Source organism: Streptomyces brasiliensis (assembly GCF_014647875.1).
GTDB lineage: Bacteria > Actinomycetota > Actinomycetes > Streptomycetales > Streptomycetaceae > Streptomyces > Streptomyces brasiliensis.
The window spans coordinates 172,295-227,374 of sequence record NZ_BMQA01000008.1 but is presented as its reverse complement, the minus strand read 5'-3'; the positions used below and the strand labels follow the sequence as shown (position 1 = coordinate 227,374).

57 protein-coding genes, 1 tRNA gene, 1 pseudogene and 1 riboswitch (2 of these 60 only partly in view) are annotated in these 55,080 nt (G+C 69.6%); of the genes and pseudogenes, 38 read left to right on the top strand and 21 right to left on the bottom strand.

Translation table 11 applies throughout. The features are described 5' to 3' along the window. On the top strand, nt 1–414 hold the 3' end of the coding sequence (locus IEZ19_RS15515) for an RDD family protein (RefSeq protein ID WP_189311773.1). Its footprint begins 1,326 nt before the window's first position; 414 of the gene's 1,740 nt are visible here — the last part of the coding sequence; the start codon falls outside the window, past its left edge; the stop codon is at nt 412–414. Between the two features lie 111 nt (nt 415–525). Next, entirely contained in the window at nt 526–1,218 is a 693-nt protein-coding gene (locus IEZ19_RS15510) for an RDD family protein (protein ID WP_189311772.1), read from the top strand. Nucleotides 1,219–1,323: 105 nt separating this feature from the next. Here IEZ19_RS15510 and IEZ19_RS15505 read toward each other — a convergent pair whose 3' ends face one another. Beyond that, nucleotides 1,324–1,608, bottom strand: a complete 285-nt coding sequence (locus tag IEZ19_RS15505) for a hypothetical protein (protein ID WP_189311771.1) — start codon at nt 1,606–1,608, stop codon at nt 1,324–1,326. 422 nt (nt 1,609–2,030) lie between these two features. Here IEZ19_RS15505 and IEZ19_RS15500 point away from each other — a divergent pair, with 422 nt between their 5' ends. Together IEZ19_RS15500 and IEZ19_RS15495 are read left to right on the top strand one after the other, a co-directional pair. Further along, a complete protein-coding gene (locus IEZ19_RS15500; RefSeq protein WP_189311770.1) occupies nt 2,031–4,370 on the top strand; it encodes an immune inhibitor A domain-containing protein in 2,340 nt (779 codons plus the stop codon). Nucleotides 4,371–4,491: 121 nt separating this feature from the next. Beyond that, the gene (locus IEZ19_RS15495) at nt 4,492–4,833 is read left to right on the top strand and encodes a hypothetical protein (protein WP_189311769.1); all 342 of its coding nucleotides are present in this window, start codon (nt 4,492–4,494) and stop codon (nt 4,831–4,833) included. A gap of 112 nt (nt 4,834–4,945) precedes the next feature. Here IEZ19_RS15495 and IEZ19_RS15490 read toward each other — a convergent pair whose 3' ends face one another. After that, the gene (locus tag IEZ19_RS15490) at nt 4,946–5,533 is read right to left on the bottom strand and encodes an isochorismatase family protein (RefSeq protein ID WP_189311768.1); all 588 of its coding nucleotides are present in this window, start codon (nt 5,531–5,533) and stop codon (nt 4,946–4,948) included. A gap of 83 nt (nt 5,534–5,616) precedes the next feature. Continuing rightward, a complete protein-coding gene (locus tag IEZ19_RS15485; protein ID WP_189311767.1) occupies nt 5,617–6,963 on the bottom strand; it encodes a nicotinate phosphoribosyltransferase in 1,347 nt (448 codons plus the stop codon). Nucleotides 6,964–7,102: 139 nt separating this feature from the next. Between IEZ19_RS15485 and clpS the strand changes: the two genes are divergently transcribed. The 9 genes from clpS (at nt 7,103) to IEZ19_RS15445 (ending at nt 15,040) form a co-directional block, all read left to right on the top strand. Then, entirely contained in the window at nt 7,103–7,420 is a 318-nt protein-coding gene (clpS, locus tag IEZ19_RS15480; RefSeq protein ID WP_189311766.1) for an ATP-dependent Clp protease adapter ClpS, read from the top strand. Nucleotides 7,421–7,431: 11 nt separating this feature from the next. Beyond that, nucleotides 7,432–8,037 (top strand): DUF2017 domain-containing protein, encoded by a 606-nt coding sequence (locus IEZ19_RS15475; RefSeq protein ID WP_189311765.1) that lies wholly within the window; start codon nt 7,432–7,434, stop codon nt 8,035–8,037. A 350-nt stretch (nt 8,038–8,387) separates the two neighbouring features. Further along, the gene (locus tag IEZ19_RS15470; protein WP_189311764.1) at nt 8,388–9,806 is read left to right on the top strand and encodes an amino acid permease; all 1,419 of its coding nucleotides are present in this window, start codon (nt 8,388–8,390) and stop codon (nt 9,804–9,806) included. 162 nt (nt 9,807–9,968) lie between these two features. Beyond that, nucleotides 9,969–10,391, top strand: coding sequence for a M67 family metallopeptidase (locus tag IEZ19_RS15465; protein ID WP_189311763.1), 423 nt, complete (start codon nt 9,969–9,971; stop codon nt 10,389–10,391). A gap of 91 nt (nt 10,392–10,482) precedes the next feature. Beyond that, nucleotides 10,483–10,578: a putative leader peptide gene (locus tag IEZ19_RS53470; protein ID WP_373296982.1), complete on the top strand. Its 96-nt coding sequence runs from the start codon at nt 10,483–10,485 to the stop codon at nt 10,576–10,578. An 85-nt stretch (nt 10,579–10,663) separates the two neighbouring features. Then, the gene (locus IEZ19_RS15460; RefSeq protein ID WP_189311762.1) at nt 10,664–10,996 is read left to right on the top strand and encodes a MoaD/ThiS family protein; all 333 of its coding nucleotides are present in this window, start codon (nt 10,664–10,666) and stop codon (nt 10,994–10,996) included. 17 nt (nt 10,997–11,013) lie between these two features. Further along, nucleotides 11,014–11,964, top strand: coding sequence for a PLP-dependent cysteine synthase family protein (locus tag IEZ19_RS15455; protein ID WP_189311761.1), 951 nt, complete (start codon nt 11,014–11,016; stop codon nt 11,962–11,964). A gap of 378 nt (nt 11,965–12,342) precedes the next feature. Then, nucleotides 12,343–14,424: a putative Ig domain-containing protein gene (locus IEZ19_RS15450; protein WP_189311760.1), complete on the top strand. Its 2,082-nt coding sequence runs from the start codon at nt 12,343–12,345 to the stop codon at nt 14,422–14,424. Between the two features lie 121 nt (nt 14,425–14,545). Next, nucleotides 14,546–15,040: a hypothetical protein gene (locus tag IEZ19_RS15445; protein WP_189311759.1), complete on the top strand. Its 495-nt coding sequence runs from the start codon at nt 14,546–14,548 to the stop codon at nt 15,038–15,040. 14 nt (nt 15,041–15,054) lie between these two features. Here IEZ19_RS15445 and IEZ19_RS15440 read toward each other — a convergent pair whose 3' ends face one another. Continuing rightward, nucleotides 15,055–15,498 carry a type II toxin-antitoxin system PemK/MazF family toxin gene (locus IEZ19_RS15440; RefSeq protein WP_189311758.1) on the bottom strand — a complete coding sequence of 148 codons (444 nt, stop codon included), beginning with the start codon at nt 15,496–15,498 and terminating at the stop codon, nt 15,055–15,057. Between the two features lie 246 nt (nt 15,499–15,744). Here IEZ19_RS15440 and IEZ19_RS15435 point away from each other — a divergent pair, with 246 nt between their 5' ends. Next, nucleotides 15,745–16,497 carry an MBL fold metallo-hydrolase gene (locus IEZ19_RS15435; RefSeq protein ID WP_189311757.1) on the top strand — a complete coding sequence of 251 codons (753 nt, stop codon included), beginning with the start codon at nt 15,745–15,747 and terminating at the stop codon, nt 16,495–16,497. 89 nt (nt 16,498–16,586) lie between these two features. Here IEZ19_RS15435 and IEZ19_RS15430 read toward each other — a convergent pair whose 3' ends face one another. Then, nucleotides 16,587–17,843, bottom strand: a complete 1,257-nt coding sequence (locus IEZ19_RS15430; protein WP_189311756.1) for a PTS transporter subunit EIIC — start codon at nt 17,841–17,843, stop codon at nt 16,587–16,589. A gap of 140 nt (nt 17,844–17,983) precedes the next feature. After that, nucleotides 17,984–19,276: a PTS transporter subunit EIIC gene (locus tag IEZ19_RS15425; RefSeq protein ID WP_189311755.1), complete on the bottom strand. Its 1,293-nt coding sequence runs from the start codon at nt 19,274–19,276 to the stop codon at nt 17,984–17,986. Between the two features lie 186 nt (nt 19,277–19,462). Here IEZ19_RS15425 and IEZ19_RS15420 point away from each other — a divergent pair, with 186 nt between their 5' ends. From IEZ19_RS15420 to rdgB, 4 genes are all read left to right on the top strand, one after another. Continuing rightward, the gene (locus IEZ19_RS15420) at nt 19,463–19,696 is read left to right on the top strand and encodes a PTS sugar transporter subunit IIB (RefSeq protein ID WP_189311754.1); all 234 of its coding nucleotides are present in this window, start codon (nt 19,463–19,465) and stop codon (nt 19,694–19,696) included. 77 nt (nt 19,697–19,773) lie between these two features. Further along, a complete protein-coding gene (gene rph / locus IEZ19_RS15415) occupies nt 19,774–20,511 on the top strand; it encodes a ribonuclease PH (protein ID WP_189311753.1) in 738 nt (245 codons plus the stop codon). Between the two features lie 156 nt (nt 20,512–20,667). After that, on the top strand, nt 20,668–21,072 hold the full coding sequence (locus IEZ19_RS15410; RefSeq protein WP_189311752.1) for a hypothetical protein: 405 nt from the start codon (nt 20,668–20,670) through the stop codon (nt 21,070–21,072). 32 nt (nt 21,073–21,104) lie between these two features. After that, entirely contained in the window at nt 21,105–21,707 is a 603-nt protein-coding gene (gene rdgB, locus IEZ19_RS15405) for an RdgB/HAM1 family non-canonical purine NTP pyrophosphatase (protein WP_189311751.1), read from the top strand. 40 nt (nt 21,708–21,747) lie between these two features. Here the strand turns inward: rdgB and IEZ19_RS15400 are convergent. Together IEZ19_RS15400 and bcp are read right to left on the bottom strand one after the other, a co-directional pair. After that, nucleotides 21,748–21,830: transfer RNA gene (locus tag IEZ19_RS15400), tRNA-Leu, on the bottom strand. A 177-nt stretch (nt 21,831–22,007) separates the two neighbouring features. After that, nucleotides 22,008–22,475 (bottom strand): thioredoxin-dependent thiol peroxidase, encoded by a 468-nt coding sequence (gene bcp / locus IEZ19_RS15395; RefSeq protein WP_189311750.1) that lies wholly within the window; start codon nt 22,473–22,475, stop codon nt 22,008–22,010. A gap of 93 nt (nt 22,476–22,568) precedes the next feature. Here bcp and IEZ19_RS15390 point away from each other — a divergent pair, with 93 nt between their 5' ends. From IEZ19_RS15390 to IEZ19_RS15380, 3 genes are all read left to right on the top strand, one after another. Beyond that, on the top strand, nt 22,569–22,898 hold the full coding sequence (locus IEZ19_RS15390; protein ID WP_189311749.1) for a DUF3618 domain-containing protein: 330 nt from the start codon (nt 22,569–22,571) through the stop codon (nt 22,896–22,898). A gap of 106 nt (nt 22,899–23,004) precedes the next feature. Beyond that, entirely contained in the window at nt 23,005–23,307 is a 303-nt protein-coding gene (locus tag IEZ19_RS15385) for a GroES family chaperonin (RefSeq protein WP_373296984.1), read from the top strand. A gap of 82 nt (nt 23,308–23,389) precedes the next feature. Further along, nucleotides 23,390–23,451: riboswitch (guanidine-III (ykkC-III) riboswitch) on the top strand. A 35-nt stretch (nt 23,452–23,486) separates the two neighbouring features. Then, nucleotides 23,487–23,807, top strand: a complete 321-nt coding sequence (locus IEZ19_RS15380) for a DMT family transporter (RefSeq protein WP_189311747.1) — start codon at nt 23,487–23,489, stop codon at nt 23,805–23,807. Between the two features lie 4 nt (nt 23,808–23,811). Here the strand turns inward: IEZ19_RS15380 and IEZ19_RS15375 are convergent, their stop codons facing one another. Beyond that, nucleotides 23,812–26,196: a transglycosylase domain-containing protein gene (locus IEZ19_RS15375; protein ID WP_189311746.1), complete on the bottom strand. Its 2,385-nt coding sequence runs from the start codon at nt 26,194–26,196 to the stop codon at nt 23,812–23,814. 196 nt (nt 26,197–26,392) lie between these two features. On the opposite strand from IEZ19_RS15375, the gene IEZ19_RS15370 reads away from it, so the two are divergent. From IEZ19_RS15370 to IEZ19_RS15355, 4 genes are read left to right on the top strand one after another with little or no spacing between them, the layout of a single operon-like run. Then, nucleotides 26,393–27,199: an ABC transporter permease gene (locus IEZ19_RS15370; protein WP_189311745.1), complete on the top strand. Its 807-nt coding sequence runs from the start codon at nt 26,393–26,395 to the stop codon at nt 27,197–27,199. A 49-nt stretch (nt 27,200–27,248) separates the two neighbouring features. Continuing rightward, nucleotides 27,249–28,013, top strand: a complete 765-nt coding sequence (locus IEZ19_RS15365) for an ABC transporter permease (RefSeq protein WP_189311869.1) — start codon at nt 27,249–27,251, stop codon at nt 28,011–28,013. Nucleotides 28,014–28,020: 7 nt separating this feature from the next. Next, nucleotides 28,021–29,025, top strand: a complete 1,005-nt coding sequence (locus IEZ19_RS15360) for an ABC transporter ATP-binding protein (RefSeq protein WP_189311744.1) — start codon at nt 28,021–28,023, stop codon at nt 29,023–29,025. Between the two features lie 33 nt (nt 29,026–29,058). Then, the gene (locus IEZ19_RS15355; protein ID WP_189311743.1) at nt 29,059–29,811 is read left to right on the top strand and encodes a DUF1707 SHOCT-like domain-containing protein; all 753 of its coding nucleotides are present in this window, start codon (nt 29,059–29,061) and stop codon (nt 29,809–29,811) included. A 293-nt stretch (nt 29,812–30,104) separates the two neighbouring features. Here the strand turns inward: IEZ19_RS15355 and IEZ19_RS15350 are convergent, their stop codons facing one another. After that, on the bottom strand, nt 30,105–31,469 hold the full coding sequence (locus IEZ19_RS15350; RefSeq protein WP_189311742.1) for an SGNH/GDSL hydrolase family protein: 1,365 nt from the start codon (nt 31,467–31,469) through the stop codon (nt 30,105–30,107). Nucleotides 31,470–31,653: 184 nt separating this feature from the next. On the opposite strand from IEZ19_RS15350, the gene IEZ19_RS15345 reads away from it, so the two are divergent. Then, nucleotides 31,654–33,027 (top strand): DUF445 domain-containing protein, encoded by a 1,374-nt coding sequence (locus IEZ19_RS15345; protein WP_189311741.1) that lies wholly within the window; start codon nt 31,654–31,656, stop codon nt 33,025–33,027. A 10-nt stretch (nt 33,028–33,037) separates the two neighbouring features. Here IEZ19_RS15345 and IEZ19_RS15340 read toward each other — a convergent pair whose 3' ends face one another. Next, complete coding sequence (locus tag IEZ19_RS15340) at nt 33,038–33,487, bottom strand: hypothetical protein (RefSeq protein ID WP_189311740.1); 450 nt, start codon at nt 33,485–33,487, stop codon at nt 33,038–33,040. 101 nt (nt 33,488–33,588) lie between these two features. Here IEZ19_RS15340 and IEZ19_RS15335 point away from each other — a divergent pair. Then, a pseudogene (locus IEZ19_RS15335) lies at nt 33,589–34,554 on the top strand (GlxA family transcriptional regulator); the annotation flags it as partial. Here IEZ19_RS15335 and IEZ19_RS50675 read toward each other — a convergent pair. Next, entirely contained in the window at nt 34,552–34,854 is a 303-nt protein-coding gene (locus tag IEZ19_RS50675; protein ID WP_229840357.1) for a hypothetical protein, read from the bottom strand. The pseudogene IEZ19_RS15335 and the gene IEZ19_RS50675 sit on opposite strands and share 3 nt — an antisense overlap. 303 nt (nt 34,855–35,157) lie before the next feature. On the opposite strand from IEZ19_RS50675, the gene IEZ19_RS15330 reads away from it, so the two are divergent. Beyond that, a complete protein-coding gene (locus IEZ19_RS15330; protein ID WP_189311739.1) occupies nt 35,158–35,982 on the top strand; it encodes an inositol monophosphatase family protein in 825 nt (274 codons plus the stop codon). 147 nt (nt 35,983–36,129) lie between these two features. On the opposite strand, the gene IEZ19_RS15325 is transcribed toward IEZ19_RS15330, so the two are convergent. Both IEZ19_RS15325 and IEZ19_RS15320 read right to left on the bottom strand, forming a co-directional pair. Then, complete coding sequence (locus IEZ19_RS15325) at nt 36,130–36,672, bottom strand: MOSC domain-containing protein (protein ID WP_189311738.1); 543 nt, start codon at nt 36,670–36,672, stop codon at nt 36,130–36,132. A gap of 248 nt (nt 36,673–36,920) precedes the next feature. Next, nucleotides 36,921–37,412 carry a hypothetical protein gene (locus tag IEZ19_RS15320; RefSeq protein WP_189311737.1) on the bottom strand — a complete coding sequence of 164 codons (492 nt, stop codon included), beginning with the start codon at nt 37,410–37,412 and terminating at the stop codon, nt 36,921–36,923. Nucleotides 37,413–37,604: 192 nt separating this feature from the next. Between IEZ19_RS15320 and IEZ19_RS15315 the strand changes: the two genes are divergently transcribed. Next, a complete protein-coding gene (locus IEZ19_RS15315) occupies nt 37,605–38,879 on the top strand; it encodes an NsdA family TPR-like regulatory protein (protein ID WP_189311736.1) in 1,275 nt (424 codons plus the stop codon). Here the strand turns inward: IEZ19_RS15315 and IEZ19_RS15310 are convergent. Then, nucleotides 38,860–39,522, bottom strand: coding sequence for an HAD family hydrolase (locus IEZ19_RS15310; RefSeq protein ID WP_189311735.1), 663 nt, complete (start codon nt 39,520–39,522; stop codon nt 38,860–38,862). The two genes, IEZ19_RS15315 and IEZ19_RS15310, sit on opposite strands and share 20 nt — an antisense overlap. An 88-nt stretch (nt 39,523–39,610) precedes the next feature. On the opposite strand from IEZ19_RS15310, the gene IEZ19_RS15305 reads away from it, so the two are divergent. Next, complete coding sequence (locus tag IEZ19_RS15305) at nt 39,611–40,141, top strand: hypothetical protein (RefSeq protein ID WP_373296981.1); 531 nt, start codon at nt 39,611–39,613, stop codon at nt 40,139–40,141. A gap of 33 nt (nt 40,142–40,174) precedes the next feature. On the opposite strand, the gene IEZ19_RS15300 is transcribed toward IEZ19_RS15305, so the two are convergent. The 3 genes from IEZ19_RS15300 to IEZ19_RS15290 form a co-directional block, all read right to left on the bottom strand. Then, entirely contained in the window at nt 40,175–43,342 is a 3,168-nt protein-coding gene (locus IEZ19_RS15300; protein WP_189311733.1) for a DEAD/DEAH box helicase, read from the bottom strand. Between the two features lie 161 nt (nt 43,343–43,503). Continuing rightward, on the bottom strand, nt 43,504–44,514 hold the full coding sequence (locus tag IEZ19_RS15295; RefSeq protein ID WP_189311732.1) for an SEC-C domain-containing protein: 1,011 nt from the start codon (nt 44,512–44,514) through the stop codon (nt 43,504–43,506). A 381-nt stretch (nt 44,515–44,895) separates the two neighbouring features. After that, nucleotides 44,896–46,317: an MFS transporter gene (locus tag IEZ19_RS15290; RefSeq protein WP_189311731.1), complete on the bottom strand. Its 1,422-nt coding sequence runs from the start codon at nt 46,315–46,317 to the stop codon at nt 44,896–44,898. Nucleotides 46,318–46,376: 59 nt separating this feature from the next. Between IEZ19_RS15290 and IEZ19_RS15285 the strand changes: the two genes are divergently transcribed. The 4 genes from IEZ19_RS15285 to IEZ19_RS15270 all read left to right on the top strand — a co-directional run bounded on the left by IEZ19_RS15285 (nt 46,377) and on the right by IEZ19_RS15270 (nt 49,111). Further along, on the top strand, nt 46,377–46,913 hold the full coding sequence (locus IEZ19_RS15285; RefSeq protein ID WP_189311730.1) for a winged helix-turn-helix transcriptional regulator: 537 nt from the start codon (nt 46,377–46,379) through the stop codon (nt 46,911–46,913). Nucleotides 46,914–46,976: 63 nt separating this feature from the next. Continuing rightward, on the top strand, nt 46,977–47,291 hold the full coding sequence (locus IEZ19_RS15280; RefSeq protein WP_189311729.1) for a DUF6412 domain-containing protein: 315 nt from the start codon (nt 46,977–46,979) through the stop codon (nt 47,289–47,291). A 95-nt stretch (nt 47,292–47,386) separates the two neighbouring features. Further along, nucleotides 47,387–48,097 carry a membrane protein insertase YidC gene (gene yidC, locus IEZ19_RS15275; protein WP_189311728.1) on the top strand — a complete coding sequence of 237 codons (711 nt, stop codon included), beginning with the start codon at nt 47,387–47,389 and terminating at the stop codon, nt 48,095–48,097. Between the two features lie 156 nt (nt 48,098–48,253). Further along, nucleotides 48,254–49,111, top strand: a complete 858-nt coding sequence (locus IEZ19_RS15270; RefSeq protein WP_189311727.1) for a fumarylacetoacetate hydrolase family protein — start codon at nt 48,254–48,256, stop codon at nt 49,109–49,111. 12 nt (nt 49,112–49,123) lie between these two features. On the opposite strand, the gene IEZ19_RS15265 is transcribed toward IEZ19_RS15270, so the two are convergent. From IEZ19_RS15265 to IEZ19_RS15255, 3 genes are all read right to left on the bottom strand, one after another. After that, a complete protein-coding gene (locus tag IEZ19_RS15265; RefSeq protein ID WP_189311726.1) occupies nt 49,124–49,999 on the bottom strand; it encodes an LLM class F420-dependent oxidoreductase in 876 nt (291 codons plus the stop codon). A gap of 77 nt (nt 50,000–50,076) precedes the next feature. After that, nucleotides 50,077–50,598 carry a heme-degrading domain-containing protein gene (locus tag IEZ19_RS15260; RefSeq protein ID WP_189311725.1) on the bottom strand — a complete coding sequence of 174 codons (522 nt, stop codon included), beginning with the start codon at nt 50,596–50,598 and terminating at the stop codon, nt 50,077–50,079. Next, complete coding sequence (locus tag IEZ19_RS15255) at nt 50,598–51,677, bottom strand: Gfo/Idh/MocA family protein (protein WP_189311724.1); 1,080 nt, start codon at nt 51,675–51,677, stop codon at nt 50,598–50,600. Before IEZ19_RS15255 ends, IEZ19_RS15260 begins: the two co-directional genes overlap by 1 nt. Here IEZ19_RS15255 and IEZ19_RS15250 point away from each other — a divergent pair. The 4 genes from IEZ19_RS15250 to IEZ19_RS15235 all read left to right on the top strand — a co-directional run. Then, nucleotides 51,676–52,878 carry an ROK family transcriptional regulator gene (locus IEZ19_RS15250; protein WP_189311723.1) on the top strand — a complete coding sequence of 401 codons (1,203 nt, stop codon included), beginning with the start codon at nt 51,676–51,678 and terminating at the stop codon, nt 52,876–52,878. The two genes, IEZ19_RS15255 and IEZ19_RS15250, sit on opposite strands and share 2 nt — an antisense overlap. 122 nt (nt 52,879–53,000) lie before the next feature. Beyond that, on the top strand, nt 53,001–53,927 hold the full coding sequence (locus tag IEZ19_RS15245) for a hypothetical protein (RefSeq protein ID WP_373296980.1): 927 nt from the start codon (nt 53,001–53,003) through the stop codon (nt 53,925–53,927). A 114-nt stretch (nt 53,928–54,041) separates the two neighbouring features. After that, a complete protein-coding gene (locus IEZ19_RS15240) occupies nt 54,042–54,797 on the top strand; it encodes a GntR family transcriptional regulator (RefSeq protein WP_189311721.1) in 756 nt (251 codons plus the stop codon). A 174-nt stretch (nt 54,798–54,971) separates the two neighbouring features. Continuing rightward, nucleotides 54,972–55,080, top strand: partial view of a TIGR03364 family FAD-dependent oxidoreductase gene (locus tag IEZ19_RS15235; protein WP_229840356.1) — the start only. It continues 977 nt past the right edge of the window; only the first 109 of its 1,086 coding nucleotides appear in the window; its start codon is at nt 54,972–54,974; its stop codon lies beyond the right edge, outside the window.

Genomic DNA, 55,080 nt, shown 5'->3' with positions numbered 1-55,080 from the left:
ACCGGCGCGGCCGCCGTACCGCTCCTCACGAAGGCCGCCGACCACGTTCAGGAGAAGATCGACGCGGCCAAGCTGTCCGGCCGTACCGTCACCGTCTGGCTGCTCGACGGCACCACCGGCGCATACCTCGGCGTCGTCCTCGCCGTCCTCCTCGTCGTCGGCCTCCTCTACGAGGTGCTGCCCACCGCCAAGTGGGGCCGCACGCTGGGCAAGAAGGTGTGCGGCCTGGAGGTGCGGGACATCGAGGCCCACCAGCCCCCGACGTTCGGTTCGTCCCTGCGCCGCTGGCTCGTGTACACGGTCCCCGGTCTGCTCGGCATCGGCGTCGTCGGCGTCGCCTGGTGCCTGTTCGACCGCCCCTGGCACCAGTGCTGGCACGACAAGGCGGCGCACACCTTCGTCGCGGACCGGTAGCCGTACGCCGTGGACCGGACTCCCCGGTACGGCGTACGGCGCAGTCGATTGCGTACTCCGTACGGCCGCCCGTCGGATGCGGATCCGAGGCGTTCGCGGTGCACTCGGGCCATGAGCAGCGAACCGCCCCCCGGCTCCGGACAGCCGCCACCGGAAGACGACCCGTTCAGGAAGCAGCCCCCGTCCGGCCAGGGGTCGGGCTCGCCGTACGACACCCCGCACGGCGGCCAGGGCGGCCAGCCCCCGCCCCCCGGTGGCGGCCAGCCCCCGCCACCGTACGGAGGCGGGCAGCCCCCGCCCCCCGGGGGCGGCGGCCCGTACGGCGGCGGCGGTTACCCCGCCGATCCGCTCGCCGGCATGCCCCCGCTCGCGGACAGCGGCAAGCGCACGCTCGCGCGCATCATCGACCTGATCATCGTCGGCATCGTCGTCTGGCTGGTCACCTGGGGCTTCGGGGTGCGCGAGTACGACGTGAACAGCGACCGGATGGAGGTCGGCAAGTCCCTGGCCCAGTCGTTCATCGCGGCCGTGCTCTACATCGCCTACGACACCTTCCTGATCGCCAGGACGGGCCAGACCCTCGGCATGAAGTGGCTCGGCATGCGCGTGGCCAACCTCGACAACGGCGCCACGCCCTCCGTGCAGACCTCGCTGATCCGCGCCCTCGTGCTGTGGATCCCGTTCGCCTTCTGCTGCGCCTGCATCTGGACGGCGATCGCGGGCGGTTGGAGCTTCTTCGACAAGCCGTACAAACAGGGACTGCACGACAAGGCGGCCAAGACGGTGGTGGTCAGCACCGGTTGAGCCGCGAGCGGGGACGGCACAAGAGCAGTCGGCGGGTCCGTACGTCTCACGGATCCGCCGACTTCGTGTGTCTTCGTACTGGAGGTCTGGGTCTGTACGGGGGTGTCAGTGGGCCGTGGGTTCCCGCACCGGCTCGACCGCGGCGGCCACCGGCTCCCGCCGGGCCGGCACGTGCGGTCCGGCGGCCGGCGCCGGAGCCTCGGCCCCGGCCGTGCGCGGCTTGGGCAGGGGAACCGTCATCGCGACCAGCAGCCCCAGGGCGAGCGCCGCGAGGGCGATGACCGCGATTCCCAGACCCGAACTCGTCTGTGACAGCAGCAGCATGGCGAGAGTAGAGAAGATCACGGTGCACGAACCGTAGGCGAGCTGTGCGGCAGTCGGACGAGGCATGGCAATCGTGTCCTCGGGGGATACGGGGGATACGGGGGATACGGGGGGTGAGGCGGGCAACTGACCTGGCTTTCCGCCGACTTCCGGGCGTTCCGCCATTCGACTCTCTTGGCGTGCATGCCCGAGCGGAAACGCTGGTAAGCGTGACCTAACCCACGGTACCGGTGCACGGGGGGGCGCACGGAGTCATAGGGTCCGCCAGGACGGCCGGCTCACGCGCCCGTTGAGTGACACGCGAGGCGTTCGTAAATCGGACCCCTGCTCCGCATAGTGCACTTGACCTGCTCAAGTCAAGGTCTGTCTTTTCTTCTGAACCTCTAGTCAAATGACGTCACTTGACTACACGCGTTCATCAGGCGCCCACGGACCTTCTATGACCAGGACCCTTCCTTCCGTGCGCGCGACGCGGGGGAGGAACTCAAGTGACCAGCAGACCCTGGACGTTCAGAGCGGCCGCGATCGGTGTGACGCTCGCGGCCGCCTCGGCCACGTTCGCCACCTTTGCGGTGGCCGAGGCGAACACGGCGGCGAACCCCGCCGCCGTGGACCGGCACGACCCGCAGTCGGGGCAGAAGGAGCACGACTTCGACGGCCCGCTGAGCAAGACCCAGGAAGCTCAGCGCCAGGAAGCGCTCAACCAGGTCATATCCGGCAAGGCCACGGTCAAGAACCGTGGCGGTTCGAACGTCGTCCAGCTCAAGAGCAAGAAGGGCGACAGCAAGTACGTCGAACTCGGCCGCGAGAAGACCGACAAGATCTTCACGATCCTGGTCGAGTTCGGTGACCAGGTCGACAGCCGCTACGGCGGCACCCCGGGCCCGCAGCACAACCAGATCGCCGCGCCCGACCGTAAGAAGGACAACAGCACGGACTGGCAGGCGGACTACAACCAGACGCACTACCAGGACCTGTACTTCGGCACCGGCAAGGACACCGAGTCGCTGAAGAAGTACTACGAGAAGCAGTCCTCGGGCCGTTACTCGGTCGACGGTGAGGTGACCGACTGGGTCAAGGTCCCCTACAACGAGGCCCGTTACGGTTCCAACGAGGCCGGTGACGCCGCCGCCTGGTACGCGGTCCGGGACGGCGTCAACGCCTGGGTCGCCGAGCGCGAGGCCGCCGGTGACACCGCCGCCGAGATCCGCGCCGAGCTCGCCCAGTTCGACCAGTGGGACCGCTACGACCACGACGGCGACGGCGACTTCAACGAGCCCGACGGCTACATCGACCACTTCCAGATCGTGCACGCCGGCGAGGACGAGTCCGCGGGCGGCGGCGCCCAGGGCGAGGACGCCATCTGGGCCCACCGCTGGTACGCCTTCGGCACCGACGCCGGCGCCACCGGCCCGGACGACAACAAGCTCGGCGGCACCCAGGTCGGCGACACCGGCATCTGGGTCGGCGACTACACCATCCAGCCGGAGAACGGCGGACTCGGCGTCTTCGCGCACGAGTACGGCCACGACCTCGGCCTGCCGGACGAGTACGACACCAACGGCGGCGAGAACTCGACCGGGTTCTGGACGCTGATGTCGTCCGGCTCCTGGCTGGGCACGGGCAAGGACGCCATCGGCAACCTGCCCGGCGACATGAACGCCTGGGACAAGCTCCAGCTGGGCTGGCTCGACTACGACACGGCCAAGGCCGGCGTGAACTCGTGGCACAAGCTGGGCGTGGCCGAGTACAACACCAAGCACAAGCAGGCGCTGGTCGTCTCGCTGCCCGACAAGGCCGTCACCACCGAGGTGGTCACCCCGGCCGAGGGTGCGACGCAGTGGTGGAGCGGCAGCGGCAACGATCTGCGCAACACCCTGACCCGCACGGTCGACCTCACCGGCAAGTCCTCGGCCACGCTGTCCCTGGACGGCTGGTACGACATCGAGGCCGACTACGACTACCTGTACGCCGAGGTGTCGACGGACGGCGGCGCCAACTGGACCGCCCTCGACGGCACGGTGGACGGTCAGCCGATCACGCGCGACGCCAGCGACAAGCCGGCGCTGACCGGTTCCATCGACGCGTACGCGAAGCTGTCGTACCCGCTCGACGCCTACGCGGGCCAGAAGATCGGCCTGCGCTTCCGCTACCAGACGGACGGCGGTGTGGCGCTCAAGGGCTTCGCGGCCGACCGGATCACGGTGACGGCGGACGGCTCGGCGGTCTTCTCCGACAACGCGGAGAGCGTGGACCCGGCGTGGACGGCGACCGGCTTCTCGCGGATCGGCGCGTCCTTCACCAAGGACTACAAGCAGTACTACGTCGCCGAGAACCGGCAGTACGTGTCGTACGACAAGACCCTGAAGGTCGGCCCGTACAACTTCGGCTTCTCGACGACCCGTCCGGACTGGGTGGAGCACATCCCCTACCAGAACGGCCTGTTGGTCTGGAAGTGGGACACCTCGCAGCCGGACAACAACACGGCCGACCACCCCGGCACCGGTCTGATCCTGCCGGTCGACTCGCACCCGACGCCGCTGAAGTGGACCGACGGCACGCTGCTGCGCAACCGGTTCCAGGCGTACGACTCCCCGTTCACCCTGGAGCGCACCGACGCGATCACGCTGCACAAGGCGGACGTGCCGGTGCGGATCAAGTCGCAGAAGGGGGTGTCGGTCTTCAACGACCACACCAGCACCTACTACGACGCGTCGAACCCGGCCGCCGGTGTCAAGATCACTGACACCAACACCAAGATCAAGATCGAAAAGGTGGCCAAGGACGGCTCCACGATCGAGCTCGAGGTCGGGCCCGCGGTGAAGTAGTTCGCATCCTCGCAGGTCAGAAGCGTATCGGCGGTGACCCCCTGGCGGGTCGCCGCCGATCGTGTTTAGGTGCGTCCTGTGGCGCTCTTATTGACACCGACCGGAACGGGGATGTGACTGCATGGCCGCAGGAGGTTTCTGCAAGCTGCCGAACGGCACGGTGGTGGTGGCACTGAACCTGCCCAGCCCCGCCGCCGACGGCTCCCGAGGTGTGCGCGTTCTGGTGCACGCCCGGAACCGGGCGCGCGCCCTGACCCGGCTGCGCAACCTGGGCCTCCGGGCGGTCTACCTGCGCGGAAACGCGGCTCCACCGACCCCGGACGAGATCACGGCGGTCCTGCATCACCCCGACGGCCTGATATGGCGAACGGAACCTGACAACGGTGTCACGCCCGGGGAACTGATCCCGGAACTCTGGCACCCGATCAAGGCGCTGTTGCGCCGCCCGACGGCACAGGCGTAAGGGATCCGACCACGGCCGGGCTCCTGTTCTTCGCCGCCACGGCGATCAGCCACGACGGCGGAGACCGGCGGTGCCGAACCGGCCGGGACCCCTCATCGCGCCCCTCGAGGTGTCACGCGACGACGGGCTTGCCCGTGAGCTCCACGCCCGCCTCGCGCAGCTCCTCCAGTGCGCGGTCCGTGGAGTCGCGGGCGACCCCCGCCGTCAGGTCCAGCAGGACCCGCGTGCGGAAGCCCTCCTTCACGGCGTCCAACGCGGTCGCCCGCACGCAGTGGTCCGTCGCGATGCCGGCCACGTCGACCTCGTCGATCTCCCGGGCCCGCAGCCAGTCGCCGAGCTTCGCCCCGTTCTCGTCGGCGCCCTCGAACCCGCTGTACGCCGCGGCGTACGCCCCTTTGTCGAAGACGGCGTCGATCGCGCCGGAGGCGACCGCCGGGGCGAAGTTCGGATGGAAGCCCACCCCCTCCGTGCCCGCGACGCAGTGCGCGGGCCAGGAGCGGACGTAGTCGGGGTTGTCGGCGAAGTGGCCGCCGGGCGCGATGTGGTGGTCGCGGGTGGCCACCACGTGCCGGTAGCCGGCCGGGGCCTGGCCGATCAGCTCGGTGATGGCGGCAGCCACATCGGCACCCCCGGCCACCGCGAGGCTGCCCCCTTCGCAGAAGTCGTTCTGCACGTCTACGACGATCAAGGCGCGGCGCATGGTCGGTGTCCTTCTATGAGTGAAGTCAAGAGCCTAGAGACTTCGGCGGCCGTTCGGGAGAGGGCGTGGCCCGGCCATGCGCTCTAGTTACCCGAGCGCCCGTGCACGTACTCCGTCGGAATGACGGGTTCCCCGCGCGAGAGCTGTGTCGCAGACAGGGGCAGGGCGGCGCGGGCGGCCGCGTGCCGGTCCCGTACGACGTCCAGCGGCTCGCGGGCCACGACCTCGCCGCCCTTGACCAGCTCGACGAGCAGCTGCCGGTCCACCAGCTCCGCGGGCACCGGCCCGGTGCCGACGACCTCGGCCTCGGCCACCCCGTCCTCGTCCAGCCTCCGGGCCGCCCACTTGCGTCCGCCGACGGAGGTCTTGCCGCCCGTGGCCTTCTTCGCCACCGGGACCAGCGGATCCCTCGGGTCCGCGGACTCGGAGCGCGCGACCAGCTTGTAGACCATGGAGCAGGTCGGGTGCCCGGAGCCCGTCACCAGCTGGGTGCCGACGCCGTACGCGTCCACGGGCGCCGCCGCCAGCGAGGCGATGGCGTACTCGTCGAGGTCGGAGGTCACCACGATCTTGGTGTGGGCCGCGCCCAGCTCGTCCAGCTGCTGCCGCACCCGGTGCGCGACCAGCAGCAGGTCACCGGAGTCGATGCGCACCGCGCCCAGCTCGGGCCCGGCCACCTCGACGGCCGTACGGACGGCCTCGGCGACGTCGTACGTGTCCACGAGCAGTGTGGTGCCCCGGCCCAGGGTGTCGACCTGGGCCTGGAAGGCGTCCCGCTCGTGGTCGTGCAGGAGGGTGAAGGCGTGCGCGGAGGTTCCGACGGTCGGGATGCCGTAACGGAAGCCGGCGGCGAGGTCGGAGGTGGTCGCGAAGCCGCCGACGTACGCGGCGCGCGCGGCGGCGACGGCGGACAGTTCGTGGGTGCGGCGGGCGCCCATCTCGATGAGCGGCCGGTCGCCCGCGGCGGAGGACATACGGGAGGCGGCGGCCGCGATGGCCGAGTCGTGGTTGAGGATCGAGAGGATCACGGTCTCCAGGAGCACGCACTCGGCGAAGGAGCCCTCGACCCGCATGATCGGCGAGCCCGGGAAATACACCTCGCCCTCGGGATAACCCCAGATGTCACCGCTGAAGCGGTAGCGGGCCAGCCACTGGAGGGTCTCCTCGTCGACGATCTGCCGCTCGCGCAGGAAACCGAGGACGCCCGCGTCGAAGCGGAAGTTCTCCACCGCGTCCAGGACACGCCCGGTGCCCGCCACGACGCCGTAGCGCCGCCCGTGGGGCAGCCGCCGGGTGAAGACCTCGAACACGCTCCGCCGTTCGGCCGTACCCGCTTTCAGGGCGGCCTGCAGCATCGTCAGCTCGTACTGGTCCGTGAAGAGCGCCGTCGAGGGAACATCCACCGGCAGCCCAAGGTCTGCTACGTCCACCACATCTCACCTAGCTCATGACTCTCCGGGTACCCCGGGCCCGGCCGGGGGTCCGGGGGTTGTCCCCCGGTGTTTGCAGCACGAGCGAGGATGGTACCCCCATTTCGTCAGTGTGACGATTTTTGCTCGGCGTGGCAGCATGGGGCCTGTGACGTCACCCGCTCCCCTAGAGATCGAACGCACCGAGTCGGCGGAGGAGGTCTTCGCCGTACCCGAGCCCGACGTCCCCTGGGTCACGATCGTCCACAACGACCCGGTCAACCTCATGAGTTATGTGACGTACGTCTTCCAGACGTACTTCGGCTACACCAAGGACAAGGCCACCAAGCTCATGCTCGACGTCCACCACAAGGGCCGGGCAGTCGTCTCCAGCGGCAGCCGCGAGGAGATGGAACGCGACGTGCAGGCGATGCACGGCTACGGTCTGTGGGCCACCCTCCAGCAGGACCGGAAGTAACGACCCCACTGATGCCAGGACACTTCGAACCGCTCCCCGGCGGCGGCGCGGCCGTCGCACTCGACGACGTCGAGATCTCCATCATCCGGTCGCTCGCCGTCCAGCTCATGGAGCTGATCGGCCCCGGCCCCGCCGAGGACGCCAAGGGCGACCCGCTCGCCGAGCTGTTCGCCGAGGGCCCGAGCGAGCCGCCCGCCGATCCGGTGCTGCGCCGCCTGTTCCCGGACGCCTACAGCGACCCGGAGAAGGCCCCGGACTCGCCCCAGGACGCCGAGGAGCAGCTGGCCCACTCCGCCGAGTTCCGCCGCTACACGGAGAACGACCTGCGGGCCGGTAAGCGCGACAACGCCCTCGCGGTGATCCGCAGCCTGGACGCGCTGTCGCCGGTCGGCGAGGGCGGCGCGGTCCTCAAGCTGTCGCCCGACGGGTCCCGGCAGTGGCTGGCCGCGCTCAACGACCTGCGCCTGGCGATCGGTTCACGGCTCGAGATCACCGACGAGGACGACACCGACCTCCTCTACCGGCTGCCGGACGAGGACCCGCGCAAGCCGATGGTGATGGCGTACCTGTGGCTCGGCGGCCTCCAGGAGACGCTCGTCTCGACCCTCATGCCCTGACCGGTCGCGACTCTCATGCCCTGATGTGCTGATTTGATCCGGTTTCGTGTTCGCTCAGAGGACACTCAGATCCGGATAACGATCCCGTCACCGTTGCGGCCTAATTTGCCGGTGTTGAGCAGTATTTGTCCGGTTCTTCCTGTGTGATGCACCACAGGCGGTACCGGCGATCAGTGTTGCGGCCGTGATAAATCTTCACGACCGCCCGGCCAGCACCACCCATGTTCGGCCGGGTGCGCCACCGAGCCGGCAACCGCCGGCCAGGCACCGCTCCATCAATCCGGGGGGATCGAAATCCGATCCGAGGCCGACGAAAGGCCCGGATCGGCATGGAGAAAGGCGCACCACACATGACCTCTGCGAAGGTCACCGAAACCCCCGAAGAGGGGTACGAGCGCGGGCTCGGCAGCCGTCAGGTCCAGATGATCGCGATCGGCGGCGCCGTCGGCGTCGGCCTGTTCCTCGGAGCCGGGGCGAACATCGCCAAGGCCGGACCCAGCCTCATCCTCATGTACGCCCTCGCGGGCCTGATCATCTTCTTCATCATGAGAGCGCTCGGCGAACTTCTGCTCTACCGCCCCGTCTCGGGTTCCTTCGCGGAGTACTCCCGGGAGTTCCTCGGCCCGTTCTTCGGCTACTTCACCGGCTGGACGTACTGGCTGATGTGGGTGGTGACCGGTATGGCCGAACTGACGGCAACCGCCATCTACGTCAACTACTGGTTCCCGTCCGTCCCGCAGTGGGTGACGGCGCTGGTCTTCCTGGTGGTCCTCTTCGTGGCCAACCTGATCTCGGTGAAGCTGTTCGGCGAGATCGAGTTCTGGTTCTCCATGGTCAAGGTCACCGCGCTCGTCGGCATGATCGTGATCGGTCTCGGCGTCCTCACCTTCGGCTTCAGCGCCGCCGGTGACACCGCCACCGTCTCCAACCTCTGGCAGTTCGACGGCTTCTTCCCCAAGGGCATCGGCTCCTCCCTGATGACCCTTCAAGGCGTCATGTTCGCCTACCTGGCCGTCGAGCTGGTCGGTGTGACGGCGGGCGAGTCCGAGAACCCGGAGAAGACCCTCCCCAAGGCGATCAACACCCTGCCCTGGCGCATCGTCCTGTTCTACGTCGGTGCCCTCACCGTCATCCTGTGCGTGGTGAAGTGGACCGAGTTCGCGGAGGGCGTCAGCCCGTTCGTGAAGGCGTTCGCGATGATCGGCATCCCGGCCGGCGCCGGCATCGTCAACTTCGTGGTGCTCACGGCGGCCCTGTCGTCCTGCAACTCCGGCATGTACTCCACCGGCCGCATGCTGCGCACCCTCGCGGACAACGGCGAGGCCCCGCGCGCCTTCAACCGCCTGTCGGCCTCCAAGACCCCGGCCCTCGGCATCACGGTCTCGGTCGCCTTCATGGCCATCGGTGTGATCCTCAACTACATCGTCCCGGAGAAGGCGTTCGGCTACGTCACCTCCGTCGCCACCGCGGCCGGCATCTGGACCTGGCTGATGATCCTGATCAGCCACGTCCGCTACCGCCGCGCGGTGACCGCGGGCCGGCTGCCCGCCTCGTCCTTCCCGGCGCCGGGCGGCGCGGTGTGCTCGTACATCGCCATCGCGTTCCTGCTCTTCGTCACCGGCCTGATCGCGTACGATGCCGACTCCCGCGTCTGCCTGTACGTCATGGCGGGCTGGGCGGTCGCGCTCGGTGTCGGCTGGCTGGTCCTCAAGAGCCGCACACCGGAGATCGCCGCCCGCCGCGAGCCGGATCTGGAGCGCGTCGGCTGACCACCGCGCTCCGGCCACCGTGCATCTGACCATCACGGAGGACGTCCGGCCGTAGCGAGTACTCGTGGCACTCGCTGCGGTTGCCGCTCAGGGCGTCCGGCATACGGGCCGCCCCGTACCACCCCTCGGTACGGGGCGGCCCCTCTGCTTATCCTGACGACCATGCTGACCATCACCCAGGACCTGTTCGACAAGATCGTCGCCCATGCGCGCCAGGACCACCCCGACGAGGCGTGCGGCGTGGTCGCCGGCGCGGTGGGCGCCGGCCGCCCCGAGCGCTTCATCCCGATGCTGAACGCGGCCCGCTCGCCCACGTTCTACGAGTTCGACTCGCAGGACCTCCTCAAGCTCTACCGGGAGATGGACGACCGCGACGAGGAGCCGGTGATCATCTACCACTCCCACACGGCGACCGAGGCCTACCCGTCCCGGACCGACATCGGCTACGCCAACGAGCCCGGTGCCCACTACGTCCTCGTGTCCACGGCGGACACGGACGGTCTCGGCGACTTCCAGTTCCGCTCCTTCCGGATCCTCGACGGCGAGGTCACCGAGGAGGAGGTCAAGGTCGTAGAGACCTACTGAACCCACCGCCGATCCCGTGGTTCGGACAGAATTCATCCACGATGCGAGATCACATTCCGTGGAGCGGAGGGGGAATCGATACGATGACCCCATGGTTCTTCCCGACGTGAGCGACAAGGCGCCGAGCGTGCTGCTCGTGGCGCGGCTGCACGTCGATCTGTGCAGGCTGGACAGCGCCATCTGTTGACGTTCCCTGCCGCCGTACGGCCGTGAGCCGCGGCGGGCCGCCGTGTGCCTACAGACCCGACCCTTTCCGACAGGAGCCCGCAACCATGGCCATCGAGGTCCGCATCCCGACCATCCTCCGCCAGTACACCGACGGTCAGAAGGCGGTGGAGGGCAGCGGTGACACCCTCGCCGAGCTGTTCACCGACCTCGAGACCCGTCACACGGGCATCCAGGCCCGCATCGTGGACGAGGGCAAGCTGCGCCGCTTCGTCAACGTCTACCTGAACGACGAGGACGTCCGCTTCCTCGACAACATCAACACCAAGCTGTCCGACGGCGACACCGTGACGATCCTGCCCGCCGTCGCGGGAGGTTCTGCCGCGGCGGAGCCGCGTCCGACCGGGGTGGCGGTCGGGCGACGGGCGGGCATGGTCTGATCGGCCGCTGGTTCCCCATGCGCTACGACTCTCCGCTCGCCGCGGTCGGCAACACCCCCCTGGTGCGCCTGCCGCGGCTCTCGCCGTCCGCCGACGTCCGGATCTGGGCGAAGCTCGAGGACCGCAACCCGACCGGCTCGGTCAAGGACCGTCCCGCGCTGCACATGATCGAGCAGGCGGAGAAGGACGGCCGGCTGACCCCGGGCTGCACGATCCTCGAGCCCACCTCCGGCAACACCGGCATCTCGCTGGCCATGGCGGCCAAGCTCAAGGGCTACCGCATGGTGTGCGTGATGCCCGAGAACACCTCGCAGGAGCGGCGCGACCTGCTCGGCATGTGGGGCGCCGAGATCATCTCCAGCCCGGCCGCGGGCGGCTCCAACACGGCCGTACGCGTCGCCAAGGAGCTGTCGGCCGAGCATCCCGACTGGGTGATGCTCTACCAGTACGGCAACCCGGACAACGCGGGCGCCCACTACGCCACGACCGGGCCGGAGATCCTCGCCGACCTCCCCTCGATCACCCACTTCGTCGCCGGCCTCGGCACCACCGGCACGCTCATGGGCGTCGGCCGTTACCTGCGCGAGCACAAGCCGGACGTGAAGATCGTCGCCGCCGAGCCGCGCTACGACGACCTGGTGTACGGCCTGCGCAACCTCGACGAGGGCTTCGTACCGGAGCTGTACGACGCCTCCGTCCTCACCACCCGCTTCTCGGTCGGCTCGGCCGACGCGGTCACCCGCACCCGTGAACTCCTCCAGCAGGAGGGCATCTTCGCGGGCATCTCCACCGGCGCCGCGCTGCACGCCGCGATCGGTGTCGGCCGCAAGGCGGTGAACGCCGGCGACAGCGCCGACATCGTCTTCGTCGTGGCCGACGGCGGCTGGAAGTACCTCTCCACGGGCGTCTACACGGCGGCCACCACGGAGGAGGCCATCGAGACGCTCCAGGGCCAGCTCTGGGCGTAAGCGCTCCGCCGGGAGAGCGGTGACCGACCTGCGGGCCGGTGGGGGCCGGCCGCGCCCCGCGGCGGGGCCGCATGTCGACACCGCCCCGCGCCCCTGTCGGGGCGCGGGTCTCCTCACGCGCTTCCCAACTACTGCTCATCTACGCGCCAACCCCCTTCTACGAGGGGGCTAAGCGCTGCCTATGGAGCGGCAAAGATCTCATCCGCGAGGATTCGCGGGGGGTGCGCCGTGGCTAGGTTCTCGCCGTCCTGTCATGTCACGCTCATCGATAGGGCGCTTCAAGTGTCATGCTCATGATCGCGCTCTCCGCCGCCGCTACGCGCGTCACGGGCCTGCCACCCGACTCGAGAACCCCACTCCCGATGGAGGCAGCACCCCATGCGTGAGTCACACCCGAGCAGGCGGAGACGAAGCCTGCGCAGGCTCCTCGCCGTCGCCGTGCCCGCCCTCGCCCTCACCGTCTCCGGTTTCCTCGCCGCACCGACGGCCGGCGCCCAGCCCGCTCCCGTCACCTCGCACACCACCGCGCACACCACCCGGGCCGCCCAGAACTCCAAGGCCCTGACCGACCCGCAGCGGCAGGCCTTCCACTCCACCGGCAAGGCCGGCCAGAAGGTGCCCACCGAGCACCTGTGCACCACCGCCGAACCGGGCAGCGCGTCCTGCTTCGCCCAGCGCCGCACCGACATCCGCCAGCGACTGTCCGCGGAGGTGGCCGCCGCCCCCTCCGGCCTCAGCCCGGCCAACCTGCACAGCGCCTACAACCTGCCCTCGACGGGCGGCTCCGGCCTGACCGTTGCCGTCGTCGACGCCTACAACGACCCCAACGCCGAGGCAGACCTGGCCACTTACCGCGCGCAGTACGGCCTGTCCGCGTGCACCAAGGCCAACGGCTGCTTCAAGCAGGTCAGTCAGACCGGCTCCACCACCTCGCTGCCTCCCAACGACACCGGCTGGGCGGGCGAGGAAGCGCTCGACATCGACATGGTCAGCGCCGTCTGCCCGAACTGCAACATCATCCTCGTCGAGGCCACCTCGCCCACCGACGCCAACCTCGGCACCGCCGAGAACGAGGCCGTCGCGCTCGGCGCCAAGTTCGTCTCCAACAGCTGGGGCGGCTCCGAGGCGTCCAACCAGACCACCCTCGACACCCAGTACTTCAAGCACCCCGGCGTCGCCATCACCGTCTCCTCCGGTGACGAGGCTTACGGTGCCGAGTACCCGGCGACCTCCCAGTACGTGACCGCCGTCGGCGGCACCGCCCTCACCACCGCCTCCAACTCCCGCGGCTGGAGCGAGTCGGTGTGGAAGACCAACAGCACCGAGGGCACCGGCTCCGGCTGCTCGGCGTACGACCCGAAGCCGGCCTGGCAGACCGACACCGGCTGCACCAAGCGCATGGAGGCCGACGTCTCCGCGGTCGCCGACCCGGCCACGGGCGTCGCGGTCTACGACACCTACGGCGGCTCCGGCTGGGCGGTCTACGGCGGCACCAGCGCCTCCGCCCCGATCGTCGCCGGCGTCTACGCCCTCGCGGGCACCCCGGGCGCGAGCGACTACCCGGCGCAGTACCCCTACTCCCACACCGGCAACCTGTACGACGTGACCAGCGGCAACAACGGCAGCTGCGCCACCTCGTACTTCTGCACCGCCCGCACCGGCTACGACGGCCCGACCGGCTGGGGCACCCCCAACGGCACCGCCGCCTTCAGCGCCGGCGCGAGCAGCGGCAACACGGTGACCGTCACCAACCCGGGCAGCCAGTCCACCGCGACCGGCGGCTCGGTGAGCCTGCAGATCCACGCGAGCGACAGCGCGGGCGCGAGCCTCACCTACAGCGCCTCCGGGCTGCCGACGGGACTGTCCATCAACAGCTCGACCGGCCTGATATCCGGTACGGCGTCCACCGCGGGCACCTACAACGTGACCGTCTCCGCGACCGACTCCACCGGCGCCTCGGGAGCCGCGTCCTTCACCTGGACCGTCAGCACCTCCGGCGGCGGCAGCTGCACCTCGGCGCAGCTGCTCGGCAACCCGGGCTTCGAATCGGGCAGCGCGAGCTGGACCGCGACCAGCGGCGTCATCACCACCGACTCCGGTGAGGCCTCGCACGGCGGCTCGTACAAGGCCTGGCTGGACGGTTACGGCACCTCGCACACCGACACGCTCTCCCAGTCGGTGACCGTCCCGGCCGGCTGCAAGGCGACCTTCACCTTCTGGCTGCACATCGACACCGCGGAGACCACCACCAGCACCCAGTACGACAAGCTGACGGTGACCGCCGGTTCGACGACCCTGGCGACGTACTCGAACCTCAACAAGGCCTCGGGCTACACCCAGAAGACCTTCGACCTGTCCTCGTTCGCGGGCTCGACGGTCACCCTGAAGTTCTCCGGTGTGGAGGACTCCTCCCTCCAGACCAGCTTCGTCGTCGACGACACTGCCGTCACGACCGGCTGACCCACCGCCGAACGGAGGACCCCGGCCGGATGATCCGGCCGGGGTCCGCGCCGGGATCCGATCGCCCACGGGGTACGTCACATATGCACCAGGTCCCTCCCGGCGAAAAGGCGGTCCCCCCATGCGCCGTACCACCCTCCACGGCACCACGATCCTGGCCGCGGCGGTGCTCCTCCTCATGGGCTGCGGCACCGACAACGACGCCGGCCAGGGAAACGCGGGCGGCCGCAGCAGCACGGTCTCGCCCTCGCCCACGCCGTCGACGCCCGCCGGGCCGTCGACCTCGCCCGGCGCCTGCACGTCCCAGGTCCAGCTCAACGCCGACGACAGCGGCCGCATCATCTGCCTCACCCGCGGCGGGCAGGTCCGTATCACCCTGGACGGCACGAAAGAACGTCCCTGGAAGCCGGTCGCCATCAGCGGATCCGGGGTGCTCAGGCCCATCAATGCGGGCATCGTGGTCATGCCGGGGGACGCGAATGTCGCCTACGAGGCGATCGCCTCCGGCACGGCGACCCTCACCTCGTCCCGCCCGCTGTGCGCGAGCCCCACCGCTCCCGGCCAGGTGTCCTGCATGGGCATCCAGGAGTGGACGGTGACGGTCCGGGTCCGCTGAGCACCCGGGTCCGGCTAACCGGCGAGGTGCCGTACCTGGTCCCACAGGACCGGGTCGACCACGCCCACCCGGCGCCGGAAGTCCCACACCGGGACCTGGCGCAGCTCGTCGGTTTCCAGGAAACTCGGCCGGCCGTGCGCGTCGCCCACCGAACCCGGCGGCAGCGGGATCACCCCGGCCCGCTCGTCGTGGTACTTGCTGGTGATCTTCGCGACCGTGGCCCGCTTGCCGTGCACCGCCAGCACCAGACAGGGCCGGTCCTTGGTACCCGGCCCTTGTTCGTACGGCACGTTCGCCCACCAGATGTCACCGGGCGCCGGTCGCGCCGCCGCACGTTCACGCCGTCCCGGCGGCCGCGTGCGCTGCGGCCGCCGGCTGCGTCCCCAGCCGTCGACGAGCGTGGCGACGAGCGCGAGCAGCACCACTGCCGCGAGCGCAAGCCACCAGGACGTGTCCATACGACGACGTTACCGGCGCGCGATTCCCGGCGCGCGCCCTCTCACTGGACTGATGCGCCCCGGGTCCAGCCGAACCGGTGACACCACAGGTGAGTTCGCCCACAACGGCCCCTGGCAGAGGAGCGACCGGCTCTTCTGCGCCTTACGCTCGACGGACCGCACGACCCCTCTCCGCCCCAGCCCGACTCCTTCTCTCCTTCCTCCTTTCTTTCCTTCCGGATTCCCGCCAACGGAGGTTTCTGCTTCATGAAGCTCACCGTCGTCGGCTGCTCGGGGTCGTTCCCGTCCGCGGAATCGGCCTGTTCGAGCTACCTCGTCGAGGCCGACGGCTTCCGGCTGCTTCTCGACATGGGCAACGGCGCCCTGGGCGAGCTGCAGCGCCACTGCGGTCTCTACGACCTCGACGCGATCTTCCTCAGCCATCTGCACGCCGACCACTGCATCGACATGCTCGCCTACTTCGTGGCGCGCTACTACCGGCACGACGGCGGCCGCGCCGACCAGCTGCCCGTCTACGGCCCCGAGGGCACGGAGCAGCGGTTGACCACCGCCTACGCCGACACCCCCACCGCCTCCTCCATGAGCGAGGTCTTCGACTTCCACACGGTCAAGCCGTCCACGTTCGAGATCGGCCCGTTCACCGTGCACACCGAGAGGGTGCGCCACCCCGTGGAGGCGTACGGCATCCGCGTCGAGCACGCCGGGAAGTCGCTGACCTACTCCGGGGACACCGGTGTCACCGAGGCGCTCGACGAGCTGGCCAGGGACACCGACCTGTTCCTGTGCGAGGCCGCGTTCACGTACGGCAAGGAGAACATCCCGGACCTCCACCTCAACGGCCGCGAGGCCGGCGAGACGGCGGCCCGCGCGGGTGCCCGCCGCCTGGTCCTCACGCACATCCCCCCGTGGACGGACCCCCAGATCAATCTCGCCCACGCCCGCGAGGTCTACGACGGCCCGGTGGAACTTGCGACACCCAGAGCGACGTACGAGATCTGAGTCCGTACGGGGTTCAGGCCTGTACGCACACACGAAGGCCCCGGAACCAGGGAGTTGGTTCCGGGGCCTTCGTCACGCCGTGGCGGGACTCACGCCTTGGTGAGGTCCTCGATCTCCTCCTCGGGCTCACGGCCCGGGGTCTTCAGATCGAACTTGGTGATGGCGAAACGGAAGGTCGCGTAGTAGATGACTGCGAACACCAGGCCGATCGGGATGATCAACCAAGGCTTGGTCGCCAGGTGCCAGTTGAGCGCGTAGTCGATGAAACCGGCCGAGAAGTTGAAGCCGGCGTGCACGCCCAGTCCCCAGGTCACTGCCATCGACACGGCGGTGAGGACCGCGTGCAGCACGTACAGGACCGGCGCGACGAACATGAACGAGAACTCGATCGGCTCGGTGACGCCGGTGACGAACGAGGTCAGCGCGAGGGAGACCATCATGCCGAGCACGGCCTTGCGACGCTCGGGGCGCGCGGTGTGGGCGATGGCGAGCGCGGCGGCCGGCAGGCCGAACATCATGATCGGGAAGAACCCGGACTGGAAGATACCGGCAGAGGGGTCACCAGCGAGGAAGCGCGTGATGTCACCATGCACCACTTCGCCGGAGGCGTTCTTGAAGTCGCCGAGCTGGAACCAGGCCACGGTGTTGACGAACTGGTGCATGCCGACGGGGATCAGGGCGCGGTTCACCGCACCGAACAGGGCCGCGCCGCCCGAACCAAGGCCGGTCATCCACTCGCCGAAGTTCGAGATGCCGTTGCCGATCGGCTCCCAGACCAGGCCGAAGAAGACGCCCATCACGATGCCGACGAAGGCCATGATGATCGGCACGAGTCGGCGGCCGTTGAAGAAGCCCAGCCAGTCGACCAGCTTGGTCCGGTGGAAGCGCTGCCAGAGCACGGCGGCGAGCAGACCCATGATGATGCCGCCGAGCACTCCCGGGTCGTTGTACGTGGCCGGGACGTCCTGGCCCTTCTGGATCACCGCTTCGGTGACCGGGAAGGCCTGCAGGACCTTGCTGTAGACGAGGAAGCCCACCACCGCGGCGAGGGCGGTCGAACCGTCCGACTTCTTGGCGAACCCGATGGCCACGCCGATGCAGAACAGGAGCGGCAGGGTGCCGGTCAGCGCGCTGCCCGCGTTGTTGAACACGGCGGCGACCTTGTCCCAGCCGAGTCCGTCCTTGCCGAAGATGTCGTCCTGGCCCAGCCGGACCATGATGCCCGCCGCCGGCAGTACGGCGATGGGCAGCTGAAGGCTGCGGCCGACCTTCTGCAGGCCCTGGAACAGGCCGGATCCCCGCTTCTTCGCGGGAGCCGCCGCAGGCGTGGCGGTGGCGGTGCTCATACGTCCTCCATCGGGTGGTGGTCTACACCACTCAGTGGTGTAGACCTGTTGTAGCAGATGAAGGCCCCCTAAGGAACCCGCCAAATCGGCAACCGGAGCGCTACGCGCTGTGCTCCGTTCAGGCCCCCGCAGGTCCGCCGTCAGACCTTCGTCACGTCCTCCACCTGCTCCTCCGGCTCCCGCCCCGGAGTCTTCAGGTCGAACCTCGTGATCGCGAAGCGGAACACCGCGTAATAGACGACGGCGAAGCACAGGCCGATCGGGATGATCGCCCAGGGTTTCGTCGCCAGATTCCAGTTGATGACGTAGTCGATCAGGCCCGCCGAGAAGCTGAACCCGTCGTGCACCCCGAGCGTCCACGTCACCGCCATCGAGACACCCGTCAGCAGCGTGTGCACCGCGTAGAGAAGGGGGGCGATGAAGAGGAACGAGTACTCGATCGGCTCCGTGATGCCCGTGACGAACGACGTCAGCGCCACCGACAGCATCAGCCCGCCCACCTCCTTGCGGCGATGCGGCTTCGCACAGTGCGTGATCGCCAGCGCCGCCGCCGGCAGCGCGAACATCATGATCGGATAGAAACCCGACGTGAACTGGCCCGCGTGCGGATCACCCGCCAGGAACATGTTGATGTCACCGTGCACCACCTGCCCGTCCGGCTTCGTGTAGCTCCCGAACTGGAACCAGATCGGCACGTTCAGGAACTGGTGCAGTCCCACGACGAGCAGCGCACGGTTCGCGACCCCGAAGACCCCCGCACCCCATGCCCCCGCCTCCCGCAACCACCCGCTGAAGCTCTCCAGCCCGCTCCCGATCGGCGGCCAGATCCACAGACACAGCGCCGCGAACAGAATCGCGACGAACGCCATGATGATCGGCACGAGCCGCCGCCCGTTGAAGAAACCCAGCCAGTCCACCAGCTTCGTACGGTGGAAACGCGCCCAGAAGAACGCCGCCAGCAGCCCCATCACGATGCCGCCGAAGACACCCGGGTTCTGAAAGGTGAACGGCATCACCGAACCGTTTGCGACGACCTGGCAGCCGACCTGCGCGACCGCCTTCGAGCCGCCGGGACAGTCCGCCGGGAACTGGTGCAGCACCCCGTAGTACACGAGGAACCCCGCCACCGCCGCCAGCGCCGTCGACCCGTCCGACTTCTTCGCCATGCCGATCGCGACACCCACACAGAACAGCAGCGGCAGACCGAGCGAGCCGTCCAGGAGCGCGCCCCCCGCGCCCAGCATCACCTTCGACACCGTCGTCCAGCCGAGTCCGTCGGCCCCCACCACCCCCGGCTGACCGAGCCCGATCAGCAGACCCGCCGCCGGCAGCACCGCGATCGGCAGCTGCAGGCTCCGCCCCATCTTCTGCAGCCCCTGGAACACCCTCTGCAGGCGGACCCGCGCGGGAGACGCCGTGCTCTCGGCGCTCATGGGCCTCCTCCCCACCGCTCCCCACGGAAGCGGGTTTGGTGACCGTCGCACCACTGGTGTAGACCAGTTGGCGCACGGCTCCGCCGTCGTGAACGCCATCATTCGGTACCGGTGACATGACCGCTCGCGAAGCTGGGCCAACTGTGGGTTACTGCGACAAAGCGGTTCGGATCAGGGAGAAGGAACATGGCCAGCAAGGCTGAGAAGATCGTCGCCGGGCTCGGCGGCATCGACAACATCGAGGAGATCGAAGGCTGCATCACCCGCCTGCGCACCGAGGTCGCCGACCCCTCGCTGGTCGACGAAGCCGCCCTGAAGGCCGCCGGCGCCCACGGCGTCGTCAAGATGGGCACCGCCATCCAGGTCGTCATCGGCACGGACGCCGACCCCATCGCCGGGGAGATCGAAGACATGATGTGACGCACACGCATCACCCTCAAGGGGCTCTTCCCGACGCGGGAGGAGCCCCTCGCGCACGTACGGCTAGGCTCGACGCCATGTCTCGAATCGACGGCCGCACCCCCCAACAGCTCCGCCCCGTCACCATCGAACGCGGCTGGAGCAAGCACGCCGAGGGCTCCGTCCTCGTCTCCTTCGGTGACACCAAGGTCTTCTGCACCGCATCCGTCACCGAAGGCGTCCCCCGCTGGCGCAAGGGCAGCGGCGAGGGCTGGGTCACCGCGGAGTACGCCATGCTGCCCCGCGCCACCAACACCCGCGGCGACCGCGAGTCCGTCAAGGGCAGGATCGGCGGCCGTACCCACGAGATCTCCCGCCTCATCGGCCGCTCCCTGCGCGCCGTCATCGACTACAAGGCCCTCGGCGAGAACACCATCGTCCTCGACTGCGACGTCCTCCAGGCCGACGGCGGCACCCGCACCGCGGCCATCACCGGCGCCTACGTCGCCCTCGCCGACGCCGTCACCTGGGCCCACCGCAGGAAACTCATCCGGGCCGGCCGCCAGCCCCTCACCGGCACCGTCTCCGCGGTCTCCGTCGGCATCGTCGGCGGCGTCCCCCTCCTCGACCTCTGCTACGACGAGGACGTCAAGGCCGAGACCGACATGAACGTCGTCTGTACCGGCGACGGCCGCTTCGTCGAGGTCCAGGGCACCGCCGAGGCCGAACCCTTCGCCCGCGAGGAGCTCAACGACCTCCTCGACCTCGCGGTCGCCGGCTGCACCGAACTCGCCACCCTCCAGCGCGCGGCCCTGACCGCCGCCCTCGAAAAGTAAAGCGCAGCCCAAAACCAGCCGTCCGGCGGGGCAACCCCGCCCACCTCCCCGGCGTCCCTAGGGATACGGGCGCGCGGACCACCACCGCGCGCCCGGCCGGCCGTTCCAGTCCGTGCCTGTCGTAGCCCAGGCCGTCCCAGGGGGAGGAACCCACCCATGGCCGCGAGCCGACGCCGACGTCGAGCCCGTATCACCGCCGTTGCCGCCACCGCGGTCGCCCTGCTCACCGCCGGGCTCGCCACCGGCTGTTCCGCCGTCGACAAGGCCCTGGACTGCGTCCAGACCGCCGACTCCATCGCCGACAGCGTCACCGACCTCCAGCAGGCGGTGGAGAACGCGACGAACGACTCGACCCAGACCGACGAATCGCTGGCCGCCATCGAGAAGAACCTGGACAAGATAGGCGACAGGACGGACAACGCCGACGTCAACAAGGCGGTCGACGATCTCGGCAAGGCTGTGGACAACGTCCGCACGGCGATCAAGAACGGCGACGAGACCCCCGACATCACACCGGTCACGGACGCGGCGGGCGAACTGACAAAGGTCTGCACGCCGTAAGGCGCCGGAGTCCTACGGGAGATACTGACCGCATGACCCGCCTGATCCTCGCCACCCGCAACGCCGGAAAGATCACCGAACTCCGCTCGATCCTCGCCGACGCCGGTCTGCCCCACGAACTCGTCGGCGCCGACGCCTACCCCGACATCCCCGACGTCAAGGAAACAGGCGTCACCTTCGCCGAGAACGCACTGCTCAAGGCCCACGCCCTGGCCCGCGCGACAGGACTCCCGGCGGTCGCCGACGACTCCGGCCTCTGCGTCGACGTCCTCGGCGGCGCCCCCGGCATCTTCTCGGCCCGCTGGTCCGGCCACCACGGCGACGACAAGGCGAACCTGTACCTGCTCCTGGCCCAACTCTCGGACATCACCGACCCCCACAGGTCGGCCCACTTCGCCTGCGCAGCTGCGCTCGCCCTCCCGGACGGCCGCGAGCGGGTCGTGGAAGGCCAACTCCGGGGCCTCCTCCGCCACGCCCCCTCAGGCACGAACGGCTTCGGCTACGACCCGATCCTCCAGCCGGAGGGCGAGGCGCGAACGTGCGCCGAACTGACCCCCGAGGAGAAGAACGCGATCAGCCACCGCGGCAAGGCGTTCAGGGCGTTGGTGCCGGTGGTGCGGGAGTTGTTGGGCTGAGCATGGGAGAGGGGTCGCCCGTGGGCGACCCCTCTGGGTGTGCGGCCGATGGGAGTCGAACCCACATGGGCAAATGCCCCGAGGCACCTAAAACCTCTGCTTATACCATTCAGCAACGGCCGCGTGTCCGCCCATGCTACCGGGAATGCGTGCGGCGTCGGTTTCCGCCTCTGCATCACGTGCTGGTGATCGCGTCGCAGTTGGGGCACAGGAAACGAAGGATGCCCGGACTGCGAAGCGGCCCGTACCGGTGTGTCCCGGTGCGGGCCGCCCTGTGAGCCGGAACGCGTCCTCGGACTCTCAGATCCCCAGATCCTTGATGATCTTGGCCACGTGGCCCGTCGCGCGGACGTTGTACAGGGCCCGTTCGACCTTGCCCTCCTCGTCCACGATCACCGTGGAGCGGATGACGCCCATGTACGTCTTGCCGTAGTTCTTCTTCTCGCCGTACGCGCCGTACGTCTCGGTCACCGTCTTGTCCGGGTCGGCCAGCAGCGTGACCTTCAGGGACTCCTTCTCGCGGAACTTCGCCAGCTTCTCGGGCCGGTCGGGGGAGATGCCGATCACGTCGTAGCCCGCGCCGGTCAGGAGGTCCAGGTTGTCCGTGAAGTCACAGGCCTGCTTCGTGCAGCCGGGAGTCAGGGCCGCCGGGTAGAAGTAGACGATGACCTTGCGGCCCTTGTGGTCCGCCAAGGACACCTCGTTGCCGTCGGCGTCGGGGAGGGTGAATGCGGGGGCCACGTCACCGGGCTGGAGTCGCTCGCTCATCGGTCTAGCGTAACGGGGGGTCCTGACAGTGCGACCGCCCCGAGAACTGACAGACTGTCCGGAACAGCATCAGCAGACTTCGGAGGCCGAACGGTGGCGGACACGTCGGACACCAGAGACCCGGCGCAGATCGAGGCGGACATCAGGCGCCGCCGTGAAGTGCTGGCCGAGACACTCGACGAAATAGGGGTTCGGGTCCATCCGAAGACCATCGTCGGGGACGCCAAGGCCAAGGTCGTCGCCAACGTCGACCACACCCTCGGCCGGGCGTACGTCCAGGTCAACCGGGTGGTGAGCGACGTCAGGGCCCAGTTCGTGGACGAGGAGGGCGCGCCGCGTCTCGAGCGTGTCGTGCCCGTCGCCCTCGTCGCCGTCGGCGTCGTGGGCCTGCTCGTCCTGGGTACCCGGCGCCGCCGGCGCTGAGCAAGGGCCCACCCGGCACCGCACGGTCGCGTCAAAGGCAGGTAGGTTCAAAGGCGTGAGCGCCAACAGAAACAGCACCCCTCATCACGACAAGCTCCCCATCCGGATGCTGCACGACCGGGTTCTCGTGCGGCAGGACACCAGCGAGGGCGAGCGGCGTTCGGGCGGCGGGATCCTGATCCCCGCGACGGCGGCCGTGGGCCGTCGGCTGGCCTGGGCGGAGGTCGTGGCCGTGGGGCAGAACGTACGCACCGTGGAGCCGGGCGACCGCGTCCTGTACGACCCGGAGGACCGCGCCGAGGTCGAGGTGCGGGGCGTCCCGTACGTGCTGATGCGCGAACGCGATCTGCACGCCGTGGCCGCGGACCGGTTCGAGGGGTCGGAGGACTCCACCGGGTTGTACCTGTAGATGTAGCCGCCGTCGTCGCGGATCGACCGACGGTTTTGAGGGCCGGTGACTTTCGTCACCGGCCCTTTTTTGCCGCTCCTTTGCTAGCTTTGGAAGGGCCCGACGAGACGCGCCGTACCGGGACGCAGGCAAAGACGACGCACCGTCCGACTGCTGTCGTCCGTCTCGGAGGTGCCCCCATGGCCTGGGTTCTGCTCGTCGTCGCCGGTCTGCTCGAGGTCGGCTGGTCGATCGGGATGAAGTACACCGACGGCTTCACCCGGCCCGTCCCCAGTCTGCTCACCGGTTCCGGCATCGTCGCCAGCATGCTGCTGCTGTCGTACGCCGCCCGCTCCCTGCCCATCGGTACCGCCTACGGCGTGTGGGTGGGCATCGGTGCGGCCGGGGCGGCGGTGCTCGGGATGGTGGTGCTGGGGGAGCCGGTCACCGCCGCGCGGGTGTTCTTCGTGGGCCTGCTGCTGGTCGCCGTCGTGGGACTGAAGGCGACCTCCGGTCACTGAGCGGTCACGGTCTGAGGGGTGAACGGGTCGGCTGCGGGCCGCCCGGGCCGACCGTCGTGCCTGCCGTGCTGCCGTCGGTGGTGCCGCCCGTTCCGCCCGTTGCGCCCGTGGTCGTGCCGCCGTCCGTCGTGCCGCCGTCGGTGGCACCGCCCGTGGTCCCGCCGTCCGTGGTCCCGCCGTCGGTCGTCGTGCCTCCGTCGACGGGTTCGCCGTCGGTCGAGCCCCCGTCCGTCGCGCCGCCGTCCGTCGTGCCTCCGCCGTCCGTCGTGCCGCCGTCGTCCGAGCCGCCGGTCTGGCCCTGGGACTGGCCCTCGTTGTCCTCGCCGCCGTAGAAGCCCGTGCCGCCGTCGTCCTGGCCGCCGTAGCCGGGTTCGTCCGAGGGATCGGCGGTCGGGGGTTCGAATTGGTCCGCGCCGGGCTGGAGTTGGAGCTGGAAGTCGGTGACCGGCTCGCCCTGCAGCGCGTCCTTGGTGTACTGGGCCCAGATCTGGGTGGGCGGTCCGCCGCCGTTGATGCGGGCCAGGCCCAGCGCGCCGTACAGCGGTACGTGCTTGGCCGTCACCGGGTCCTGGCCCATCACGGCGACGACCGTGGCGAGGTCGGGGGTGTAGCCCGCGAACCAGGCCGCCGTGTCATTCTCGGCCGTACCGGTCTTGCCTGCGGCGGGCCTGCCGGCGGCCAGGGCGGCGGTCGCGGTACCGCTGTCGACGACGCCGCGCAGCATGGACGTCGTGGTGTCGGCGGCCTCGCGGCTGACGGCCTGCCGGGTCTCCTGCTCGGGCAGTTCGACGTCCTCGGTGCCGTCCTTGGTGACCTTCTGGACCATCGTGTACGTGCTGTGGCGGCCGTGGTTGGCGAGTGTCGCGTACGCCTCGGCCATGTCCAGGACGCTGGCGGTGGCGGTGCCGAGCGCGATGGACGGGGTGGGCGAGAGGTCCTTGGTGTCGGCCGGGATGCCGAGGTCGACGGCGGTCTGCTTCACCTTGGCGGGGCCGACGTCGACGGCCATCTGCGCGTACACCGCGTTCACCGACAGGTCGGTGGCGTGGCGCACGGTGATCTCGCCGTACGACTTGGAGTCCTCGTTCTCGGGGGCGTACAGCCCGCCGTTCCAGCCCTGCACGGGGCGCTTGCTGGTGCCGTCGTAGTAGGTGTTGGGGGTGATGGCCTGCCCGCGCTGGGTGGTCGAGCCGTTCTCCACCGCCGACGTGAACACGAAGGGCTTGAAGGTGGAGCCGACCTGGAAGTCCCCGCGTGTCGCGCCGTTCGTGTACTGCTTCACGTAGTCGACGCCGCCGTACATGGCGACGATCTTGCCGGTCTTGGGGTCGACGGAGGCGCCGCCCGCGCGGACGTACGTGTCGGCCTCGCGCTCCTTCTTGTCGAGCTTGGACATCAGCTGGTCGACGACCGCCTTGACGAAGGCGTTCTGCTTGTCCTTCTCGAGGGTGGTGGTGATGCGGTAGCCGCCGGCGGCCAGTTCGTCCGCGTCGACGATGTCGTGGGTGATGAGGTAGTGCTTGACCGCCTCGACGATGTAACCGCGCTGTCCGGACAGGCCGGTGGAGAGGGTCTGTTCCTTCGGCATCGGGAACTTCAGGCCGGCCCGTTCGGTCGGGCTGAGCCAGCCCTGTTCGACCATGCCGCTCAGGACGTAGTTCCAGCGGGCCACGGCCCTGGCCTTGTTCTCCGGGTGGGCGACGACGTCGTACTCGCTGGGCGCGTTGACGAGCGCGGCGAGGTAGGCGGCGCGGGCCGGGTCGAGGTCGCGCGCGTCCTTGCCGTAGTAGGCCTGGGCGGCGGCCTGGATGCCGTAGGCGTTGCGGCCGAAGTAGCTGGTGTTGAGATAGCCCTCGAGGATCTCGTCCTTGGACGCGTTGCGGTCCAGCTTGATGGCGATGAAGAACTCCTTCACCTTGCGGGTGACGGTCTGTTCCTGTGCCAGGTAGTAGTTCTTCACGTACTGCTGGGTGATGGTGGAGCCGGACTGCTTGCCCTTGCCGGTGGCCGTGTTCCAGCCGGCGCGCAGCATGGCCTGGGGGTCGATGGCGGACTCGGTGTAGAAGTCCCGGTCCTCGGCGGCCAGTACGGCGTGCTGGGCGTCCTTGGAGATCTGGGCGAGGGTGACGTTCTCCCGGTTGACCTCGCCGTCGCGGGCCAGTTGAGTGCCGTCGGCGTAGAGGAAGACGTTGCTCTGTTTGACGGCGAGGGCGTTGGCCGACGGGATCTGCACCAGGGAGTAGCCGAGGAGGAACAGGCCGATCACGAGGAGTACGGCGGTGAAGAAGCCGCCGAGCACCATGCGCCAGGTCGGGATCAGCCGCCGCCAGCCCGTACGCTTCGGCCTCTTCGGCGGTGTCGGCTGTTGCGGCTGCGGCTCGTCGCTCATGTCGTGCACGGACTCCTGTTTTCGTCGCGTACGGTCGTGTACGCCTCGTAACGCCTTCTGCGCCCTCTGTTGAAGACTCTCGCACCAAGCGTTCCGTTCCCGGTTTTCGGCACGCTTCCGCGCGGAAAATGCGTGGCCCGCCGCGCCGTGGGCCCATTAGGCTCCTGCGCTTGTGTGCCGGGCGGTCGGGAGGTCGATGGATGTGGGCGCTGCACGGTTGTACGCGGCCGTCGCGGCGGGGAGTTTCAGGCGATATACGACGTATCGGGCGGCGACGGCGGCCGGGGTGTTCACCAACACGGTCTTCGGGCTGATCCTCGTGTACACCTACCTGGCCCTGTGGGACCAGAAGCCGCACCTGGGCGGCTACGACCAGGCGCAGGCGGTCACCTACGTGTGGCTCGGTCAGGCCTTCCTGTCCACGCTCGCGATCGGCGGCGGCGGAGTCGAGGAGGAACTGATGGAGCGCATCCGCACCGGCGACGTCGCGATCGACCTGTACCGTCCTGCCGATCTCCAACTATGGTGGCTGGCCTCGGACTTGGGCCGGGCCTTCTTCCAGCTGATCGGCCGGGGCGTGGTGCCCTTCCTGTTCGGGGCGCTGTTCTTCCCGATGGCGCTGCCCGCGTCCGCCGCGCGGTGGGCAGCGTTCTTCGCTGCGATCGTGCTGGCGATGCTGGTCGGTTTCGGGATCCGCTTCCTGGTGGCGCTGAGCGCGTTCTGGCTGCTCGACGGCGCGGGCACGGCGCAGATGGCGTGGCTCGTCGGGCTGTTCTGCTCGGGGATGCTGCTGCCCCTGAACGTCTTCCCGGGCGCGCTCGGCGAGGTGGTACGGCTCCTGCCGTGGTCGTCGCTGCTCCAGGCACCGGCGGACGTGCTGCTGGGGCACGCGGACCCGCTCGCCACGTACGCCTTCCAGGGGGCGTGGGCGGTGGTGCTGTTCGCGGCGGGGCGGCTGCTGCAGTCGGTGGCCACGCGCAGGGTGGTGGTGCAGGGTGGCTGAGGACAGCAGGCTCGTGCAGGGGCTGCGCGCGTACCGGTTGATCGCCGGGATGTGGATCCGCTCCACGATGGCCTACCGTGCCTCGTTCGTCATGACGGCGGTGGGCAACTTCGCGATGACGTTCCTCGACTTCGTGACGATCGCCCTGATGTTCTCCCAGGTCGACGCGCTGGGCGGGTACTCGCTGTCCGAAGTCGCCTTCCTGTACGGCCTCTCCGGCGTCTCGTTCGGCATCGCCGACCTGGGGATCGGCTCGATGGACCGGCTGGGGCGCCGGGTGCGCGACGGCACGCTGGACACCCTGCTGGTGCGTCCGGCGCCGGTGCTGGCGCAGCTGGCGGCCGACCGGTTCGCGCTGCGCCGCCTCGGCCGGCTCACGCAGGGCGCGCTGGTCCTCGGCTACGCGCTGGCGACGGTCCATATCGCCTGGACGCCGGCGAAGCTGCTGCTGATGCCGGTGATGCTGGTCAGCGGGGCGGGGATCTTCTGTGCGGTGTTCGTGGCGGGGGCGGCGTTCCAGTTCGTGGCGCAGGACGCCTCGGAGGTGCAGAACGCGTTCACGTACGGCGGTACGACGCTGCTGCAGTACCCGCCCACCGTGTTCGCGAAGGAACTGGTGCGCGGGGTGACGTTCGTGCTGCCGTTGGCCTTCGTCAACTGGCTGCCCGCGAGCTTCGTGCTGGGGCGGCCGTATCCGCTCGGCCTGCCGGAGTGGACGGCGTTCACCCCGCCGCTGGTGGCGGTGGCGTGCTGTGCCCTGGCCGGGCTGGCGTGGCGGGCGGGTCTTCGGTCGTATCGGAGTACGGGGAGCTGAGGGACGTATGGCAGTGGACGGCGCTTTCATCGAACTCGACGGCGTCGAGAAGGTCTTCGACGTGCGCAGGAAGACCGGCTTCCTGAAGCGGGAGCGGCGGCAGGTGCGCGCCGTCGACTCGATCTCCTTCACCGTGGCGCGCGGCGAGATGGTCGGCTACATCGGCCCGAACGGCGCCGGGAAGTCGACCACGATCAAGATGCTGACCGGCATCCTCACCCCGAGCGGCGGCCGGCTGCGGGTGGCCGGCATCGACCCGTCCCGCGACCGCACGCGGCTGGCCCACCGCATCGGCGTGGTGTTCGGGCAGCGCACGACCCTGTGGTGGGACCTGCCGCTGATCGACTCCTACCGTCTCGCGCACCGCATGTACCGCATCCCGGACGCCCGTTACCGCGAGAACCTCCACCGCTGCGTCGAACTCCTCGAACTCACCGACCTGTTGGACGTCCCGGTGCGCCAGCTCTCCCTCGGCCAGCGCATGCGCGGCGACATCGCGGCGGCGCTGCTGCACGACCCGGAGGTCCTCTACCTCGACGAGCCGACGATCGGCCTCGACGTGATCTCCAAGGCCAAGGTGCGCGGCTTTCTGCGCGAGCTGAACGCCGACCGCGGCACGACGGTCCTGCTGACCACGCACGACCTCCAGGACATCGAGCAGTTGTGCTCGCGTGTGATGGTCATCGATCACGGGCGCCTGATGTACGACGGCCCGCTCACGGGGCTGCACGAGGCGGGCGAGAGCGAGCGGACCCTGGTGGTGGACCTGGAACGGGAGCTGCCTCCGGTCGAGGTGCCCGGGGCGCGGGTCGTACGGGTGGAGGGACCGCGCCAGTGGCTGGCCTTCCCGGCGTCCGCGTCGGCGGCGCCGCTGGTGGCGCGGATCGCGGCGGAGTATCCGCTGGTGGATCTGTCGGTGCGGGAGCCGGACATCGAGGCGGTGATCGCGCGGATGTACGCTGACGCGGACGCGGGCGCGGAAGCGGGGGAAGCGGAGAAAGCGGTCTCGTAGCCCTGGGCCGGGGGAACTCGTAGGCTGCTCTGTATGACCGACGATGCCCCGGAGCTGCGTGCCTCCGACGCCGACCGTGAGCGAGTCGCCGAGGTCCTGCGGGACGCCCTCACGGAAGGGCGGCTCGACATGGAGGAGTTCGAGGAACGGCTCGAAGCGACGTACAAGGCACGCACCTACGGAGAGCTGACGCCGCTCACCCGCGACCTGCCCGGCGCGGGCGCGGTGGCGCCGCCGGTCGTGTCCTTGAACAAGGAGCCTGCCGAGAGCGGGAGTTGGGCGAGCCGGATCGTCGGCGGCGAGGGCTCTTCGGCCGGGGCCGTGGCCATCATGTCCGGCTTCCAGCGCAAGGGCCGCTGGACGGTGCCGAAGCGCTTCACCTGCTTCGCCTTCTGGGGCGGCGGGGAGCTCGACCTGCGCGAGGCGAACTTCGCCGAGCACGAGGTGGAGATCAACTGCGTGGCGATCATGGGTGGGATGCAGATCATCGTGCCGCCGGGCGTCGAGGTCGTCGTCAAGGGCCTGGGGATCATGGGCGGCTTCGACCAGCGCGAGGCGGGCGTGCCGGGCGACCCCGGCGCCCCGCGCGTGGTCGTGACCGGGTTCGCCTTCTGGGGCGGCGTCGGCGTGGAACGCAAGGTCACGCGCGCCGAGCGGCAGCGCCTCAAGGAGGAGCGCCGGCAGGAACGGCTGGACCGCAGGCGTGAGCGCCGCGAGCTGACGGAGCGGGACCGGGGCGCCCGCCACCGCTGGGAGGACCGGGAGCGGCGGCACTGGGAGCACTGACGGCTGCCGCCGGGCCTGCCGGGAGTCGTGACGGCCGCTTTTGTTGATCGGGAGTGTGACGGCTGCTCCTGCTCGCCGGGAGTTGTGATGGCCGCTTCTGTTGATCGGGAGTTGTGACGGCTGCTCCTGCTCGCCGGGAGTTGTGACGGCCGCCCCCGCTCACCGGGAGTTGTGACGGCCGCCCCTGCTCACCAGGGCGCTGACGGCTGCCGCCGGGACCGCTGACCGGCCGCCGCGCCTGTCGTGAGCCAGGCGCGTGCCTCATGGCTCGCCGTGCCCCAAGACTCGGCTGCCTACAGCTCGGCCTGCCCGGCTCCCTTGAGTTTCCGCAGGTCGAAGGTGTCCGCCATCTGCTGGTAGCCGTTGTCGCTGGGGTGCAGATGGTCGCCGGAGTCGTACGCCGGGCCCAGCTTGCGCGGGTCGTACGGATCGCGCAGGGCCCGGTCGAAGTCGACCACGGCGTCGAAGACCCGCCCCGCCCGGATCTCCGCGTTGATCTGCTGCCGTACCGCTTCCTTGGCCGGGGTGTAGCCCCGGTGGCCGCCGAAGGGCATCAGGGTGGCGCCGACGACCTTGAGACCGCGGGCGTGCGCCTGGCGGACGAGGGTGCGCAGGCCCTCGACGATCCGGTCCGGGTCGGCGAGGTTCGGGTTGCGCAGGATGTCGTTGACGCCGAGGTCGACGACCACGACCTTGACGTTGGTCCGGGACAGGACGTCACGGCCGAAGCGGCTCAGCCCGCTCGGGTTGTCGGCGGGGCGGCCGAGACCGTTCGCCAGGATCTGGTTTCCGCTGATGCCCTGGTTGACGACGCTGTAGCGGGGCAGCTCCGCGCCGCTCGCCAGTGCCGCGTGCAGCCGGTCCGAAAGAACGTCCGGCCAGCGGTGGTTGGCGCCCTCGGTGGAGGTGATGCCGTCGGTGAGCGAGTCGCCGAGGACGACGACGGTGCCGTCTGACTCGTTGCTCAGCACGTCGAGGGCCGTCAGATAACGCCAGTTCGGCGTCAGCGCGGTGTACGACGCGCCGCTCGCGTCCTCGGTACGGTCGCCGAGTGCGGCGTACGACAGCTGCCGCGCGTGCGGGTGGTAGGTGACCGGTCCGGCCGCGGTGGGGGAGTAGGTGGTGACCAGGACGTCCGTGTCGTGCGGGATCGCGATGCGCACGGCGTCGCTGAGCACCTGCCCGCCGGCCGGTATGACGACCCTGGTGCTGCCGCCGAAGGTGAGCCGCCGCATCGTCTCCGCGGCGGCCTGGGGCGTGTTGTCACCGGCCGCGACCGCGATGGTGGCGTGCGTGACGGCCAGCGGCGACTGGCCGTAGAGGTTGGACAGGGTGATCCGGGCGCTGGTGCCGCCCACGCTCGCGTGCACGACGTTGCGCACCGAGCGGCCCGCCAGACCGGTCGTCTCCGTGCCGGGCTCGGCACCCGCGGGGGAGGCGGACCAGGAGCCGACCCAGGTGCCCGTGGAGACGGGGGCGGCGGAGGAGTCGCGGTGCGCCCGGTTGTCGGTGATGGTGCCGAGGGGGCTGCCGTCGTCGGCCGCGACGCCGAAGTAGATCGCCGCGGACAGTCCCAGGATCAGCGCGACGATCGCGCTGAGCACGGCGCGGTGCTTTGCGGGGGACACCCCCGCACCCCCGTCATGACGCCTGGTCATGATTGTGTTGTTCCCCCTCCGGAGACGGGAGCCCCCGGACTCCCGATCTTGATCACTCCATGATGCGCCATGAGCGGAGGAGATCTGACACGCCCCCGCCATGAACATGCGTGCCCGCATTCCCCGCCCCGACAGACGTCGGGAACTCCTGTTCCGTTCCGGGAGTAGGTCAGGAAGGGACAATGTGTGGGGGATCGCCGAACGGGTGGAGCAGATGGAACGCACGGAAACGGGCACGGACAGGGACCGGGAGACGGCACCGGGGGACAGCGCCGTCGCCCCCACGCACCGCACCATGACCGCGTTCACGCCCGCCGACGAGGAGCGGCAGCGCGGCGTACGGCGCATGAAGCTCACGGCGACCGGCCTGCTGCTGTGCGTGGCCGTCGTCTACGTCCTGGCGAGATGGGGCTCGCACGGTGAGGCGGGCACCTGGACGGCGTACGTCGCGGCGGCTGCCGAGGCGGGCATGGTCGGCGCGCTGGCCGACTGGTTCGCGGTCACGGCCCTCTTCCGCCATCCGCTCGGCCTGCCCATCCCGCACACCGCGATCATCCCCACCAAGAAGGATCAGCTGGGCATCTCCCTGGGCGAGTTCGTCGGCGAGAACTTCCTCTCCCAGGACGTCGTACGCCAGCGGCTGCGCGCGGTGGGCATCGGCAGCAGACTCGGCGCCTGGCTTGCGGAGCCGGAGCACGCGGACCGGGTGACGGCGGAGCTGGCGACGGCCCTGCGGGGCGCGCTGACCGTCCTGCGTGACTCGGACGTCCAGGCGGTGGTCGGCGAGGCGATCACGCGGCGCGCGAACGCCCAGGAGATCGCGCCCGGCATAGGGAAGATGCTGGAGAAGGTCGTCGCGGACGGCGGGCACAAGCGGGTCGTCGACCTGGTGGTGGCCCGCGCCCACGACTGGCTCGTCCTGCACGACGAACAGGTCATGGACGCCGTCCAGGGCGGGGCTCCCGGCTGGACCCCCCGCTTCGTCGACAAGAAGGTCGGCGAGCGCGTCTACAAGGAGCTGCTGCGCTTCGTCACCGAGATGCGGGACATGCCCTCCCACCCGGCGCGCGGCGCCCTCGACCGCTTCCTCGGCGACTTCGCCTCCGATCTGCAGTCCGACACGGACACCCGGGCGCGCGTGGAGCGGCTGAAGGGCGAGGTGCTCGGCCGTGGCGAGGTCCAGGACCTGATCGCCTCCGCCTGGACGGCCGTACGATCCATGATCGTCTCGGCGGCCGAGGACGAGCGCAGCGAGCTGCGGCTGCGGGTGCGGGCCGCGCTGCTGTCACTGGGCGCCCGCATGGCCACCGAGCCCAAGGTCCAGGACAAGGTGGACAGCTGGGTCGAGGGCGCAGCGGTCCACGTGGTGACGACGTACCGCAAGGAGATCACGTCCCTGATCACCGATACGGTGGCCGGCTGGGACGCCGAGCACACGACCCGCAAGATCGAGGCCCATATCGGCCGAGACCTGCAGTTCATCCGCATCAACGGCACGGTGGTGGGCTCGCTGGCGGGCCTGCTGATCTATACGGTGTCGCGGGCGCTGGGGGCGTGAGGCGCCTGGCTCATGCGCCGGTGGTCGAGCCGGGCCGGACGATCATCAGGACCGTCACGGCCGCCCACAGCAGGTTGAACATCCCGGTGAACATGGCGAGCCGTACGGTGGCCTGGCGCGTCCCGCCGCCCTCGACGAGCGCGCTCTGCACGGGCAGCACGAGCGCGCCCAGGACGACGGCGGCCAGCGCCGTCAGGACGATGGACACGATCAGCCAGGCGCTGCCGAGCACACCCATGCTGCCGGCGGTGGCGAACCCGAACACGGGGACGGCGACACCGACCACGCCGTACACCCGGCAGATCCGGTGCAACAGCTCCACGGTCCCGGCCGCCCGGGGATCGTCCGGGGTGTCCAGGGCCCTGCGGGCGGCGGGCGGGAACATGCTGGCGGCGACGGTCACGGGGCCGACGGCGACGACGGCGGCCAGGACGTGCACGATCAGGAGGAACTTGGTCACGGGGTGACGCTAGGCGGGCGCTGGATCTCGCAGAAGTGGCGGGACTGCCATGGCTCAACGGATTCTCGCCAAGGGGTCCTGAGCCGCCGTACGGTCGTGCCATGCACACCGTGGCCGTACTCGCCCTGGACCAGGTCATCCCGTCCGACGTCTCCGCCCCGATCGACACCTTCGGCTGGGTCCGGCTGCCGGACGACAGCCCCGCCTACCGGGTGCGGGTGTGCTCACCGGCGGAGGAGGTGACTGCGGCCGGGGGCGCGTTCACGCTGCGGGCGCCGTACGGCCTCGACGAGCTGGCGGAGGCCGACACGATCATGCTGCCGGGCACCGCGGACCCTGCCGCCCCCCTCCCGCCGGGCGTCGCGGAGGCGCTGCGCGAGGCGGCGGCGCGCGGCACGCGCATCGCGTCGATCTGCGTGGGCGCGTTCATCTTCGCGGCGACGGGCCTGCTGGACGGTCTGCGCGCGACGACGCACTGGGTGGCGGCCGAGGACCTGGCGGCACGGTACCCGGAGATCACGGTCGACCCGAACGTGCTGTACGTCGACAACGGCCAGTTCCTCACCTCGGCGGGCGCGGCGGCGGCCATGGACATGTGCCTGCACATGGTCCGCAAGGACCACGGCTCGACGGTCGCCGCGCACGCGGCCCGGATGTGCGTGATGCCCCTGGAACGGGAGGGCGGCCAGGCCCAGTTCATGATCCACGACCTGCCCCCGGCCCCGGCGGGCGGGCTCCTGGAGCCGCTGCTCGCGTGGCTGGAGGAGAACTGCGACCAGGACTTCACGCTGGAGGAGATCGCCACGAAGGCGGGCATGAGCAGCCGCACCCTCAACCGCCGCTTCCGCGAACAGACGGGCACGACGCCGTTGCAGTGGCTGCACCGGGCGCGGGTGAGGCGCGCACAGTACCTGCTGGAGACGACCGGCCACCCGGTCGAACGCATCGCCGTACAGGCAGGCTTCGGCTCCCCGACGGCCTTCAGGGAACGGTTCCGCAGGGTGGTGGGCACGAGCCCGCAGGCTTATCGGCGGGCGTTCAGGACGGGGGGGGCTGAGTCCGTGTCAGCCCCGGCGGTCGGCGACGGCCCAGGAGGCCAGGGCGACGGCGCCGGCGACCCCGAACACGGACGGCCAGGCGCCCACCTTCTTGGCCAGCGGGTGGGACCCGGCGAAGGCGGCGAGGTAGGCCGCGCTCAGCGCCCCCGCGGCCGTACCGCCGGCGCTCTTCCGCCACTGCTGAGCGGCGGCAGCGCCCGCGACGGCCAGAACGGCCCCGCCGAGCGGCCTCTTCCCGGTCCACCGGGCAACGCCGTACCCACCGACGAGCCCACCCGCGGCGATCACCGAACTGGGAACCTTGGCCATGTCTGCCTCCTTTGTCTGACCTCCGAGGCTAAGCCGGGCTCACTGGCCGCACCGAACATGAGTCGAGGCTTGTCAACTTCCTCCGGGGGAGCGACCCCGACGACGGCACGCTGGGACGTGAATTCGGTGCTGACGGTCGTCGCGGACCTGTTGGGCGACGACCTGACACACCCAATCCCGGCGCGCCTCCCGCAGAGGTGCGCTCTGTCGTTCGGTACGGCGGAGCCGGCTCCGATGCCGTGAGGTGGAGGGTCGTGGCAATCTTCCTGCAGACCGTTTTCAGGCCACCGCCGGAGAAGACCCGTGAACAAGCGCGACCTGGACCTCGAAGTGGACCTGGACAAGGCCCTGTCCGTGGCAACGGACCTGGCCGCCTGGGCGTCGGAGGTGATCCGCCGCCCACGCGGCCAGGCGGAGGCACGGGAAAAGGCAGGCCCCGCCGACATCGTCACGGAGACCGACGAGGCGATCGAGACCCATGTCCGCTCGGCCCTGCGGGCGGCCTTCCCGACCCACGGCATCGAGGGCGAGGAATACGGCACCGACGAGCCGGCCACTCCGAACGCCCCACGCTGGGTGGTGGACCCCGTGGACGGCACCACGAACTACGCCCACGGCCTCGGCTGGTGCTCCTTCTCCCTGGGCCTGGTGGCCCCGGACGGCATCCCGCTCCTGGGCCTGGTGGCCGACCCCTGGCGATCGGAGGTGTTCACTGCCGTCCGGGGCCGCGGCGCCCGCCTGAACGGCGCCCCGATCCACGCGGCCGGCCACACCACCCTCACCGGCCACGTCTTCCTCACGGAATGGGCGGCCCACGCCCACTGGCCCGGCCTGGACGCGCTCCTCACCGCCCTCGCCGCCCGCCACTGCACGGCCCGTGTCATGGGCTCCACGGCTCTCTCCCTGGCCCAGGTCGCCGCAGGCCGAGCCACGGCGGCCGCGATCGGCGAATTCCACGCGGTGGACGGTCTCCCGGCGTACCTCATCGCAACGGAGGCGGGCGCCGTGGCCCTGCCCGAACTCCCTTCACGCGACAAGCCGTTGCTTCTGGCGGCGCCCGGCGTGGCGGACGAGGCGGCGGAACTGTGGCACGCGGTCCACCAGCCGGGCGCGCTCGGACTCAGCTAGCGGACGGCCGGCTTCGCAGGGCAGTCGGCCTTCGGCCCGCCCTTGGCCCCAGCAAGATCGACATACCGTTCGGCTGCACGACACTGCGCACGGCGCGCGGCGCGGGCTGCAGACTTGTTTGTCTGTCGTGCCCGGCAGACCGGGCGCTCAGACGCGGTCGAGCGCCCGATGCGGCCCGTCGGGAAGCTCGGCCTTGACGATGTCTCCCGGCCGTACGACCCCACCCGCCTTCACGACACTCATGATCCCGGCCTTGCGCACGAGATTCCCGTCCTCGTCCCGCCCGACGACCTGCTTCAGCAACCCACCCTGGAAGTTGTCGATCTGCACGCAGGGGTTACGCAGCCCGGTCACCTCGACGACGGCCTCGTCGCCGATCCGCAGCAGCGTCCCCACGGGGAGCCCGAGCAGATCGATACCACGGGTGGTGATGTTCTCGCCGAGCTCACCGGCGGCGACCCGGAACCCAGTGGTGCCGACCTCCTCGAACAACTCCTCATGAATGAGATGAACCTGCCGAAGATTGGGCTGAGTCGGATCCTGCGCAACTCGCGACCGATGCTTGACGGTCACCCCGGCGTGCACGTCCCCTTCCACTCCGAGCCCAGCGAGCAGATTGATGCTGTCCCGGTTCGGCTTGGTGAACGAGTACTCCCCATTACTGCTGACGGCTGTCACTGTGCCCTGCATACGGCAACCCCCTGGTCCCCTGGTGTCATCGAGACCATAACCCGGGTGAGGCGTGGCAGGGATCTTCCGCTCGGAGGCCAGGCACGACACCACCAAAGAAGCGGCAGGCCGAGGGCACCTGGAAGCCAACGGCGGCTACAACGCCGTACGTCGCTGCACCCGGACGTGCGCCCTGCCGCCAGGCACACAACGCAGCCACCTGCGCGTACGACCGTGGCCAGCGCGAGCGGGTGCTGATCTCGCTGATCTCAGGGTTCGGCTTGCTCGGAGAGCCGAATGCGCCCGGCTTTGACCAGGTCGACGATCAGCCGTGGCGTACACAAGTCGCCTTCGTACCGAGGCGGGACGACCCAGTAGGTGCCGGGAGGCTGCTGCCGATCGATGCGCGGCACTCCCAAGTAGGTGCCGTGCCCCAGGCAGGTCGCGACCTCTTCGTATGCCCAGACGAGTCCGGCATGCCCTTGGATCAAGGCGTAGTACGTCCCACCGGCACATCGCCTGTCGAAGATGATCGAGCCGCCCAGTAACTCCCCGAGAAACACGGCCACATCGCCACGATCGTCCGATTCGGCGACAGCGTGAACCACATCGGACGGCATACGCACGGCGGCGAACCGATTTCCGAGCGGGAGGAGCGCCACGCCCTGCGTCGCCCACTCCATCTGAGCTTGCGTCGGCATCGGGTGCTCTCGGGAAAGCCACTCCGCAATCTCCCTGTCCAAGCCCTCTTGCGTGTACACGGCCTACCCCTGTCTTCGTCTGTGTTCAGGAACGACAGACAGAGTTCATGAACTGATTTGTCATTTCGAGGACTTGGAGAGGTCTCTAACAGGACGTCAATGGGGCCTAAATGACACCATGAGGGTGATGTGGTGCGCTGTAGCGGACTTTCTGTGGGATGGTTGGGAGCACTCGCCATCAGGAGGTGCCCAGTGCCCCGGCCCGCCGGCAACGTCAGGCTCAAAGCGGCTCGAGTAGCCGCTGGTTTCAACTCGCAACAGGACTTGGCCGATGCCCTGACGGAGAACGCCAAGCACATGGGTATCCGTGGCCTGTCGGTCGGAGTCCGGCAGGTCCGTCGTTGGGAGTCGGACAACCCGCCCTGGCCACAGCCGGACTGCCAGCGCGTTCTCGTGCACCTCCTGGGCCAGAGCATGGAGGCGCTTGGCTTCACTCCACCGTGGGGTTCCGACGGACCACTGCCCAATCAGACTCGACGAGCACTGGTGGTCGGAGCTACCGCTGCGCTGGGAATGACAGTTGTGCCCGGACGAGCCGTCGCAGCACCACAACCAGCAACAACGGGGGCAGACTTCGAGGCGGTAACTCGATCTCACCGTCGGCTTTACTGGTCAGTTGCCCCTACCAAGCTGCACCCCGCCGTCGTCGCGCACGCGACACTGGGTTGTGCCCTGCTCCCCGAGACGGCGGATTCCACACGCCGCACGCTGGCTGCCGCACTGGCGGAGACATACCTCCTGGCAGGGCGGATCGAATTCTTCGACCTCCGTGAACCGGGCACGGCAGGTGACACCCTCCTCCTGGCCCTCCAGTCCGCAGGCGAAGCCGATGACGCCTTGCTCGGCTCCGCGATCATCGCCCATATGGCTTTCATCCCCGGCTGGGTGGGAGACAGGGACGCAGCTCTGGAGCGGATGATCGCGGCTCGTGCGTATGCCCGCCGCGCGCCTACGTCCGCGGAGTTCCTGGCGTGGCTGGATGCCGTGGAAGCCGAATGCGAGACCCGGTGCGGCAACACGCGCCACGCACTGCAGCTGATCGGCCATGCCGAGGACGTCCTCAAGGCGGGCAATGATCACCCGTCGCCCGAGTGGATGGACTGGTTCTCCCCTGCCAGGTTGGCTGCTTTCAAGGGAAACACCCAGATGATCGCGGGCCACTACCCACAAGCTCGCGAGACGCTTCTTGCTGCCTTGGACGCTATGTCACCTGGTGAGGACAAGCAGCGCAGTGTTGTGTACGGGGACCTGGCAGCCGTGGAAGCAACGTCGGGAAATCCTGAGCAGGCCTGCTCGTACGTATGCCAGGCCCTCGATCAACTGGCCGTCAACTGGTACGCCACGGGCATGGACCGTGTCCGCGATGTCCGCCGTGCGCTCACCCCGTACCAGCACGAACACTGCGTACGAGACCTGGACGACCGCCTGTACGACTGGTCGACGACCGTCAGCGCCCTGAGCCGTTGAACTCACAGATCAAGTCGCAAAGTTCAAGCAATCTGTCGATGCGGAAGTCGGGTAGTTCTCGAGCTTCGGCGCTGTTCCACTGAATCGTGGCCCAAGGTCCTCGACGTACAAGCGCGGTGTGCATGCCGGTTTCGAGGGCGGGACGGATGTCGTTGTCGCACCGATCACCGACGTACAGGATCTCGCCGGCCTCGAAGGGTACTGCGTTCGCGACGCGCTTGAAGAACTCGGGATCCGGCTTACTGGCCCCCCAGTCGTCCGAGGTAGCGATCAGGTCGACGTCGTCAGCGAAGAGCGCTCGCAGAATGCGCCCCGCCCGAACCGTCTGGTTGCCCGCGATCCCGAGCCACAGCCCGTCGCGTCGGAGTTGGGTAAGGCTCGGCCGGACATCCCCGTACAGGTCGTCCTCTCCGAACGTCTCCGCTTGCCCAGCTGCGGCTCGCTTCTCGCGCTCCTCATAGAGATCGAACCCGGGGCGAAACTCCTGAAAGGTCTCCCGGTAGTCACGACCCTGGGCAATCACGGCACCGAACATCGCGTGAAAGGTGTGCCGCGGCACCCCCAACCAGTCGGCCCAGGCCCCGTACTCACGGCTCTCGTCCACGAGACACTCACCGACGTCGAAGACCACCGCGCGAATCATGCGTGCAGGGTACCGACGCACTGCCTGGAGGCCGGTCCGGTGCCCACCTTGCTTACCCCGCCAGGGCGCGTACCGGAAGTGTTTTAGGTTGGCTCACGTGAGCGTGCAGAGTCGGATTTATCAGTACGTGGGACCGGCCGCCCTGAAAGCTGCGGTCCGGCCTGATAGTGGCGGCTGCATGGTCGGCTCGGCGGCTGACTTCAGCAGCTGGGTTGCGGCACGATCATCGGCGGAACTGGCCGAGCCTTTCACCTTTGTGGTCGGCACGGATGGTGTGCTTCGGCTGGCGCCGCGGCGAAGCGAGCATGTGGCGTGCGCCGGCGGGGGACCAGTCCTGAGCGCTGGCGAGATCAGTTTCGCTCGCTCGGCAGGCCGATGGGGCGTGGGCGACGTCAGCAACCAGTCGACCGGGTACTGCCCGGACATCAGTTCATGGTGGGCAGTCGCCCGGGCCCTGGATCGCGTAGGACTCGAGCGTCCGTGCAGCTTCACCCACGAAGTGGTATTCCGGCGCTGTCCTGGCTGCCAGGAGCACAACATCGTGCGCGAGGACGACTTCGTCTGCGTTTTCTGCGGCAGCGATCTGCCCGAGGCGTGGAACGTGGACCCCGCAATCTAGCCCGGACCCACTTCGATGCGGAAACGCAGAGTTTCACCCGCTGGTGATCGCCGCAGAGTACGACCACACATCGGCGGGGAGTTCATGCTCAAGGTCCCAGGTGATCGCCATCGGTTTGCTCCCGGTGTGTTCCACGTAGGTGGCCGGTCCGAGGAGCATCCAGGGCTCAGACTTGCCGATGCTGTTTTCCTTGTAGCGACGCAGGAACAGCAGGACGTGGCTGCCTTGTTCGACGTGGTGCCGGTAGCGCAGTCCCGTTCTAGAGGCCTCGGATGTGTTGTTCTGGGATTCCCAGTGGAAGCGCGTTGAGCTGATGGCGTAGTCCTTGTAGCGGACGTTCGGTGAGAAGTCCCGTTCGTTCTTCTCTGAAGTGATGAAGAGGGCATCGGTCTTGATGTCCTCGATCCAGCTCACTCCCTGGGCGAAGACACCGGGCATCTGACCTCCCAGCCGCGCGACTCCCAAGGCGGCGAGGATCTCGGAGCGGTTGTAAGAGCTGTGGATCTTCAGCGGTAGATGGCCGAGCGGGCCGTCCAGGAGGATGGGGAAGTGGTCGGTTCGGTCGAGGACGTAGGACAGCACCTGCTGAAGCTCGTCGCGAACTCGTTGCTGGATACGTAGGGATTCCAGCCCCTCTCGGTAACTCGAGAAGCCCCCAGCCCTATCCCACAGGTTGAAGAAGAGCATGCGCGCGTACACCTGCTCCACCGGTGCGAGCGAATCGTAGTCGGGGGCGTCATCGGCGAGGAGGCGGAGATAGGCGCGAGCTCGCTCGGGGTCGTCCACATGCAGGAAGGCGTGAACGCGCCTGAGGAGTTGGTCCTCGCCAGGCAGTTGGGCCTCCGTGACGATCCGGGCCTTGCGCAGGACCTTGGTCCACGAATTGGAGCTTCTGTAGAGCTCTGTGATCTCGCGCCTGCTCTCGCGCAGGTAAGAGGCGAGATCGAGTGCGCTGTAGTCCCTGACTTCCTTCGCCAAGGTGTTGATGGTCGAGTTGATCTGCGTCCGGATGTTGTCGAGGACGAGCCTCTTCGACTTGCCCTCCAGGATGATCTGGCAGCCGGAGGGCAGATGCGGAAAGTCGCGCTCGATGTTCTCGACAAGGCGATTGCGGGAGAGGTTGGTCAGGGCGCGGAACTGCTCCTCGAAGCGGAACTCGGCTCGATGCTGACCGATGAAGTCGAGCACGGTCAGGACGGGCTTGTTTGGGGTACGGCGCAGACCTCGTCCCAACTGCTGTAGGAACACGGTCGCACTGTTCGTCGGGCGAAGCAGAAGCAGCGTGTCGACGTCCGGGACGTCCAGGCCCTCGTTGAAGAGGTCCACCGAGAAGATCACCTGGATCTTGCCGTCCTTGAGGTCCTTCAGTGTGCGCTCACGCTCCGCGGTGGTCGACTCGCTGTCGAGCGCGGCAGCCTTGAACCCCACTTCGTTGAAGCGGTCGGCCATGAAGTGCGCATGCGCCTTCGTCACGCAGAAGCCCAAAGCGCGCATGGCGGACGGATTAGCGATCTTCGCCTTCACCTGGTTGATGACGATGAGAGCCCGCGCATTGCTGGCTGTGTAGAGATTGCCGAGCTCGTCTTGGTCGTAGGACCCCGCTCGCCAGTTCAGCTGGGAAAGATCCGTGCCGTCTGGGACCCCGAAGTAGTGGAAGGGACACAGGAGATCGTTCTCGAGCGCTTCCCACAGGCGCATTTCGGCGGCGATCCGACCGCCGAAGATCTTGACTCCGGAGATCTCCATGTCCTGCACATTGGACCCATCCATCCTCTCCGGCGTTGCGGTGAGGCCGAGCAACTCGGACGGTTTGAAGTGGTCGAGCACACGGCGGTACGTCTTCGCCTCGGCGTGGTGGAACTCGTCGATGACGATGACGTCGAAGTGGCCAGGATCAAGCTGTTCCAGCCGCTGGAGGTGGAGAGACTGGACGCTGGCGAAGACATGGGTCCAGTCGACTGGCTCCTGCCCGTTGTAGAGCGGTTCACCGAAGGAGCCGTCTGCGAGCACCTCGCGATAAGTGCGCACGGACTGGTCCAGGATTTCTTTGCGGTGCGCCACGAAGAGCAGTCGGGGGAGCTCCCCGCCGCGCTGGTCACGTAGGTTCCGGTAATCGAGTGCCGCCATGACGGTCTTGCCAGTTCCGGTGGCTGCCACCAAGAGGTTCCTATGGTGACCGCGGATCTCTCGCTCGACGCGGAGCCGCTCCAGCATGTCCCGCTGGTGAGGGAAGGGTCGTACCTCCAGCCCAGAGATATTGATCTTCAGCTCGTCGCTGGCCCCCTTGCCGCTGGCCCGGGCCAGTGCTTCGGCAAGGCGCTCTCCATCGCGATCAGGGTCGTACGGTTCGAACGCCGTATCGTTCCAGTACGCGTCGAACGTCGCCTCGAACTTCTCGATCACCCTCGGGGTAGCGACGGAGGACAGCCGTACGTTCCACTCAAGGCCGTCCAGCAGCGCCGCCTTCGACAGGTTGGAACTGCCTACGTAAGCCGTATCGAAGCCGGTGTCACGCCTGAAGAACCAGGCCTTGGCATGCAGACGAGTCGTACGGATCTCGTAGTTGACCTTGACTTCGGCGTCGAATTCGCGAACCAGACGGTTCAATGCGTGGCGGTCGGTGGCGCCGATATAGGTGGTTGTGATGACGCGAATGCGGACGCCACGCTTCTTGGCGGCACGCAGCGCGTCCTCAAGCACCCGTATGCCATGCCACTTCACGAACGCGCACAGCAGGTCGATTCGGTCAGCCGTGGCGAGCTCAGCCCGCAACTCCGCGCCCAGGTTGGGGTCGTCCGGTGCGTTGGTGATCAGCGCTGTCTCAGAAAGAGGTGTCAGGGGACGGATTGCGAAGACACCCGGAGCCTCCTGCTCGGCGAGGGCGAGTAGCTGTCGTGGACCTTCGGCGATCGCACTGGCCGTCTTGTCCTCATCCGGTTCCGGAGCGGCAATGGCAAGTGACCGCATGATCTCGTTGGCTGCGGCGACCTGCTTTTTCTGTGGGAATTGGCTCAGGCGACGTGCCACAGCCTCACCGATGTGCCGAGCCAGCACATGAGGCGTGGACTCTTCGGTTACCTCGTCGTCGATCGCCTTCCAGCCCGCGGCTTCGAGAGCGTCGAGCCGATCACGAAGGTGCTCGGTAATGAGCTCTTCGTAGACCCCTTGGATCGGCTGCGCCAGCTCCCCCGACTCCGTCATGACTGCTCCCCCTGAGCCCTCACGCATGATCGCACGCGATCACCTACGCCTATGTGGATCTGTTTTAGCAGCAGTCACTGACAAACAAAGTTCCAGTGGCGAAAGCTGGTGAGTTCCGGACAGGGGGCCAACACCGGGGTGATCGAGTCACCCCGCTCACCTCACGCCCCGTGACACTCCCCATACCCCCGCCCCGCCCCGCACCAGCAACCCGTCCCCGTCTGCGGCGGCCAGGCCACCGCCCGCCCCCGTGCCGCCAGCGTCGTCGCATACTGCGGCAGCAGCGAGACCTCCGCAGGTGATGACGCCTCCGATGCCGCGAACGCCTCGTACGACGGGACCGTGCCCGTCACGATGCCCAGGTTCGCCGTTCCCGAGGCGGACAGTTCCCTCAGTGACGTTTCTATCGTCGTCAGGTGGGTCTCGTGGGACGGGTACTCCGTCGCCAGGGTCGGGTACGACGCGAGCAGTTCCGCCAGTTCGGCCGCCGGCCAGTGCAGGACAGCCACCGGGAACGGGCGGGACAGGGCCTCGCGGTAGGCGCCGAGCTCCGCTCGGAGGCGGGAGATCTCCGCCTCCAGTTCCGCCGGGTTGTCCGAGCCCAGGGACCACACCCGCTTCGGGTCGTGCAGCTCGTCCAGGGACACCGAGGACGAGTGGAGGGTGTCCGCCAGGGTGTCCCAGTCGTCGTGCGGGGCGCCCAGCATCCGGCGGACCCGGTGGCGGCCGAAGAGGAGGGCGCGGGCCGCGTAAGGGGGCTCCGGGGTGTCGGTCAGGAGCAGCGTCGCGCCCTCCGTGAACGTGTCCTGCGCCGCCTCCAGCTCGTCGTGCGACTCGAGGGCCTCCGCGACGATCACCCACGGGGCCGGGTCGCGCGGGGCGGCGGCGCGGATTCCGTCGATGATCGCCCGGGCCTCGGCCTCGTGGCCGTACTCCCAGAGGTTCGACGCCTTCAGGGCGCGTACCAGGAGGGGGTCGTCCAGCCCTTCGTCGGACGACAGCAGGCGGTCGTACAGCGTGGTCGCCGCGGGGCGGTCGTCGGCCAGTTCCAGGTGGGCCGCGGCCTGCAGCAGCAAGGCCTCCGCGTCCTCGGGATACAGGCCGGCGGTCCGCTCCAGGCGTGCCGCTTCGGCGTTGTGGTCGACGTTCTCGGCAGGCGTGTCGGGGCGCATGGGGGACACCGTACTGCCGGCCGGCGACAAAGGAGAGTGAGGATGGGTTGCGTGCGACGTTCGGCAGCGGTGGGCGGCCGGGCCCGTGGTCACAGCATCATTCCGTCGGCCTGGAGCCTCTGCACCGACTCCGCCGCGAACGGCACGCTCACCGTCCTTCCCGGGAGGCGTGTGTCCGGGTTCGGTCGGAAAACGCCGGAGGCTCTGGTGCCTTGGCGGCGGGACGCCTGTCGTGGAGACGAGGGCGGCGACGTACACGTACGCCGTCGACAAGATCCTCCCGCGGACGTCGTCCCGGGACTCGGGTGTGGTGTCGATGCGACCGCGGTCATAGTGGCTGACGGCCAAGCCCCGAGGACGAGCGGGCCTTTCGTGGGCGTCTCAGGCTGCCCGCCGGGCTCCCGCGGCCACGCCGAGCGCGCCGAGCAGCGCCAGGCCGGACATGACCACGATCGCGACGTCCGTGCCGTGGGCGAGCCCGCCGCCGGAGGACGTCGCCAGGGCGATGGTCAGGGCGACACCGGCGCAGGAGCCGATGTAGCGGAAGGTCTGCTGGGCGCCGGAGCCCATCGCGGCGCGCGCGGGCGGGACCGACTCCACCGAGAGCAGGGGCAGCGCGGCGTTGAGCAGGCCGCTGCCGATGCCGCCGATCACCAGGCCGGGTAGCAGCCGGGGCCAGGAGCCCGCGTCGAGGGCGCCGAGCATGGTCAGCGCGCCCGCCGCGTGCAGGACGAAGCCGATGGCCAGTTGCAGGCGGGGCGTCACGCGTCCGGCCAGCCTCTTCGCCTGGAGCGCCACCGCGAACGACAGCCCGGACCACAGCAGGAACAGCCACGCCGTGTCCAGGGCGGACATCCCCAGCGTCCGCTGCAGAACGGCGGGCAGGAAGCTGTACAGACCGATCACCGCGAACCCGGTGATCAGACCGCCTGCCGAGGAGGCCAGGAAGCGGGGGCTGCGGAACAGTGACAGGTCGATCATCGGCGTCACGCCCCGGCGTTCCACCACCGTGAACACACCGAGCAGCAGCAGCGTCGCCAGCAACAGCAGTCCCACCGGCGCCCGCAGCCAGCCGTCGCGCCCCAGGGTGAGCGCCGCGACCAGCGCGACGAGCGCGAGGCCGAACGTCAGCGCCCCGGCGACATCGGGTCGCCCACCGCGCGGCGAGCGCGACTCCGACAGCCGGCGCACGCCGAGTGCGGCCACCACCAGCGCGGCCGCGCCCAGGACTCCGTACGAGATCCGCCAGTTGGGCATGCCCCCGGCGACCAGCGGGCCGACCGCGATGCCGCCGCTCACGAACGCGCCCCACACGCCCGTGGCGTGCAGCCGGCCGCGCGGGCTCGGGAACGCCGCCACCAGCAGGCCCAGACTGCTCGCCAGGACCGCGGCGCTCGCCGCGCCCTGCGCGACGCGGGCCAGGGTGAACAGCCAGGTGCTCGACGCCAGGCCGCCGAGGGCCGTCGTGATCCCCAGGGCCAGTGTGCCGAGGAGGAAGATCCGGCGCCGGCCGTAGTCGTCGGCCAGGCTGCCCGCGACCAGGAGGAGCGCGGCGAGGCCGAGCGGGGTGCCGTTCAGCAGCCAGGCCTGCGCGGACAGCGGCGTGTGCAGGGCGGCGGCCGTGTCGGGGAGTGTGACGAGGGGGGCGGTGTACGTCATCAGGGCCACCGCGGTCGCGGCACTGGTCAGGGCCAGGGTGGCGCGTGGATGTGGGGGTGCCTCGGCGCTGGGGGCGGCGGGGCGCGGTGTGCTCTGCGTCCCGACGACGGACCCAGTGAGAGTTCTTTCATTGAACCTAGTCATGGAGGTACCGTAGCACTGAGAGTTCAGTGAATGAACCAACGCGTCGGAAAGTCGCTAAGGTGGAGGCCATGGCACTGGGCAAGGACTACGCGACACAGCAGTGTTCGATCGCCCGTGCGCTGGAGGTCGTGGGTGAGCGGTGGACGCTGCTCGTCGTCCGCGACGCGATCTACGGCGTCCGGCGCTACAACGACTTCCTCACACACCTCGGCATCCCGCGCGCCGTCCTGTCGGCCCGCCTGAAGACGCTCACCGAGGAGGGGATCCTCGAGAAGCGCCGGTACCAGGAGGCGCCGCCCAGGGACGAGTACGTCGTCACCGACCGCGGGATCGCGCTGTGGCCCGCGCTGCGCGCGCTCGCCGTCTGGGGTCATGAGCAGCTCATGGACCACCGGCTGCGCCACCTGCGGCACGTGGAATGCGGCACCGAACTCGCCCCGAACGGCGAATGCCCTTCCTGCGGAACTTCCGTACCGGTCGCGGACGTTCTCCTCATGCCGGGCACGGGACTCGACCCCGATCCGGCCGATCCGGTCAGCAGGGCGCTGCTCAAGCCGAAGAGGCTGCTGGAACCGATCGAGACCGGTCAGTCGTAGTAGAGGGCGTCGAGGCGAGGTCGTGCGGGTGGCCGTGCGCGCCAGGGGAGAGGGGGGAAGGCGATGATCCGCAGCCGGGCGGCCGGCACGTGTCCCGTCGCCGTGCTCCTGTTCCTCGTGCTGGCGGTCGCGCTGCTCGACACCGGCACCCTCACGACCACCGTCGCGCTCGCCGCGACCGCGGCGGCCGCCTCGGCGCTCGCCGCCGGCTCCGTCATCGCCGCGCGCTGCGCCCCGGCCGTGCCGCCCACCCGGGTGCGTACGGCGATACGCGACCGGGACCGCCGTACGGCGTTCCTGCCCCAGCGCGACCCCGACGCCAGAGGCCGGCAGCGGCCCAGAGCGCCCGGACACGCCCTCCCGGCGACCATCGCGTAGGGCGAACCCGTTGATCCGTCCGTGACCCCGCGCGGGTCGTCATGCCGTCATGCACATCCGACTCCGGCACGACGAGACCCACGGAGGGCTCACCCATGTCCGTTTTCGCCACCCTGGTCGAGCAGCTGGCCGACCTGCTCCAGCCGCTGTTCCACGCCTCCGCGGCGGCCGCCGCGATCGTCCTGTTCACCGCGCTCGTACGGCTCCTCGTGCATCCCCTCTCCCGGGCGGCGGCGCGCGGTCAGCGGGCCCGGGCCGCGTTGCAGCCGAGGATCGCCGAGCTGCGGAAGAAGCACGCGAAGAACCCCGAGAAGCTCCAGCAGGCCGTCCTGGCCCTGCACACCGAGGAGAAGGTGTCACCGCTGTCCGGCCTTCTGCCGAGCCTGCTCCAGCTGCCCGCGTTCTTCCTCCTGTACCACCTTTTCTCCAGTTCCTCGATCGGCGGCGGGAGCAACGGGCTGCTCGGGCACGAGCTGTTCGCGGCGCCGCTCGGCGGACGGTGGGGCGACGCGCTGGGCGACGGTGGGGTGTTCGGGGCGGCGGGACTCGTGTACGTCGGGCTGTTCGCCGTCGTCGCCTGCGTCGCCACCTTCAACTACGTGCGCACCAAGCGGATGTCGGCGGTGACGAGTCCGGCGCCCGTGAGGGAGGAGCAGGTGCCGGGGCTCGCCGCGATCGGCAAGGTCCTGCCGTTCATGTCCTTCCTCACGCTCGTCACCGTGGCCGTGGTGCCGTTGGCCGCCGCGCTGTATGTCGTGACCAGTACGGCATGGAGCGCGGTGGAGCGTGCGGTGCTGTATCGCTGAGCGGTTCGGATTCGCCGAGCCGTTCCGGACAGGGGAGGTTACGGTCCAGTCCCTGAACCGGGTATTGCGGACCGGACCTCGACCTTGGAGGATCGACCAGTCCTCCGATGGCTGCACACATCGGCCGGGCGCCCGCTAGCGAGGGAGATGGTCACCATGAAGCTGCTGCGAGTCGGTACGGCGGGAGCGGAGCGGCCCGCGCTGCTCGACGCCGGGGGAACCCTGCGCGATCTGTCGGGGGTCGTCGACGACATCGACGGGGCCCTGCTCGCCGACGACGCCGCGCTCGGCCGGGTCCGCTCCGCCGCGGACTCCGGTGAGCTGCCCGCGCTGGACGCGGAGGGGCTGCGGGTCGGGCCGCCGCTCGGGCGGATCGGCAAGATCGTGTGCATCGGGCTCAACTACCACGACCACGCCCGCGAGACGGGGGCCGAGCCGCCCGCCGAGCCGGTCGTCTTCTTCAAGGCGCCGGACACGGTCGTCGGTCCCGACGACACCGTGCTCGTGCCGCGCGGGTCCGCCAAGACCGACTGGGAGGTGGAGCTGGCCGTCGTCATCGGACGGACGGCCCGCTATGTCGAGTCGGCCGAGGAGGCGCTCGGGCACGTCGCCGGGTACGCGGTCGCGCACGACGTGTCCGAGCGGGAGTTCCAGATCGAGCGGGGCGGCACGTGGGACAAGGGCAAGAACTGCGAGACGTTCAACCCCCTCGGGCCGTGGCTGGTGACCGCGGACGAGGTCCCGGATCCGCAGAACCTCGCGCTGCGGCTGTGGGTCAACGGGGAGCTGAAGCAGGACGGGACGACCGCGGAGCAGATCTTTCCGGTGGGTGAAGTCGTCCGGTACGTCAGCCAGTTCATGACGCTGTATCCCGGGGACGTGATCAATACGGGGACTCCGGCGGGCGTTGCGCTGGGGCAGCCTGAGCCCAAGCCGTACTTGAAGGCCGGGGATGTCGTGGAGCTGGAGATCGCGGGACTTGGCCGGCAGCGGCAGGAGCTCAAGCAAGCCTGAGCCCCTCCCCCCTCAGAACAAGAGGTCTGCCAGCCGGCGCCACGTCTCCCGTGGCAGGGCGTCCCGAGACCCTCCGTCCACCACCTGGATCGCCACATGGTCCGCGCCCGCCTCGAGGAACTCATCGATGCGGGCGTGGATCCTGTCCTCGTCGCCCCAGGCGTACAGCGCGTCGATCAGGCGGTCGCTGCCGCCGGCGGCCAGGTCCTCCTCGGTGAAGCCCAGGCGCAGGAAATTGTTCGTGTAGTTGGGCAGGGCGAGGTACATCGCCAGGGCCTCGCGGGCCAGAGCGCGGGCGCGGGTCGGGTCGGTCTCCGGGACCACCTTGAACTCCGGGGCCAGCAGCGGGGTTTCGCCCAGGATCGCGCGGGCCTGCGCGGTGTGCTCGGGCGTGACCAGATAGGGGATCGTGCCCGCCGCCCGGTCGGCCGACAGCTGGAGCGTCTTCGGGCCGAGGGCCGCCAGGACCCGGCGCTCGGCGGGCACCCCGGCCGTGTCCAGCGCGTCGAGGTAGTCGACCAGCGCCGAGTACGGGCGCCGGTACTGCTCCGCCATCTTGGCGTGGCTCACCCCGAGGCCGAGCACGAAACGGCCGGGGTGGGCCGCCTCGACCTCGGCGAAGCCCGTCGCGCTGGTCTCGGCGTCGTACTGCCAGATGCTCTGGATGCTGGTGCCGACGGCGAGCCGCGAGGTCGTCTCCAGCAGGGGCAGGGCGTGGCGCGGGGCGCTGCTGCCGCCCAGCCAGGCGGCGCCGTAACCCAGCTCCTGCAGCTCGGCGGCGGCCTCGCCCAGCTCGGTGCGCCGGGCCGGATCCTCCGAGCGGAGCCCGACGCTCCAGATGCCGTACCGGCCGACTGATTCCTTCAGGGCGTTGAGGGGGGTGCTCATGGGGTCGTTCCCTCCGGGTGGGTGTCGTTCCATGATCGGTCTTCCGTACGACAGTCCCAACCGGAGGGAGTCCCGGCTTAGTCCCGTCGGCCGTCGTCCAGGGAGCCCAGGAACTGCTCCAGTGCCTCCACCACGAACCGGTGGTCCTGGAGCTGCGGCAGGCCGGAGACGGTGACCGAGCCGATCACGCCCACGTTCTCGACGGTGACCGGGAAGGAGCCGCCGTGCGCCGCGTACAGGTCGGGGTCGAGGCGCGAGGACTCCTCGAACGTGGCGCCCTTGGCGCGGAAGCGCGCGCCGACCAGGTACGACGCGGAGCCGTAGCGCTCCACCACCCGGCGCTTGCGGGCGATCCAGGCGTCGTTGTCGGGCGTGGAGCCTGGCAGGGCCGCATGGAAGAGCTGCTGGCCGGCGCGGTGGATGTCGATCGCCACGGGCGCCTGGCGCTCCCGGGCCAGTTCCACCAGCAGGGAGCCGAGGGCCCACGCGTCCTCGTACGTGAACTGCCGGAAGACCAGCCGGCGTTCCTGCGCCTCGAGTTCCTCGATGCTCGGGGTGAGCTCCGGGGCGGACTTCGGGGTGATCTGCGGGTGGTGCATCAGAGGGTCACCGTCTCTCCGTCACGGGCGGACCGCTGCGCCGCCTCCAGTACGTCGAGGGCGTCGGCCGCCTCCAGTGCCGTCACCGGGTTGGGGCCGGCGCCGGTGAGGGCCTGGGCCACGGCCGCGTAGTACGCGGGGTAGTCGCCGGGCAGGGTCGGCACGGCGGTGCCGCCGCCGGTCAGCGGGGACTCCCCGGCGCCGACGCGGCCCCACAGCTCCTCGGGCTCGACGCCCCAGCCGGCGCCGGGCCGCCCGCCCTCGCGCAGAGCCGCCTCCTGCGGGTCGAGGCCGTGCTTCACGAAGCCCGCGCGCGAGCCCAGGACCCGGAAGCGGGGGCCGAGCTGCGCGGCCGTAGCGGAGACGTAGAGGTGGGAGCGGACGCCGTTCCAGTGCGTCAGTGCGATGAACGTGTCGTCGTCGGTCTCGGCACCGTCGCGCCGGACCACCGCCTCGGCGTACACCTGCGTGACCGGACCGAACAGGACCAGGGCCTGGTCGACGACATGGCTGCCGAGGTCGTACAGCAGACCTCCGATCTCTGCGGGGTCGCCGGACTCGCGCCAGCCGCCCTTCGGCTGCGGCCGCCACCGCTCGAAGCGCGACTCGAACCGCCAGACGTCGCCCAGTTCGCCGTCCTCGACCAGCTTGCGCAGGGTCAGGAAATCGTTGTCCCAGCGGCGGTTCTGGAAGACCGACAGCAGCAGGCCGCGCTCCTCGGCGTGGGCGGCGAGCGCGCGCGCCTCGGCGGCCGTACCGGCGAGCGGCTTGTCGATCACCACCGGCAGACCCGCCTTGAGCGCGGCCGTCGCCAGCGGGACGTGCGTCTTGTTCGGCGACGCGATGACGATCAGATCCAGCTCTTCCGCGCGCTCGAAGAGCTCCTCCGGCGTGCCGGCGACACGGACGTCCGGGAACTCGGCGCGCGCCTGCTCCTGCCGCTCGGGGTTCGAGGTGACCACCGTGTCGAGAACGAGGCCGTCGGTCGCGGCGATCAGTGGGGCGTGGAACACGGAGCCCGCGAGGCCGTAGCCGATCAGGCCCACACGGAGGGGGGTGGCAGTCGTACCAGTTGTCATGCGACCACTTTCGCAACGCTGTTGCCAAAGTGCAAGTGTCGGCGACAATGGGGGCGTGAACAGCGTGGATGCGGAAGGTCTCGGCAGGGTGGCGGGCATAAGGGGAGCGGCGGCGGGGCCGGGCGGCGCCAACCTGCTCGCCCTGCGCAGCCACAACACCGCGCTCGTGCTCGACCTGCTGCGCACCGCCGGCGCCGAGGGCATCAGCCGCCTCGAACTCGCCGAGCGCACCGGGCTGACCCCCCAGGCCGTCAGCAAGATCACCGCACGGCTGCGGGAGGAGGGCCTCGCCGCGGCGGCGGGGCGCCGGGCCTCGACGGGCGGGAAGCCCCGGACCGTACTGCGGCTGGTGCCGGAGGCGGGGCACGCGGTGGGCGTGCATCTGGACCGGGACGAACTGCGGGCCGTGCTCGTCGATCTCGACGGGACGGTCGTGGCGGAGAGCCGCGGCGCCGTCGGCCTCGGGGCCGGTGCGGACGCGGTGGTGGAGGGCACGGCCCGGCAGGTGGAGGCGCTGCTGCCGGAGACGGCGCGCGGCTCGCTGCTCGGGGTGGGCGTCGCGCTGCCCGGCCCGCTGGACCACACGCGGGGGATGCTGCACCGGGTGACCGGGTTCCCGGAGTGGGACGGCTTTCCGCTGCGGGACGTGCTGGCGGGGCGGCTCGGACTGCCGGTCGTGGTCGACAAGGACACGAACGCGGCGGCGCTGGGGCTCGCGGTGGCCGGGGAGGGCGGCTCGTTCGCGTATCTGCACCTCGGCACGGGACTCGGGGCCGGGCTGGTGATCGGCGGGAGCGTGCACCGGGGTGCGCGGACCGGGGCGGGGGAGTTCGGGCACCAGGTGATCCAGCTGGACGGGCCGGTGTGCGGATGCGGGAACCGGGGGTGCGTCGAGGTGCTGTGCCTGTCGGCGGTGGGGCGGGGGGACGTGCCGGAGGCGGCGCGGGTGCTCGGGGCGGGGGCGGCGAATCTGGTGGGGCTGCTGGACATCGACCTTGTGCTGCTCGGGGGACGGACGGTTGCTTCGGCGCCGGAGGAGTTCGTCGCGGGGGTGGGCGCGGTGCTCGGGGAGCGGGCACGGCGGGAGGGTGCGGGAGGCGGGGGTGTGCCGGTGCGGGTTGCCTCCGGTGGGGAGTGGGGGGTCGCGGTGGGGGCGGCGCAGTTGCTGGTGGCGCCGTTGTTCGGGCGGGAGGACGGGTGAGGGTCGGCTCCCGCCGGAGCGGGTGAGGGGCGGTCGTGGGGTCGGCCGGTCGCGTGGTTCCGGGTGCTCGGCCGTCGTGGTGCCGTCGTTTTCCCAGTCGCGTCCGACATGGTCATGTGTTCATGCGACTGTGCTTGTCCTTGTCCCTCTGCCTGGCCGCAGCCGCCGTCCTCGTTTCCGTGTCGTCCGAGACCGCCCGGGCCGGCGCCGCTCCCAGCTGCGCCGGTGCGGACGACCGCGAGTTCCCGCTGAGCACGCGCATTCGCGGCGGGCCGGCGTCCTACACGGCGGGGGGCGGGTTCGGCACCTGGTACATCGACCTCACCAACACCACCGACCGCTCCTGCGCCGACATCCACCCCGTCGTCGTGCTCGTCGACAGCAAGCGCGCGCTGAAGCCCGCCCAGCCCCAACTGGAGTTCTACGACAGCTCGCGCGCCCGCCCCGTGCGCTTCGCGGCCACCGACGAGCACGAACTCGTCGGCGCCTTCGACGGGGACGACTTCGCCGGGTTCACCGTGGCCCCCGGCAGGACCGTCAGCGTGAAGGTCAGGCTGGCGGTCACCTCCGACGCCGTACCCGACGACATCACCGCCAACGCGGCCGTCGTCCAGCGGCACGAGGAGGACGGTGACTGGGTGGGGGAGTCGAACGACTACCGGTTCCGGGTCGCGGACGGGCGCGGTGAGAAGGCCGGGGAGGGGCAGGTGGACGGTTCCGGTACGGCGGCTCCGGAGAGTTCCAGTTCTGGGAGCCCCGACGGCTCCGAGACCCCGGGGGGCGCCAGTTCCGCCCCCGACACCGGCACCGCTCCCACGCCCACCGGTTCCGCCCTCGCGTCCGCCGGCTCCGCCCTCGCGTCCGCCGGCGAGACCGACGGAACCGACGGGACCGGCAAGAGCGACAGCGCCGAGGCCGCCGGAAATGACGAGGAGGCCGAGGAACTCGCGGGCACCGGCCTCGCCGTCGCGCACGCCGCCGGCACGGTGTTCGCCGGTCTGCTCGCCGCCGGCGGCAGCGTCTACGTGCTGGTCCGCCGACGGCGCTGAGCGGTATGCGCGGGCCGTGATCGCGGGGGCCGAGCCGGCCGCGCGGGCCGCAGCCGCAGGCCGTTCCCGGGGTCCCCGCCCGACTTCCCCCCTCCCGTCTGCGACGATCCCTGCGTGGACTACCCGAACGACCAGGCCCCAGGCGCCCCCGTCCGCTCCGGCATTCCCGAGCACGGGCGCATCCCGAAGTACTACGCGGTGAAGGCGCGGCTCAGCGTGCTCGTCGAGGAGTTGGGGGAGGGCAACCTCATCCCCACCGAACGCGATCTCGCCGAGCGCTTCGAAGTCGCCCGCGAAACCGTGCGGCAGGCCGTGCGCGAACTGGTGCTGGAGGGGCGGCTCAGACGGCAGGGGCGCGGGACCGTCGTCGCCGGACCCAAGCTGGAGCAGCCCCTCTCGCTCGCCAGCTACACCGAGGGCGTACGGCGGCAGGGGCGCACCCCGGGCCGTACCCTCGTCTCCCTCGACCGCTTCCCCGCCCCGGACGCCCTCGCCGCCGAGACCGGCCTCGTCCGGGGCGAGCTCGTCTGGCACCTGGAGCGCGTCCTGCTCGCCGACGACGAACGGGTCGGCCTGGAGAGCACCTACGTGGCCGTGTCCCGAGTCCCGCGCCTGGACGCGGACTTCGAGCCCGACTCCTCCTTCTACGCCTATCTGAACGCCCAGGGCATCACCTTCGGCGACGCCGACGAACGCATCGAGACCGTGCTCGCCACCCCGCGCGAGGCCCTCCTCATCGGTACCCCGCCCGCCCTTCCGATGCTGCTGATCCACCGGGTGTCCCGGGACACGGAAGGGCAGCCCCTGGAGCGGGTGCGGAGCCTCTACCGCGGGGACCGGTTCTCCTTCTCCGCGCATCTGAACGGCTGACCGGAACGACCGGCACCCCATCTCCCACGCGTGTCACGAAATGATAACGGGTCTAGCCCAAACGTGATGGGTCGTTCACCCTCTCGTCGCCATCCGGTTCATTCCGGTTCCCCATTCCCGACGAGCGTGACCGCCGTGAGAGTGACAGTCGTAGGAGCAGGCGTGGTGGGCACCATGCACGCCTGGCAAGCAGTGGAACGCGGCCACGAGGTCGTACAGATCGAGCGCGAGGCGGAGGCTCGCGGCGCGTCGTTGCGCAACTTCGGGCAGATCTGGGTGAGCG

Coding starts and splice junctions, on each gene's coding strand:
- bcp (WP_189311750.1), bottom strand. CDS start 22,475: ATGAGCGAGCGACTCCAGCCCGGTGACGTGGCCCCCGCATTCACCCTC.
- IEZ19_RS15430 (WP_189311756.1), bottom strand. CDS start 17,843: ATGAGCACCGCCACCGCCACGCCTGCGGCGGCTCCCGCGAAGAAGCGG.
- IEZ19_RS15410 (WP_189311752.1), top strand. CDS start 20,668: ATGGCCGCGAGCCGACGCCGACGTCGAGCCCGTATCACCGCCGTTGCC.
- IEZ19_RS15435 (WP_189311757.1), top strand. CDS start 15,745: ATGAAGCTCACCGTCGTCGGCTGCTCGGGGTCGTTCCCGTCCGCGGAA.
- IEZ19_RS50675 (WP_229840357.1), bottom strand. CDS start 34,854: ATGGCCAAGGTTCCCAGTTCGGTGATCGCCGCGGGTGGGCTCGTCGGT.
- IEZ19_RS53470 (WP_373296982.1), top strand. CDS start 10,483: ATGGTTCTTCCCGACGTGAGCGACAAGGCGCCGAGCGTGCTGCTCGTG.
- IEZ19_RS15495 (WP_189311769.1), top strand. CDS start 4,492: ATGGCCGCAGGAGGTTTCTGCAAGCTGCCGAACGGCACGGTGGTGGTG.
- IEZ19_RS15470 (WP_189311764.1), top strand. CDS start 8,388: ATGACCTCTGCGAAGGTCACCGAAACCCCCGAAGAGGGGTACGAGCGC.
- IEZ19_RS15350 (WP_189311742.1), bottom strand. CDS start 31,469: ATGACCAGGCGTCATGACGGGGGTGCGGGGGTGTCCCCCGCAAAGCAC.
- IEZ19_RS15260 (WP_189311725.1), bottom strand. CDS start 50,598: ATGCACCACCCGCAGATCACCCCGAAGTCCGCCCCGGAGCTCACCCCG.
- IEZ19_RS15280 (WP_189311729.1), top strand. CDS start 46,977: ATGATCCGCAGCCGGGCGGCCGGCACGTGTCCCGTCGCCGTGCTCCTG.
- IEZ19_RS15380 (WP_189311747.1), top strand. CDS start 23,487: ATGGCCTGGGTTCTGCTCGTCGTCGCCGGTCTGCTCGAGGTCGGCTGG.
- IEZ19_RS15440 (WP_189311758.1), bottom strand. CDS start 15,498: ATGGACACGTCCTGGTGGCTTGCGCTCGCGGCAGTGGTGCTGCTCGCG.
- IEZ19_RS15375 (WP_189311746.1), bottom strand. CDS start 26,196: ATGAGCGACGAGCCGCAGCCGCAACAGCCGACACCGCCGAAGAGGCCG.
- IEZ19_RS15490 (WP_189311768.1), bottom strand. CDS start 5,533: ATGCGCCGCGCCTTGATCGTCGTAGACGTGCAGAACGACTTCTGCGAA.
- IEZ19_RS15510 (WP_189311772.1), top strand. CDS start 526: ATGAGCAGCGAACCGCCCCCCGGCTCCGGACAGCCGCCACCGGAAGAC.
- rph (WP_189311753.1), top strand. CDS start 19,774: ATGTCTCGAATCGACGGCCGCACCCCCCAACAGCTCCGCCCCGTCACC.
- IEZ19_RS15505 (WP_189311771.1), bottom strand. CDS start 1,608: ATGCCTCGTCCGACTGCCGCACAGCTCGCCTACGGTTCGTGCACCGTG.
- IEZ19_RS15360 (WP_189311744.1), top strand. CDS start 28,021: ATGGCAGTGGACGGCGCTTTCATCGAACTCGACGGCGTCGAGAAGGTC.
- IEZ19_RS15445 (WP_189311759.1), top strand. CDS start 14,546: ATGCGCCGTACCACCCTCCACGGCACCACGATCCTGGCCGCGGCGGTG.
- IEZ19_RS15255 (WP_189311724.1), bottom strand. CDS start 51,677: ATGACAACTGGTACGACTGCCACCCCCCTCCGTGTGGGCCTGATCGGC.
- IEZ19_RS15475 (WP_189311765.1), top strand. CDS start 7,432: ATGCCAGGACACTTCGAACCGCTCCCCGGCGGCGGCGCGGCCGTCGCA.
- IEZ19_RS15460 (WP_189311762.1), top strand. CDS start 10,664: ATGGCCATCGAGGTCCGCATCCCGACCATCCTCCGCCAGTACACCGAC.
- IEZ19_RS15365 (WP_189311869.1), top strand. CDS start 27,249: ATGTGGATCCGCTCCACGATGGCCTACCGTGCCTCGTTCGTCATGACG.
- IEZ19_RS15420 (WP_189311754.1), top strand. CDS start 19,463: ATGGCCAGCAAGGCTGAGAAGATCGTCGCCGGGCTCGGCGGCATCGAC.
- IEZ19_RS15310 (WP_189311735.1), bottom strand. CDS start 39,522: ATGATTCGCGCGGTGGTCTTCGACGTCGGTGAGTGTCTCGTGGACGAG.
- IEZ19_RS15385 (WP_373296984.1), top strand. CDS start 23,005: ATGCTGCACGACCGGGTTCTCGTGCGGCAGGACACCAGCGAGGGCGAG.
- IEZ19_RS15450 (WP_189311760.1), top strand. CDS start 12,343: ATGCGTGAGTCACACCCGAGCAGGCGGAGACGAAGCCTGCGCAGGCTC.
- IEZ19_RS15455 (WP_189311761.1), top strand. CDS start 11,014: ATGCGCTACGACTCTCCGCTCGCCGCGGTCGGCAACACCCCCCTGGTG.
- IEZ19_RS15300 (WP_189311733.1), bottom strand. CDS start 43,342: ATGACGGAGTCGGGGGAGCTGGCGCAGCCGATCCAAGGGGTCTACGAA.
- IEZ19_RS15425 (WP_189311755.1), bottom strand. CDS start 19,276: ATGAGCGCCGAGAGCACGGCGTCTCCCGCGCGGGTCCGCCTGCAGAGG.
- IEZ19_RS15250 (WP_189311723.1), top strand. CDS start 51,676: ATGCGACCACTTTCGCAACGCTGTTGCCAAAGTGCAAGTGTCGGCGAC.
- IEZ19_RS15295 (WP_189311732.1), bottom strand. CDS start 44,514: ATGCGCCCCGACACGCCTGCCGAGAACGTCGACCACAACGCCGAAGCG.
- clpS (WP_189311766.1), top strand. CDS start 7,103: ATGGGGCCTGTGACGTCACCCGCTCCCCTAGAGATCGAACGCACCGAG.
- IEZ19_RS15265 (WP_189311726.1), bottom strand. CDS start 49,999: ATGAGCACCCCCCTCAACGCCCTGAAGGAATCAGTCGGCCGGTACGGC.
- rdgB (WP_189311751.1), top strand. CDS start 21,105: ATGACCCGCCTGATCCTCGCCACCCGCAACGCCGGAAAGATCACCGAA.
- IEZ19_RS15290 (WP_189311731.1), bottom strand. CDS start 46,317: ATGACTAGGTTCAATGAAAGAACTCTCACTGGGTCCGTCGTCGGGACG.
- IEZ19_RS15245 (WP_373296980.1), top strand. CDS start 53,001: ATGCGACTGTGCTTGTCCTTGTCCCTCTGCCTGGCCGCAGCCGCCGTC.
- IEZ19_RS15270 (WP_189311727.1), top strand. CDS start 48,254: ATGAAGCTGCTGCGAGTCGGTACGGCGGGAGCGGAGCGGCCCGCGCTG.
- yidC (WP_189311728.1), top strand. CDS start 47,387: ATGTCCGTTTTCGCCACCCTGGTCGAGCAGCTGGCCGACCTGCTCCAG.
- IEZ19_RS15465 (WP_189311763.1), top strand. CDS start 9,969: ATGCTGACCATCACCCAGGACCTGTTCGACAAGATCGTCGCCCATGCG.
- IEZ19_RS15355 (WP_189311743.1), top strand. CDS start 29,059: ATGACCGACGATGCCCCGGAGCTGCGTGCCTCCGACGCCGACCGTGAG.
- IEZ19_RS15325 (WP_189311738.1), bottom strand. CDS start 36,672: ATGCAGGGCACAGTGACAGCCGTCAGCAGTAATGGGGAGTACTCGTTC.
- IEZ19_RS15370 (WP_189311745.1), top strand. CDS start 26,393: ATGGATGTGGGCGCTGCACGGTTGTACGCGGCCGTCGCGGCGGGGAGT.